Source organism: Catellatospora vulcania (assembly GCF_009720385.1).
Lineage (GTDB): Bacteria > Actinomycetota > Actinomycetes > Mycobacteriales > Micromonosporaceae > Catellatospora > Catellatospora vulcania.
The window spans coordinates 56428-113642 of record NZ_ML769301.1 but is presented as its reverse complement, the minus strand read 5'-3'; the positions used below and the strand labels follow the sequence as shown (position 1 = coordinate 113642).

Here is a 57215-nt window from a genome sequence, read left to right as displayed (position 1 = left end):
GTTGTGGCCGAGCAGGCCACTGCCGGCGCTGGCCGCGGCCAGGTCGGTGCCGGGGCCCGGGTCGATGTTGTAGTCGAGTTTCAGGTAGCCGACACCCATGCCGACGAGCCGGTCCACGACCTCGTCGAGGTGCGCGACGGCCGCCGGGTGGCGCAGGTCGAGGTGGTGGCGGCCGTGCTCGACCAGGCGTATGCCGCCGCGCTGCAGGAACGCGGCCGCGGGCAGCCGGTCGGCCATCACGCTGCGGACTCCGATGACCTCGGGTTCCAGCCACAGCCCCGGCACCATGCCGCGCTCGCGGATGCGGTCCAGGACCTCGCCGATGCCGCCGGGGAACCGGGTCGTCGACGGCAGCCACTGCCCGACGCTGTCCCACCAGGCCCCGCCGTCGTCGTACCAGCCGGCGTCGATGCAGAACACGTCGGCTCCGACGGCGGCGGCGGCGTCGATAAGCGGCAGCAGCTTCGCGGTCGTCGGGTCGCCCATGAGGGTGTTCATGTAGTCGTTGAACACCACGGGCCGCCCGGCCCCCGTCAACTCCGGGCGGACCAGTGCCCGCCGGTGCGCGGTCAGCGCCGCCACCGCGCCGTCGAGGCCGCCGCCGGACACCGCGACCGAGACCGGCACGGTCGTGAACGACTCTCCCGGCCGCAGCGTCTCCAGCCACTGGTGGTCGAGGTCGGTCGGGCCGAGCAGCGCGACGTACGCCCCGGCCAGCCGCTCGCCGATCTCCCAGCGCCAGGCCCCGTTGTGCTCGATCTGCCACAGCCAGGTGTGCCCGGTGACCCGGTCGGTCAGCCCGGCGGTGGGCAGGTGCCGTCCGGTGGACCAGGTGCCGCCGCTGGTGACGGCGAGCCTGCCGCGTCCGTCCTGGCCGTGCAGGCCCAGGTTCAGGTCCACGGCCGCCGATTCGCGCAGCGCCCGGCGCGTCCACCGGCCCTCGGCCAGCCATTCGCTGTCGGCCGACAGCACGTCGAGGTCGTCGACGGGTCCCCCGCTGAACCCGGCGGCGAACGACGTCACGGCCTGCAGCAGCACCGGGTCGGCGCCCTCGTTGGTGACCGTGGTCCAGGTCTGGCAGGCGCTGACTCCCTCCGCCGAGCGTAGGAACACCGCGGCGGACAGCCCGCTCTGCTCGTCGCGCAGGTCGAGGCGCAGCTGGTGCCAGCGCCCGTCGACCGTCTGGGTGCTGCCGGAGTAACGCAGCCTGCGGCCGAGCACCGTGTCGTTGAGCCGCTGCGAGGTCTGGGCCCGCCCGGAGCCTGCCACGAGCAGCTCGACCAGCGGCTGGTTGAGCTCGGGCGTGCCCGCCCCGGCCGGGCCGCCCGACAGCGTGCGCAGGCGTACCGGCTCGTGCGGCGACACGTCCACCAGCACGGTCAGGGCGGCGTGGCCCCACCGGACGAGCTCGGCGGTGTCGATCGGCATGAACGTCTCTCCTCACTGGACACCCCGGTGCGGTGCCGGGGCATGGTTCACCGACGGTGTTGCGTGCGGCGATGGTGTTCCGGCTCGGTGAGGGCCGGGGGGTGCCTCCGCGCCGCTGCGGTGGGGCGGCGCGGAGGCGGCACGGGTCAGCCGATGGCGGCGGCCACCTGGATGCGGTCCAGGTCCGGCGCGTACCGGCTGCTGTTGGCGAACCTGATGGTGTTGGCGCCGGCGGCCAGGTCCACGTCGACGGTGGTGGTCCAGAAGTTCGACCAGCCCAGCGTGTTGCGGAAGTACACCCGCCTGGTCGCGCCGCCGTTGACGCTGATGTCGGCGTACCGGTCGACGACGTTGGTGTTGTAGTTGGACGCGCCCGCGCCCAGCTCGCCGTTGGCGTAGCCGACGACCACCCGGTACTTGCCGGCCGCCGGGGCGTTGACGTTGTTGAACTGCAGTGTGTTGGCCGCGCCGTTGCCGACGTAGCCGACGTAGGAGCCGCCGGAAGCGCTGCTGTTGGATGCCACGGCCGCGGTGCCGCCGCGGGTGTTGGCGCTGCTCTCGGCCTCGTAGTTGGTGATCGTGCCGGTCGTCGCGGCCACGTCGAGGTAGTCGAGGTTGACCGCGTCGGCGTCGTCGCCGGTGTAGGCGTCGACGTTGACCCGGTTCACCCCGGCGGGCAGGAACACCTTGGTGGTGACCGTGTTCCAGGTGTTCCAGTTCGCGGTGCCCGGCAGCGCCAGGGTGGTCAGCAGCGAGCCGTTGACGTTGAGCCGCACGGACCTGGCCGCGGGCGCGCCGGTGTAGGGCCCGGCGGAGTAGCGCAGGCCCAGGTTGTAGTAGCCGTTGCTCGGCGCGGTCACCACGAACTGGGTGCTCGCATTGCTGCTGGCGCCGTAGCCCTCGACGAAGTACGTGCCGGAGTAGCCGGTGTTGGCCCCGTACGTGATCGCGGCGCTGCCCGCGGTGCGGGCGTACTCGGCCTCGTAGCGGCTGCTCGACGCGGCGGACAGGTCGGTGTTCGGGGTGACGACCACGTGGTACGCGGCACCGCCGTTGAGGCCGGTCAGCGGGATGGTGACCTGCCCGCCGGAGGAGACGTAGTCGCCCTCCTTCACCAGGTACGGGCCCGGCGAGGCGTTCAGGCCGGAGGTGTTGACGCCCCACACCGTGGCGTGCACGGTCGTGCCGAGGTAGGACGCCGAGCCCAGGCCCTTGACGATCACGTCGGTGTCATAGGTGGTGCTGACGCTGGACGCGCCGCCGAAGACGACCCGGGCCTGCTTCTTGGCCGGGTCGAGGGCGGCCAGGCCCTGCAGGGAGCCGTTCTGCGTGGGCGGGGTGACCACGACGGTGTGGCCGGTCAGCTCGCCGTACCACTTGTACAGCCACCAGCCGCCGGTGGCCTGGTTGTTGCGGGTCACCAGGTCGTTGAGGGTGCCGGCCGAGGTCCAGTAGGCCAGGCAGCCGTCTACCTTGCTGTTCTCGAACCGGGTGACGAACTGGACCAGGTTGCCCGGCACGCCGAGGTCGCCGGAGGAGCGGCCGTACTCGTTGATCGAGATGGGGCGGGCGCTGATGCCGAGGCTGGACTCGATGGACCGGTAGTCGTTGTAGTGGGTGTACCAGCTGGTGAAGAAGTCGTTGCCCAGCTCGTGCCACGTCATGACATCCGGCAGCACGTTGTTGGCCTTGGCCCAGGTCATGAACGAGCGGTAGTGGCTAGCGTGGTAGGCCGAGTAGTTCGGGCCGGCGATGCGCGCCCCCGGGTCGATGGAGCGGATCTTCTGGTAGACCAGCTTCCAGTCGTTCTGCAGCCCGGCGAGATTGCCGGAGTACCAGATCCCGTCCGGCTCGTTGAACGGCACGTACACGTACGAGGTGCGGTACGGGTCGGCGACGATCTTGCGGGTCATCGTGTCGACCTTGGCGAGGTAGTCGTTGATGCCCAGGTTCTCGTACGGCCACTGGCCGTAGACGTCCTGCATGTACACCTGGATGTCCTTGCCGCCGGTGCGCTTGAACAGCGGCGCGACCTTGAGCGCGTCGCCGTTGGGGTGCTGCAGCCCGTCGGGCGCCTTCTGTGCGGTGACCTGCGGCCGCAGCGCCGCGAGCATGGTGTCGTTCGGGATGCCGTCGTCCCCGAGCCCGTAGAGGAACCCGGTCGCGCCGTAGCGCAGCGCACCGGTGTTCGTGGCGAGGTCGACGATCAGCTGCGGCGAGGCGCTGTGGGCGGGGGCGGGCCAGAGCAGGCTTGCCGTGACGGTTGCCGCCATGGCGATGGACCATGTGCGTCGGGACAGCATGGAGTTCCTCCTAGCGAACTGATCCGGTCCCGCCGTCGGTCGGCGGGGCCGGCTGCGCCGTTGCTGCTGACCGGTACACGCCGAGCCGGGACGGCACACCCGCGGCGAGCCTGGGCTTGCGCGCCGGTGCTGCTCACGGGCGGTCCGATCCCGATCGAGTGGTGGGCTCGCCGGGTGCGAGACCACCGATGTGACCGGTCACATTCTGTCTGTGGAAAGAGTGTGACCGGTCACATCGGGTCGCGCCAGTGCCGTTACCGGACTGTTACGCGCGGGCTACGGCTCGGTCCGCGGCGGCGCCGTCGACTCGCGCACGACCAGGCACGGCGCGATCAGCGACACCTCCGGCTGCGCGTCACCCGCCAGCTGTGCGACCGCCGCTTCGAAGCACGCCCGGCCCAGCCCGGCGAAGTCCATCCGCACCGTCGTCAACGCCGGCGTCCAGTACGCCGAACCCGGGATGTCGTCGAACCCGACGACACTGACCTCGCCGGGCACGTCACGCCCCTGCTCGTACAGCGCCCGCCGCACCCCGAGCGCCAGGTCGTCGTTGCCGCACAGCACCGCCGTGACCAGCGGGTCCGCGGCCAGCCGGCGACCCGCCGCATACGCCGCGGCCATGTCCCACCCGGCAGGCACCACCGCCGGGACGGGTGCGCCCGCGCGCTCCAGCGCATCGCGCCACCCGGCCTGCCGGCCGCTGCCGCCGTCCTCCGACGGGATCGCCACGTGGTGCACCGTGCGGTGCCCCAGCGCGAGCAGATGCTCGGTGGCCTGGGCGGCCGCGACGCGCTCGTCGAGGCAGATCACGACCCGGCCGGTGTCCCGCCGCCCCGACGCCTCGATCGCCGCCACCGCCGGCACGTCATCGTCCAGCGCCGCCAGCACCTTCGCACCGGCGGGGTCGAACGCGATGACCACGACCGCGCCCGCGCTGGGATCCGCGACATAGTCGGCGGCCTGGCGCACGTCGTCGGCGGAGTCGGACTCGATGACCCGGACCCCGACGGCGAACCCGGCCGCGCGCGCCGCCTCCTCGATGCCCTGCAGGGTGCTCGCGTAGCCGTAGAGCATCGTGTCGGCGGTGACCACGGTGACCGCTCGCGCCCGGCCAAGGCCCAGTGCCCGCGCCGAGCGGTTGGGCCGGAAGCCCATCTCCTCGATGGCCGCCAGCACGGCGGTGCGGGTGTCGGCGCGTACGCTCGGCGAGCCGTTGAGCACCCGGGACACCGTCTGGTACGACACCCCGGCGGCGGCGGCGACGTCGCGGATGCTCGGCGGCGTGCGCCGTGCCGCGGCCGGTGGCCCACCTGCGGTCTTGCGGATCATCACGCTATCGTGACCGGTCACACGCGCTCGGTCAAACCTTCGCCGACGGAGCAGTCCGGGTGGACTCGGAAAGAGCTTGCCCCGCCCGAGCGAGGTGCGGAGCCCGGGCGCCGGCCCGGGCTCCGCACCTCGCCGTCAGCACGGTGGGATATCGGCTCCGTTGTCGGCCTTGACCACATCGCTGGGCCAGTTGGCCAGGTAGTAGGCCGAGACCCAGCCGGTACTGCCCCACGGAGTGTCGAGGTCGGTCCACATCCAGTAATGGTTGAACCCGTACTCACCCTCGACGTAGCCGGCCGGAGCGGAGCAACGGAAGTAACTCGTGCCGGCCCACAGGGTGCCGCGATAGTCGGACCCGAGCAGCCCGTCGGTGTTGGCGAACGTGGTCGCGTAGTAGTAACCCATGCCCGCGGTGTTCGGTATCCAGGTCGGCGCGGTGCCGGCGGGCGGCACGTCCGGCGGCGGCGTGTTGTTGGTCGTGACCGAGATCGGGGTGTGCACGCCGTCGTAGGTGTAGGGACTGTTGGTGGACACCTCGTAGGAGTAGCTGGTCCCGGCGCCGAGTCCGGCGTCGGTGAACATGCCGCCCTGGCCCGACCAGACGTGTGTGCCGAAGCGGTAGACCCGGTACGTCACTCCCGGAATGCCGTTCCAGTACAACGTCACCGAGTTCGACGTGCTGGTCGCCGAGACGCCCTGCCCGTAGCACTGCTTGTAGGTGATCTTCAGGATCCGGCCGTCCCCGAACTTGTGCCAGATGCTGGGTTTGCCGCGCCGGTCGTCGTCCCAGCTGGCCACCGTGATGCTGTCGGTGCCGTCGCGCAGCTGGGCTCGCGTGACACAGCCGGTCTGGGACTGGAAGGCGTCGGCATCCCAGAACGTGCCGTATGGGGTGACCACGCGGGGCTGGCCGGGCGGGCAGGCATAGTCCTCGAACTCCGGGCTGGTGTCGCCGTAGCACCAGTCGTCGGCCAACTCGACGAAGCGGTTGGTGTTGTTCACCGTCTTACATGGATACACCGTGCACGGGCCGGCCGCGGCCGGGGACGCGGTCAAACCGACGACGGCAGTAGTCGCCAACAGCACCAATGGCATGAACATACGCACTGATCTGCGCACGATGCGCTCCCCCGTGTCGGATACCTACGTGACGACCATCCATATAGATGCGTGTCACGATGATTCATCACGCGGTGAGCTGCGTCAACAGCCGCCGCCATCTTGGCCCATACCAGGCACCATCGGCGACTCTCCGTAACGGAGAGTCTTCGCTCGGCGGCCCGCAACCAACTAGAATGAATGCGAATCGCGATGACGCGAGCCCGCCCGACGCACCTCAGAGGCTGTGCCGGGCGAACCTCGGGGTTAGAGGTGAAGGCTGTGACGGAATCACCATGGATCCGCGACACCCCGCCGTCAGTAACGCGGCGTGACTTGCTCACCGGATCGCTGGGAATCGCCGTGGCCCTCGGCGCCGGGCTGCCGCTCGGTCGCCCGAAGGCCCTCGTGGAACCGCCCGAGTCGCAGTGGACGATCTGCGCGCTGACGCCGGACAGGCGCCAGATCTACCGGTACGACCTGTCCCCGAAGAGCTGGAGTCTGCGCGGCAACGGGCCCTTCCTGGAGCTCTTCGGCGGCGGCTACGGGCTCGCGGCGACGGTCCCGGCCCAGCCGAAGGCCCCGCTGGCCGAAGGCGACATCCTGCTGTACCGCAACCGTTGCATCGCCTCGCACGCCTGGCATCCGATCGGCGGCGCGGGTGCCACGTTCGCGGTCACCGCGGACACGGTGTTCGGGCTGACGCCCCAGCGCGACGCCGTCTTCCGGTACAACGGCTGCCCCGGGCCCACGCCCGGCAGCGGCACCAGGTCCTGGATCAGGGTGGGCGGACCCGCCGGAATGATCTACGGCGGCGACTGGGGGCTGGTGGCGACGAACCCGAGCACCGGGGACGTGTTCCGTTATCTGAACGCGCCGGACAAATGGGAGTTCATCGGCGGCCCCGGGGCGACCTTCGCGGTGACCGGCGAATCGGTCTACGGCCTGAGCCCTGACCAGAACCAGGTGTACCGCTACGACGGCCACGGCAACTCGTGGACCAAGGTCGGCGGATGGGCGCGCCGGCTCTACGGCGGGCCGTGGGGACTGGCCGCCACCTCGCCCAACGGGGACATCTACCGCTACCTGGGCCAGCCCGAGCAGTGGCAGCGCATCGGGGGCCCGGGCTCGATGTTCACGGTGGCCGCCGACAGCATCTACGGCCTCAGCCCTGACCGCGACGGCGTGTACCGCTACTCCGGCTCCGGCGACGCCTGGGACTACGTGGGCGGCCCCGCCTATTCGATCGCGGCCTGCAGCAGGGTCTTCGGCTGACGGACCGGTGCGGTCCGGCCGGCCGGCCCGGGACGCTGTCGACGGTGCCCGCTCCGGCGGGGCCGCAGGCGCTCAGCTGCCGGTCGGCTCCAGGACGAAGACGGGGATCTGGCGGTCGGTCTTCTTCTGGTAGTCGGCGTACGGCGGATAGGCCGCGACCGCCCGGTCCCACCACTGCGCCCGCTCCTCGCCCGTCACCTCACGCGCTGTCATGTCCTGGCGCCGGGGCCCGTCCTGCAGTTCCGCCGTGGGATGCTGCCGGACGTTGTAATACCAGACGGGATGCTGCGGTGCTCCGCCCTTCGACGCCACGACGGCGTACCGGCCGTCGTGCTCGACGCGCATCAGCGGCGTCTTGCGGATCTTGCCGCTCTTGGCCCCCAGGGTGGTCAGGATGATCACCGGCAGGCCGGTGTCCAGCAGCGTCGTGCCCTCGGTGCCGCCGGAACTCTCATAAAGGTCCACCTGATCGCGCACCCACTTCTCCGGACTGGGTTCGTACTCACCCTGCAGTGGCATGGCATCCGTCCCTTCGCCGTCGCGTTCCTGGTCCTACGGTGCCTCGGATCGCGCCGCCGAGCTGCGCGTTTCCGAGATCTCGCCACCGGCCCGGCACGGTTCGGCCCGGAGGGCGCCCACCGAGCCCTCTGCTCGACGTCACGCTCGCACCACGGGTGGCCGTATCGACGCCGGGGTACGGCGGACGGTGACGACGATGTCGACGATGACGAACCCGACGACGAGCAGGAGGCCCAGTCTGGCGGTCCCGTCGGCGGCATCGGCGGCGAAGATCCGGCCGGCTGCGAGCCACCAGCCCAGGAGTACGAGCCAGCCCAAGCCCAGGACCAGGCGGACGAGGCGAGTGCGCCTGTCCCAGCGGCCGGCGATCAGCACCACCGTCTGGACCGCGAAGCCGGCAGCCCACAGCGGCAGCGCCCACACCGCCCGCCGGTGCAGGAACTGCGGGTCGAAGGCGAAGGCGTCCAGCAGGGGCTGCGGCAGGCCGGGAGCCCAGACGGCGAGCCACGGCAACGCGATCATGAGAGTCGCGCCGAGCATGCCGGCGGCGAGTCCCAGCACGATGGCGGGCCGGTTGACGTGGTCGCGGTCCAGCGTGCGCCGGGGCGTCCAGGGCTTGGCCTCCGGGCGGCGTCGTGCGAACGCGGCGCTGATCAGGGTGAGGGTGATCAGGAAGCCGGGCCACCAGAACGAGCCCAGTCCCCAGCTCAGCCACCAGGTGGTCAGCCTCCCCCACCAGCTGTCGGCATAGATCCATGCGTCGGTGGGGGCCGGGGTGGTGAAGGCGGCGGTCAGGGTGACGGCCCACTGCAGGACCAGGCCGCCCAGCGCGAGCCGGGCGAACCCGGGAGCGTCGGCGGGGCGGATGACGGTGAAGCCCGCCGGCCGGTAGCGGTCGGCCACCTCCTGCGGGCGGCCGAAGGCGGTGAGCAGCTCCAGCGCCGTGGCCGCGTCGGCGGGCCGGCCGCTGTCCGCGGCACGCCCGTCGAGGTCTTCGTTCAGCAGCGAGCGGAGCTCGTAGCCCACATCGTGGCGTTGGCGGCGGGGCAGGTGGCGTACGACGTCGTCGACGTAGGTCTCGATGATGGCCTTGGGGTCGTCCATCTCAGCCTTCCTCATCCACTAAGCGGTCCACGACCGAGGTCAGCGACCGCCAGGCTCCGGTCAGTTCGCGGTAGGCCTCAGCGCCTTGGACGCTGAGCGTGTAGTAGCGGCGCGGCGGGCCGTCGTCGACCTGCCACTGCGAGGCCAGCAGCCCCTGGCTCTCCAGGCGGCGCAGCAGCGGGTAGAGGGTGCCCTCCTCGATCGGCATGCCGCGCTCGGCCAGTGCCTGGCGTAGCGAGTAGCCGTACTGCTGAGTCCTGAGCTGCGACAGCACGGCCAGGACCAGCACGCCTTTACGCAGATCCTGTTCCAGCTTCAGCGACTGCCCGGCAGGGCTATCTACCATGCGGGCTACACTACATAGAGCCACACAGTAGGTCAATGGCGCTTCGGCCCCGGCGCGGGCCGCCCTCTCGTAGGGTTGGTCGGGTTGGCATGATTGCCTGACGGGGAGGGATGTCGATGGCCACCGCCGATTACGACGCACCACGTACGCAGCCTGACGAGCAGGACAGCCTTGAGGATCTGCGCGCCCGGCGGGAGACGCCCGACACCGCGGCCGTGGACGTCGAGGAGCCCGAGTCGTTCGAGTTGCCAGGCGCCGAGCAGCTGGACGAGGAACTGGTCGTTCCGGTCGTGCCGATGCGCGCGGACGAGTTCCGGTGTTCGCAGTGCTTCCTGGTCCACCATCACAGCCAGCGCGCCGAGCCCGGGCACGACGTCTGCCGCGACTGCGCCTGAGCAGGACAGGTCACAGGTGCTGCCCGGCCGCGGGTGACACGGCTGCGGCCGGGAGGACGTTCGCCCTCCCGGCCGCAGCTGGGCCGAATCACATCAGGCTGGCTCCGTAGTAGGTCAGCGAACCGACGTACGGGCTGAACAGCGGCCGCCGGACCGGCGCGTAGAACACCCGGTAGGAGCCGGTCTTCCACACCCCCAGCGACACGCAGGGCGTGTCCAGGTAGCCGGCGGTGATCGTGCCGCGAGCCAGCGCCGCGATCTCGATCTTGAACGGCCACTTGATGAACAGGCCGTGCGAGTAGACCGGGCCGCCGCTGTCGCCGGGGGCCGCGATGCAGTTGCCCGCCGCCGGGGTGCCCGGCACCTTGGCCGCGTACGTCATCGGCGCCATGCCCAGCACGCTGGTGTTGACCGCGTACACCTTGGCGTTGCAGTGCTCGCCGGTGAACGAACCGCCGGTGCAGATCCAGTTGCCGACGTAGTCGGCCGTGGAGCCGCCGACCCGGATGCTCGACGAGCTGTTCCACGCTCCGGTGTAGATCCGCCCGGCGAAGGTCCGGTTGGGCGGCCGGTTGAGCATCTGGGTGTCGCGGGCGTTGACGTCGGCGACGATGGTGGTGTTCGGCTGGGTGGCGTTGCCGATCCGGGCGACCTGGCCGTTGTTGCCGCAGTGACCCGCGGTGAGCATGCGGGGCTGGCCGCCCCAGTTCACGCTGAAGCCGGTGGAGCAGGAGCCGCCGAGGCTCAGGTTGTTCCAGCGGGCCCCGCCCCAGTACGCGGAGATGTCGTTCTGCCGGTCGTAGAGCAGGTCCGGGCTGCGCTCGACGGTGACCGACAGCGGCAGCCGGGCCTCGGCGAGGATCGCCGCGCGGTCGGCTTCGGTGCTCACGGTGACGGCCAGGCCGGAGCCGTCGACCTGGGGGGCTGCGGTGCCGACGCGCCTGTCGGCGCCGAGCCGGTCGGTCTCGGCGGCGAGTTCGACCTCGCTGTAGCGGGCGGGCAGGAACCTGACCGCGACGCCGGTACGGGCTGCGCGTTCCCGGGCATCGGCGGGAACCTCGCCCTTCCAGTAGATGTGCAGCTCCCCGTTCTCGGGAGCCGCGATCGTGCCGGCGTAGCCGGGCGAGTCCGCCGACAGGATGTCGTCGGCGGCGGTGTTGAGGCGGGTCTGCGCCTCACTGAGGTCTTCCCAGGTCCGGAAGCCGCCGGGAACGGCTTCGGCAGGCGCGACGCCCACCTCGTCGGACTTGGGCTCCTCGGCGGCGGAGGCACCCGTGGCGGGCAGGAGCACGGCCATTGCCAGGAGCGCCGTGACGCTCCATCCGATCCTGGCACGGCGGGACGGTGTGTCAGTCATGGCAGCCATCGTCGGAGGGACCCGAGGCTCACCCGGGCGATCCTGAACATCGTTGAACATCGCTATATCGCACGTACGATGGACCTGCTCGGCTTCGTCTATCAAGGAGTCTGATGGCCGACGGGGGCACCCTGCAGGACCTGGCCCGGATGCTGCGCCAGCTCAAGCGGCGCGACGCCCGCCGCCGCGGCGGCACAGAGGTCACCTACCGTGCGCTCGCCGCCCAGACCGGCTGGTCGACCGGGATCATCGCGCATTACTTCACCGGCAAGACCCTGCCGCCGACGGACCGTTTCGACACCCTCGTCCGGCTCCTGGGCGCCTCCCCCGCCGAACAGGGCAGGCTCGCGACAGCACGCGACCGCGTCGACGAGGACCGGCGGCAGCGGGCCGCACCGGGCACCCAGACGGTCCGCCTGCTCGGCCCGGTCGAGGTGACCGGTCCACGCGGGCGTGCCCTGCTCGTCGGCGGCCGGCAGCGCACCCTGGTCGCCCTGCTCGGCCTGCGTGCCGGACACCCCCTGTCACACGCCCGGCTCACCGAGGCGCTGTGGGGCGAGCAGCCGCCCCGCACCGCGACCGCGTCGCTCTACTCCCACATCGCCCGCGTACGCCAAGCCCTCGACAACTGCGGCCTGCCCGGCATTCTCGTCACCCGCGACTCCGGGTACGTCCTGGACCTGCGCCCCGACGACGTCGACGTCGCCCGGTTCCACGACGACGCCGCCCGGGGCAGCCGGGCCCTGGCCCGCGGCGCCGCCGCCGAAGCCGTCACCCACCTGCTCGACGGGCTCGGCCTCTGGCGCGGCGAGGCCTTCGAGGACGCCGAACCCACCGGCTGGGCCGCCGGGGAGGTGCGGCTGCTCACCGAGGCGCGGATGCGCTGCCTGGATGAACTCTGGGACGCCCGCCTGCGCCTGGGCGAACATGTGGCCGCCGTCGACGAGATCGAGCGCCTGCTCGCCGCCGACCCGGGCCGCGAGCGCCTGGTCGGGCTGCTGATGCTCGCACTGTGCCGGTCGGGACGGCACGCCGATGCCGTCCGGGCATACCAGCGGCTGCGCAGCCACCTGGCCGAGCAGCTCGACGTCGAACCGGGCCCGGAACTGCAGCGCCTGCATTCGGCCGTGCTGCGCCGCGACCCGGCAGTCGGCCTGGGCGGCCCGCCCGACGCCCGCAGACCGGCCCAGCTGCCTGCCGCGGTCGGTCACTTCACCGGCCGTGGACCGGAGGAGGCCGCGCTCGACGCCGCCCTGTCCCGCCGCGCGCCGATCGCGGTCGTCTCCGGCCCCGGCGGGGTGGGCAAGACCGCCCTGGCAGTGCACTGGGCCCGGCGGAACAGCGACCGCTACCCCGACGGGCAGCTCTTCCTCGACCTGCGCGGCCACGATCCGGCCACCGCGATGCCCACCCGGGAGGCGCTGAGCCAGCTGCTGCGGGCCCTGGGTGTCACCGCCGACACGGTGCCGCACGATCCCGGCCCGTACCGCACCGCCCTGCACGAGCGCCGGATGCTGATCCTGCTCGACAACGCCGCCTCCGCCGAGCAGATCACGCCGCTGGTGCCACCGGACGCCGGCAGCCTGCTGATCGTCACCAGCCGCCATCAGCTCCCGGCACTCGCCCTCGACCACGAGGTCGCCACGGTCAGCCTCGACGCCCTCCCCCACGCCGACGCGTCCCTGCTGCTGCGCCGGGTGCTGGGCGACGACCGGGTCGACCGGGAGCCCGAGCCCGCCGGCCGGCTGGTGGACCTCTGCGGCGGGCTGCCGCTGGCCCTGCGCATCGCGGCCGCGAAACTCGCCGCCCGCCCCCTGCGCAGCCTCGCCGAACTCGTCGGCGAGCTGACCGGCGAGGACCGTCTCACCGCGCTGTCGGTGCCCGGCCAGCCGGGCGGTGTGCGGGCCGTGTTCGCCGCGACCTACCAGACCCTGAGCGCCCCGGCCGCGGCACTGTTCCGGCGGCTCGGCCAGCACCCCGGCCCGACGTTCACCACCCATCTGGCCACCGCCGTCGCCGGGCGGCACACCGCGACGGCCCTCGACGAACTCGCCTCCGCGCACCTTCTCACCGAGGTCAGCGAAGGCCGCTACCGGTTCCACGACCTGATCCGCCTCTACGCCCTCGAATGCGCCGGCCCCGACGAGGCCGCCCAAACCCGCACCGCGCTGTTCACCTGGTATCTGGCACTGGCCGAAACCGCGAACCAGATGCTGGAGCCCGCCCGAGACCGCGTGAAACTGTCCTGGCAAGACCCGCCGCCGAGCCTGCCGCCGCTGCCCGACACGACCCAGGTGCTGGCCCTGCTCGACGACGAACGGCCCAGCCTGCTGCCGGTCGCCCGGCTGGCCGCGGCCCACGGCGACGCCCGGACCACCTGGCAGCTGACCTACCTGCTCGCCAGCTACTACACCCACCGCGGCCACTGGCCGGACTATGTCGAGATCTGCCGCGAAGGCCTGGCCGCCGCGCTGCGCCTGGACGACCCGGTCGGCGAACGGCTCATGCGCAGCGGCCTCGGCGTCGCCTACAACGTCACCCACCGCCACGAGGACGCCCTGGAACAGCTCACCCGAGCCCTGGACCTGATGCGCGAAGGCGGCGACCAGCGCGGACAGGGCATGGCGCTGAACAACATCGCGCACGCCCACTCCCAGCTCGGCAGCCTCGCCGCGGCCCGGGACGCGTTCGAGCAGGCACTCGACCTGCACACCGCCGACAACCACCTGCCCGGCATCGCGTTGGCACTCAACAACATCGCCGACATCCACACCCGGCTCGCCGACTTCGCGGCAGCCTTCGACGCGCTGCGGCGGGCGCTGCGGCTCGCGCGCGACATCGGCAACGCCCACCTGGAAGGGGCCGTGCTGCAGAACCTCGGTGAGGCACTGCTCGCCGCCGGTGACGAGGACGCCGCCCTGGACCACTTCGGGCAGGCCCTGGCGATCCGGCGGCGCAACGGCGAGAAACGCCGGGAGGCCGACACCGCCAACGCCATCGGCCTGCTCCTGCTCTCCCGCGGCGACCATGCGAGCGCCCTCGGCCACTTCGGCAGGGCGCTCGCACTGTCCCGCGACATCGCCGACGAGCGCCTGCAGGCGACGACGCTGGCGAACATGGCGCTACTCGGCTAACGCCAGACGGTCACCCGTGCGCTGCCCGAGACGACCTGACCGGCGGAGTACGACGAGATGACGATGTTGAAGTGCTTGCCGTTCTGGGTGAAGGCGCGCGGCAGCAACTGGATCGGCACGATGACGGTGGTCGCTCCCGCCGGGACGGTGACGGTGCGGTCCACGGCCACGTAGTCCAGACCGGCGACCAGGTCGCCGTCGAACGTCTGGAAACGTACCGTCTGGTCGGTGGCGAGGGCCGTGTTGACGCCGAACGGCGTCGGCATGATGTTGCCCGACTCGACGGTGCACGGCGTCGCGGTCGTGCCCGCACCCGGATCCGGATCCGGCTTGGCCGACGGCGACGGCAGGGGCGAGGGCGGAGGCGGCGGTGACGTACGTGGCTCCAGCAGGCACAGCCGGTCGTCGACGGTCGCCGCCCGGAGCTGGGTGTCGTCGTCGAAGAGCCGGCCCCGGCCGACCGGGCTGACCACCCGTACGAACTGGCTGGGGTTGTTCAGGGTGACCGTGAAGTCCTCCAGCAGCGCCTCGGCCAGGCCGTCGCCGGCGACGGCCGCCCGCACCTGCCTGCTGCCGGTGTCCCCCGCCGACCACTGCAGCACGCCGTTCGCGAGCTGGTAGTCGCCGGGCCGGCGGGCGGTGCCGTCGGTGACCGAGTAGGCCACCGACCCGGCCGCGGCGCAGGACGCCGTGTACACCGTGAAGGTCAGCGTGCCGGCCCCCTCGGACACGGTGACCTGCGGATCGATGGCGACTGACCGATGGCAGGTGGCGGCCGCACCCGGGAGGTCTCCGACAGCGGCCCCGGCGATGACGGTGGCCAGGGCCACCACGCCGGCGCCGAGCGCGGGCAGGATCTTCGATTTCATCGTCATCGCCGAATCATCGGGCACCGAGCTTGTGGAGAGCTTGTGGGACACGTGCCATATTCATCCACAACCCTGGATCGATCACCTCCCCGCCGCGGCACCCGCGTCAGATGCGGCGCGAACGATGTCGCCAAGGCGTCACGGCGTATCTCGGCGACCACGGACCCGCTCTGTCTGCCGACCATCCACACCGGAAGGTCAGCCTGTCGAAGGAGGGGCCATGCTCATCGTCATCACCAAGGATCCGAAGATCGTCGACTTCATCTCCACCACGAAATCGGGTGCCGCCGCCTGGGGCACGGTCCACCTCCTCAACCCGGCCCACGGCCAGGACCAGGCCCACGCCCAACTGATCGGACTGCTCAACACTGCCCGAAGCGGCGACCCACTGTGCATCGTCGGTCACGGCAACGACCACGAGGTGGGCGGCAAGGGCAACGCGAACGACCCCTGGGGGTGGACCGCCAAGGACATGGCCCTGCTGCTCAACACCGAACTGAACAACCGGCCCTCCCTCATCCTGTTCGAGGTCTGCTCCGACGAGGCGCTCGAGGAGGCGACCAAGGAGTCGAATCAGGTGGGCAAGATGCCCGTGGAGGGCTTCGCCACCAACCTGCAGGCCGCATTCCGCAAGACCGGCGTAGCGGACCGCCTGAACGGCCTGACCGTCTACAGCTACAACCGGCACACCGCCACGACCCACACGCTGCCGCACCCGGACGCCGTCGCCAAGAGCCGGGAACTCCAGCCCAGCGTGCTCTGACGGCGACTCGCCCCATCGGGTCGACTCCGACCGGCCTGGGTGGCCATTTCGGCCGCCCAGGCCGGGGCGGCCCGCAACTGCGTGGCACCGACCGGCGGCCCGCCTCACCGGACCGGCTGCACCTCGCGCAGGTAGCGGGCGGCCAGGTCGGGATCCATGAACCAGTTCGCGAAGTCGGTCGGGTCGTCGAACCCGTTGACGAAACGCGACGCTATCGCCGGCACCTGGGAGGCCGCGCCCAGCAACTCGAACGCGTGCGGCGGCGGGGGTGCGAGCATCGCGTTGGTCCAGGCCGTGACATGGGCGGCGTACGCCCAGTTGCGGTCGAATGCGGCCTGCATCCACGCGGCGTCGAAGTCGCCCTTGCCGTGTTCGACGATGCTGTCGAGGTAGCCGGCGGCGGCTTTCGCCGCGCTGTTGGAGCCCTGCCCGGTGATCGGGTCGTTGAGCACGACCGCGTCGGCGAGGCCGAGCACCGCCCGTCCGGACGGCAGGACCGCCACCGGCCGGCGGACCGTCGGCGCGAAACGCCCGGCCAGGATGCCGTTGTCGTCGGTGAGCTCGGCATCGGCCGCCCGCTCGGCTTCCCAGGGCAGGAACCGGGCCAGGATCTCCTTGCTGCGGGCCAGATGCCCGGCGGAAGTGCGGACGTCCTGCCAGCAGTCCATCGGACCATCGGGCACGCCCTCGAAGACCATGATCTCGCAGGGGCCGGTGGTGGTCAGCGCCGGGAAGACGAAGTACTCCCCCACCCCCGGGATCAGGTTGAAGCACACCGCGGAATGCCCGGCTCGCGGCGTCAGGCCCGTGACGTAGGTCAGCGCCAAGGCGCGCTGCGGGGCGTCGTAGGGCGAGCGGGTCTCGTCCCGGGCGAACAGCGACGCGATCTCACCCTTGCCCGCGGCGACCACGACCAGATCGGACCCGGCGGCGTATCGTTCCAGGTCGGCGATGCCGGCGTCGGCGATCACCAGCTCGCCGCCACGGCGGGTGAACTCGTCCAACCAAGCCGGGATCTTCACCCGCTGGTCGACGGACCGGGCCGGTGTGTCCAGCCGCGCCGACCAGTCCAGCATCTTCGTGCCGTCCGGGCCGGGCACCGTGAACGCGATGCCTTCCACCGGCGGGCAACCGGGCCAGAAGTCGAGCCCGGCGGCTGCCTCGGTGGCCAGCGCCGCGCCGAACATGCACTGGCTGGACATGACCCGGCCGGAGCGGATCTGCTCGCCGGTGCGGTTGGACACCAGGCTGACGTCGTATCCGGCCCCGAGCAGGCCGAGGCCGAGCTGCAGACCGGCCTGACCGGCCCCGACGATCGTGATCTTACGCATGCGCTCGCTCCTATGCCGACAGACGCTGCCCTCTCGAACCTAGTACGGCGGGCCGTTCGGCGATGTCCGCTCAGCGCGAGCGCCGGCCGTGTTCCCGATCCGGCTGGCGCGGTCTCCGCTCGGGCTGCGCGGGGAGTCGGGCCGGACGCCATGGCACGATCTGCGGATGCTGCACATGGTGACGATCGAAGGCCTGGCCCACAGCGACTACGGGTGGCGGGTGCTTCCCTCGGTGAAGCTGCGCGATCTGGCCTACCCCGAGGGATGCCGCGTCTCGATGCGCGGAGACGTCCTGCAGGTGCACCGACCCGACGGATCCGTGCTGGCCGGAACGGTCGGGATGTGGGGTGTCGACGCGTGGCAGGATGCCGACGGCAATCTCGTGATCTCATCCGATCCCGGCGACCCGGAGGTGTCGGTGACGGTCGCCGGCCTCGCCGAAGCCGATCTGGTGCCGGGCTCCGAGGTCTGGATCGAGACCTACCCGATGCGGGACGACCCGGCCGAGGAGACCGCGGCCCGCCCCTGAACGAGACCCGATCACAGTTCACCGAAGCTGCGCACAGCCGATCATCGGGGGCGGCGGGCCGAGACGACGGGGATGAGGGCGAGGATGTCGAGGTGACCGGGCCGGCCGAACCATGCCCGGCTCGCCTCGGCCTGCTCGGCGGTCAGCCGACCGGTTGCGATCAGCGTGTCGAAGGCCTGCTCGAACGTGGCCCGCATCGCCTTCTCGCCCGCCCCTCCGTCGCCTACCAGCAGCGGATGGACGGTCATCCGGATGTCGGTCATACCGTACGCGGCCAGAAGCGGCGGCAGCCCGCGTGTGAAAGTCGGCTCGACCCGCATCTGCTCCTGGAACACCCCCAGCAGGGCGTCGCTGACTGCACGCAGGGCCGGGTGCGGCGTCAGCGCCGACACCGACATGTCTATGCCGACCACCACCAGGTGACCGCCTGGGCGCAGCCACTCGATGAGGCGTGGGACCGTGTCGGCGCGCTCCGGCAGCACTTCGAGCAGGAAGCGCGCGTGGACGAGGTCGAAGGGGCCGCCTGGCACAGGATCGGCGGTCACGTCGTGGGTGAGCACCGTCAGCCGCTCACCGGAGGTCAGGAATCGGGTGTCCAGATCGGTGGCCACGACGGTGGCCGTCTCGGCGAGCCAGCGGGACACCGAGCCCGCGCCCGCGCCGACATCCGCACAGAGCCAGCTCGACCCGAGACCGAGGCCACCGATGATCTCCTTCGAGATCGGGTCGCACAGTTCCTCGATCGCCCGCAGCCGGCCAAGCTCGGTGGGAATGTCCTTACCGAGCACTCCATCGGCATACTTCACTGTTCGACAGTAGATCGAGGTTCGTCACCACCGTCGGATCATTCACGTGAGGTCGCAGGCGTCGAGGGACTTCTCGTAGCCGGAGAAGAACGCGTCGGTGCGCTGGGCGACGGTGCCGTGGGACTCGGGGGCGAACCAGGGCTGTCCTTCGGGGTCGCCGACGGCGAGCAGGCCGCTGCGGAATTCTTCGAGGTCGCCGTCGGCGAGCTGGAGCTTGTCGTCGCGGACGGAGTCGCCGAGGTAGGCGCCGGCCATGCAGTCGGCCTGGAGTTCGTGGTCGATGGCGTAGCGGTGTTCGACGCCGAGGCGGGCCTGGACGGCGTGGGCGTATTCGTGGCCGAGAAGGTAGTACACGAACGCGTCGCCGATCTTGCGGAAGGCGGTGACGGCCCAGTCGGCGTCGTAGGCGATGAAGTCGCCGGCGGGGCAGTAGACCGCGTTGTCGGCGGGAATGGGTTCGCGGCCGCAGGAGAGCTCGCCGTCGCCGCGGTACGGGGTGACGGTGCGGACGGGGGTGAAGGCGACGCCGGAGGACTTGAACACACCGGACCAGTAGGTCTCGGCCCCGCTGACTGCGCCTCGCGCGTCCCGGTTGAACTCCTCGACGGTCGCGGTGCCGTCAGGTTCGCCGGACTGGGTGGGAGCGGCGCTCGGCGGCGGTGCGCTGTCGTCGGGCATGGCGGGGTCGGGCAGCTCGCCGCACCCCAGGGTCAGCACGGCGGCGGCGATGAACGCGACGATCCAGCGGGGGCGGGCGGGCATCTGCGCCGTCCTTTCACAGGGTGTATTCCGTGCGGTGCCGATACCCAGCCGAGGTCGCCGGATACCGTTCCGGCGCGGTGAGATGCGCCTCTCCCCTATGCTCACGGCGTGAAAGGGTTCGCGCGGCGGGAGTTTCAGCTGATGCTGCTGCGGCGCATGGCCGACTTCCAGCCGGACCTGGTGGAGGCGGCGTGTGCGGAGTTGTCGGCCTCACACGCGCAGTACATGGATGCCCACAACCGCTGGCAGACGATGCAACGGTCGAGGTCGGCCCCGAAGGGCCTGCTGCTGTACGAGGCGGTGCTGGGTCCGGCCGATGAGCGGCGGGAGGTGCCGTACGGCGACGCGGTGCTGACCGCGCACCGCTGGCGGCTGCCGGGGCTGTGGCCCGAGCTGCGCTGGGAGGCGCTGGTGGGCACGGAGGATTTCGTGCTGCACGGGTGGCTGGTGCGGTCGGCGGACTCGGCGGTGCCGGAGCTGGGTGCGGCCGAGGGGCTGGCGCCGTGGTCGTGCGTGGTCGACGACGTGCTCGCCCGGTTCCCGAAGGCGCGGCAGCGTGATCCGGAGACGCCTGCCCGGTGGGGCGTGGACGTGCCGGACGACGACGGCGGGGTGTGCCGGCTGATGTTCGTGCACGGCCTGCTGCAGCAGGTGGCGAGCTAGGCCACGCGTACGGCGTCGCCGGGCCGGATCCGGCCGGGGTGCAGGACCTGGGCGTAGACGCCCGCGCACGGCTGCGGGCCCAGGGCGGGCAGCGGCACCACACGGTGGTGCTGGGCGAGCACGCGCAGGGCCTCAGGGTCGCGGGGCAGGTCGCCGTGGGCGAGGGTGGGGACCGCGCAGCGCGGGGTGGCGACGATGACCCGCAGTACGAGGTCTTCGCCGATACGCAGGTCGCGGCCGACCCAGTCGTCCTCGGTGAAGCCGTCGCCGGGCAGGTCGACCACGATGTTGGGCCGGTAGCGGCGCGGGTCGACGGTGCGCGCGGGGTGCAGTGCCGTGATGCGGCGCAGCGTCGCGGTGGTGAGCAGGTGTACCGGCGCGAAGTCGAAGAAGGTCCCCGGAGCCGCACCGGCGATGGTGCTCGTGAGCAGCGGCAGCGTGGCGGTGATGCCGTCGGCCAGCACCGCGTCGGGGTCGGCGCGGTCGAGTCGCGCATGCTCGGGTGGCGTGTCAACGAGTTCGACGGCGCGGCCGAGCAGCGCCGACAGGCTCGTCGCGGCGGCCGGGTCGGTGCTGTGCACGTCCGCGCCGGGGCCGGTGATCTGCACGCCCCGGGGGTCGGTGGTGGCGGTGAGGGTGAGCAGCCGCTGCCAGAGTCGCGGGTGTTTCGCGCTGGCGACGCGGCCGGTGGCGGTGTCGAGCAGGGCGAGGGCGCGGTCGCCGACCAGGCCGTTGCCGGTCACGTCGGCACTGTCGAGCTGCTCACCGAGCAGGGACTTGACCGGATACCGGTGCAGTGCGGCGACCGTCGCCCTCGCCCGGCTCACGGGTTGGCCCGTTCGGCGGCGGCGACGGCGTTGCGGAACAGCATCGCGACGGTGGTGGGTCCGACGCCGCCGACACGCGGGGTGATCGCACCGGCGACGGCGGCGCAGGACTCGTCGACGTCGGGCAGGATGCGGCGGCCTTCGTAACGCACGCCGCCGCCGATGACGACGGCGCCGGGCTTGACGTGTTCGGGCTGGATGATGCCGGGCACGCCCGCGGCGGCGATGAGGATGTCGGCGCGGCGGGTGTAGCGGGCCCAGTCCTTGACGCCGGTGTGCACGACGGTGACGGCGGCGTCCGCGGTCAGGCGCTTCTGCGCCAGCAGCATCGCCAGGGGCCGGCCGAGGGTCGCGCCGCGGCCGACGATGACGACCTCGCGGCCCGCGACACCGATGCCGTGGTGCGCGAGCAGCGCTTCGATGCCGGCGGGTGTGCACGGCAGGGGTCCGGGCATGCCGAGGGCGAGACGGCCCATGTTGACCGGGTGCATGCCGTCGACGTCCTTGTCGGGGTCCATGGCCTGCAGGGCGGCGTTGTAGTCGAGGTGGGCGGGGATCGGGTACTGCACGAGCATGCCGTGCACTGCCGGGTCGTCGTTCCAGGCGGAGATGGCGCGGCGTATGTCGGCCTGGGTGGCGCCGGCGGGCAGGTGCTCGTGCGGGGACGCGAAGCCCAGGGCGGTGGCCTGCTGCTGTTTGATGCGGATGTAGCCGGCGCTGGCGTCGTCGTCGCCGACGAGCAGGGTGGCCAGGCCAGGGGTGATGCCCCGTCGGCGCAGTGCGGCGGAGCGGGTCGCCACGTCGGCGAGGACCTCGTCGGCGACGGGTCTGCCGGGCAGCAGGCGGGCGGTGGTGGTCGCGGGCGCGGACATGCGGTTCCTCCACGCGGTCGCCCAGGCGGTCGGCTTCCGCGGCTCGCTCCCCGATGGTCGTTCCCATCCTTGTGCCGCCAGTCGCAAAACTCGCCTTCCAGCATGCCAAACGGCCGGGGTGGGGCGGGGGCGCGGGTGACTTCTCTGGTGAATGCGGCCCGTGCGGGCGGCTCCGCGACGACCACCGTCGGGCGGTCGTCGCGGAGCCGCGCCGATGCGCCGCCTGTCAGCCGAGGGTCAGCGTCCAGGTGTCGATCCGGCCGACATCGGCTGCCGCCGCGTCCTGTACGCGAAGCCGCCACGTGCCGTTGGCGGCTTCGCTGGACAGGTTCGCGGTGAAGGTCTGGTGGATGTCGTCGGCGCTGCCGCCGGAGCGGTTGCTCAGCGGGTAGCTCGACCCGTCCGGTGCGACCAGGCTGACCACGAGGTCGCCGCGGTACGGATGGACGATGTGCACCTCCGCCGTCGACGTCGGCGACGCCGTCCCCGGGCAGCCGCTGATGGTGATCGTGCTTTCCACCGCCGCCCCCGCGTCCGGGATCGCCACGTCAGTGGGATTGGTCGCCCGGCACGCGGCGGGCCCGTTGACGGTGAGCGTGTAGACCGCGTAGTGGGTGGCACCGGGGCGCGTCCCGGTGATGGTGACCTGGTACGTGCCGGGCGCGGTCGAGGCGGCCGTGCTCACCGTCAGCGTGGAGCTGCCGCCGGACGTCACGGTCGACGGGTTGAACGACGCGGTCGATCCCGCCGGCAGCCCGGACGCCGACAGCGCCACGCTCTGCGGGGAACCGCCGGTCACCACCGTGCCGACGGTCGTGGTCACCGTGCCGCCCGGGTTGGTCGCGCCCGCCGACGGGGACACCGAGATCGGGTACTCGTTGCCGGTGGCCAGGCCGGTCTGCGCGATCGTCAGGGTGCTGGCGAGCGGGTTGAGCCGCAGCACGGCGCCGGCCGGCGGGCGCAGCGTGTAGTCGTAGTCGGTGGAGATCACCACGAGGCCGATCCGGTGGCCGGCCGCGAACACGTAGTCCTTGGGCTGCATGGCGAAGTTCAGCGTGTACTCCGTGCCCTGCACGACCTTCTCGCTGGTGGCGCGGCTGTTGCGGTTCTGCGGGTCGATCCAGCCGCGGGTGACGATCACGGGGGTGGTGCTGGTGCCGGTGCCGCCGTAGTCGACCAGTAGCGCGGTCACGTTGGCGTCGTTGCGGTTGGTGACGGCGAGCCGGAGCGAGACCCGCGGCGAGCCGGTCAGCGTGACCGCGGCGGCCAGGTTGCCGGTCCGGTAGACCAGCCGGTTGCCGTTCGTGCTGTCCGGGTTCGCGACCAGTGTCGTGGCCATGCTGGTCCGCCCGTTGTCGGTGAACTGCTGCGGCGAGGCGCCGGTCGGCGTGCCGAGCGTCAGCCCGCCGGGTGCGGTGGCCGAGGTCGCGTCGAGCTTGAGCACGGCGTCGGTGGCGCCGGGGTTGGGCCAGTCGGCGTACTGGCGCCAGGTGCCGTCCTTGAACTGCACCTCGGCCCGGGGCCCGGCGAGGACGCCGTTGTCGATGCCCTTCAGGAAGTACTCGAACCAGCGCTCGACCGTCGCCTTGTAGTCCGCGCGCGAGGTCGTGCCGTGGCCGCCGTTGTGCAGCCAGATCTTGCGCGGCACGTTGTTGGCCCGCAGCGCGTCCCACCACTGCGCGTAGTGCTGGCCCTTGACGTTCCAGTCGGCCTGGCCGTGGATGACGAACACGCCCGCGGTGACCCGGTCGGCCTTGCCGACGTAGTCCCGGTCGGCCCAGAACTGCTTCCAGTCGCCGGTGACCCGGTCCTGGTCGGTCTCGAGCTGGCTGATCCGGCTCGTGCAGCCGGTCCGGTCGACCACGGCACGGGCCAGCACGTCGGCGTCCTCGCCCTGGTATCCGCCCGGGGCGACGACGAGACCGTTCGCCCGGTAGTAGTCGTACCAGCTGGAGATCGCCGAGATCGGCACGATCGCCTTGAGCCCGGCGACGCCGGTGGCGGCGGCCATGTTCGGCAGCGTGCCGTTGTACGAGACACCGATCATGCCGACGTTGCCGGTGCTCCAGGACGCCGTCACCTGCGCGCCCGATGCGCTGAAGCCGCGGGCGCGACCGTTGAGCCAGTCCACGACCGCGGTAGTGGCCAGCGTCTCCTGCATGTCTCCGCTGGTCGGGCAGCCGTCCGAGTCGCCGGTGCCGAGGCTGTGGCCGAGCACGACCGCGTACCCCTTGGGCACGAAGTAGTCGTCGTACCAGTCAGGCAGGTCCGGCACCGGCCTGGCGACGTTCACGCCCGGCCCGGCCGTGGGCGGCGTGCCCGGTGCGAGCGGGAACAGGCTCTCCTGCGGCAGGGCGCTGACGTTCACGCCGTGGTTGGCGGCGTTGGCCAGGCCGTTGCGGTACGGGCTCTGCTCGAACACGACGGGGACCGGCCCGCCGGTTGACGGGCGGGCGATGTCGATGGCGATCCGATCGAGCCGCCCGTCCCCGTTGGAGTCCACACTGGACTCGACGTAGACGCGCTCCTCGATCTGGGCCAGCGCCGCCTGGGGCGACACCGCCGCGCTCGCACCTGCTGTCGACACCGGGAGGGTGGCGGTGAGCAGCACGAGAACAAGCATTGCGCGGTGGGGGAACCGCATGTGGCTTCCTTCCAGGGGTGGTGGACAGTCAGTCGCACGAGGCGCTGCCGGCGTATCCGCAAGCCCCGACTTTTGATCGTGGGCTGCCGATGACGCCGAATGCCGGAGCACGATGGTTGTCGATATTGTCAGATCGATGATGGTGATTCAAGCTTTCGCCTGCGCCTCGTCCGGGCCGCCCGCAGCCACGACCTCGACCAGTGGGGTGAGGCGGCGTATGAGCGGATGTGTGTGCGCCGCGACGCAGGATGTGAGCGCACCGATCCTGACGGGGCCGGCCGCCGACGGACACCGTCCGCGTGCCGGGCCACGGTCGGGGACCGCTACGGCAGGAAGGAACGCATGCCAGCAACGTATGAACCCGCGCCGCCGGACACGCCGGGCCGTGTCGACCGGCGGCAGCTCTTGCTCGGACTGATCGCCACGACGCTGGCGGCCGGTGTCATCCCGGAGGCTTGGCTGGCCGAAGCGGCGTACGGCGCCACGCCCCGCTGGAACCGGCCGTTCGACAAGTGGGTCTCGATCACGGGTGTGTTCGGCTGGCGGACCGACCCGATCACCGGCGAGTCCCGGTTCCACTACGGCACCGACTACAGCACTTCCGGAATCCTGGGCTACCCGATCCGTGCCGTCGCCGCGGGCAGCGTGGCCGAGGTCGGCTACAGCGCCGGCGGGTTCGGCAACTATGTCAGCGTCCTGCACAGCGACGGATGGCGCAGCCTGTACGCGCACATGCGGGAGGCGCCGGTCGTGGGCAGGGGCGCGCAGGTGGCCGCCGGACAGCATCTCGGCAACGTCGGTTCGACCGGCCACTCGACCGGCCCGCACCTGCATCTGGAGATCACGCAGCCCGGCGGCACCCGGGTCGATCCCGAGTCGATCCTCGCCGGCGCGCCTTACGCGGGCGCGCCGGGCACTCCCCCATCGATCCTCACCAAGGACGGCATGATGTACCTCATCTGGAGCACCGGCGGCACCGGCTACCTGGTCACCCCCAACCGCGTCATGGGGCTGAAGTCGATGGCGCACTACAACCTGTTCAAGCGGATCATCAATTCCAACCAGGCGGCCGACCAGCCCGAGGTCTTCAACGCCCTGGAGATCGACCAGATCAAGGCGTACCTCGCCGGCACCGTACCGGCCTAGCTCGGGTCACCGCCGTCGACCGGCCTGACCGGCTGCCCAAGGCCAGGTCGGGCCGGTCACCGCGGCCCGCAGGCACCCGCCGGCGGTCTGACTCCGATCTGCTCTCGGCTAAGTCGCCAGCAGCAGATTGCCTTGGTATGCCGCGCCCTCGGGCCCGATCGTGGACGGTGAACGACCCGAGGAACAGGAGTGCACACATGGGCGCCACCGCCACGCTGGACGACGAGATCAGCAAACGACTACTGCACGAGCGGATCATCGTGCTCGGATCCGACGTCGAGGACGAGGTCGCCAACCGGATAAGCGCCCAGCTCCTGGCGCTTTCCGCCGAGGACCCGCGGCGCGACGTCGCGCTGTACCTGAACTCGCGGGGCGGTTCGGTGCTCGCCGGGCTGGCCGTGTACGACATGATGCGGCTCATCCCCAATGATGTGATCACCGTGGCGATGGGGCTGGCGGGCAGCATGGCGCAGTTCCTGCTGTGCGCCGGGACGCCGGGCAAACGGTTCGCCCTGCCCAGTGCGCAGATCCTCATGCACCAGGGCTCGGCGGGACTGGGCGGCACCGCCGCCGACGTGGAGATCTACGCCGGTCAGCTGGACCGGATCAGCACCATGATGAGCGCGCTGACCGCCGGGCACACCGGCCGGCCGGTGGCGACGATCGTCGAGGACGGGCAACGCGATCGCTGGTTCAGCGCGCAGGAGGCGCTGGACTACGGAATGGTCGATCACATCGTCGAGCACCTGGACGACATCCGCCCGCGCGTGGTCAAGCAGCGGATGGGGGTGTAGGGCCATGGGCCAGTACACGATTCCCACCGTCGTCGAGCGGACCTCGCGCGGCGAGCGGGCCTTCGACATCTACTCGCGGCTGCTGTCGGAGCGGATCGTCTTCCTCGGCACGGAGATCACCGACGACGTCGCCAACGTGATCATCGCGCAGCTGCTGCACCTGCAGTCCGAGAGCGCCGACCTGGACATCTTCTTCTACATCAACTCCCGGGGCGGCTCGTACAGCGCGCTGACCGCGATCTACGACACGATGCAGTACGTCCGGCCGGATGTGTCCACCCTGTGCGTGGGGCAGGCGTCCTCGGCCGCGGCCGTGCTGCTGGCGGCGGGCACGGCCGGCAAGCGGGCGGTGCTGCGGCACGCCAAGGTGGTGCTGCACCAGCCGTCCACCGAGGAGGGCTCCTTCGACGTGGCCCAGGGCACGCTGCCCGACCTGGCGATACGGGCGCGCGACGTAGCCCGCGTGCGCGCCGAGATGGACGACATCCTCAGCCGCCACACCGGTCACCCCGCGACGAAGATCCGGCACGACCTGGACCGGCACAAGACGTTCAGTGCCGGTGAAGCCGTCGCGTACGGCCTGGCCGACCAGGTCATCAGCACCGTGAAGACGACGTCGAAGGACTAGGCGGCCAGGGCGTAGGCGTCGCCGGGTCGCCGGCTCGGCGGCGCCGCCACCTCGAACCGCCCCGCCTCTGCGCGCCGGGCGGGAATCACCACGTGCGTGCCGCTGTCCGACGAGATGTGGAAGGCGACGGAGACGAGCAGTTCTGCCAGCTCGATGCCCAGCGCCGCGCACAACGCCGCGAGCACCTCGGAGGAGACCTCCTTGAGGCCGCGCTCGACCTCGGACAGGTAGGGCATCGAGATCCGCGCCGCCAGCGAGACCTCGGCCAGCGTTCGCCCCTGTTCGAGGCGCAGGCGCCGCAGTGATTCGCCCAGCGCCGAGCGCAACAGCACCCGACGCGGAGTCGCCTGGGCGCGAGCCCGCTCCGCCGGATTCAACATGGTTCTTTATAACCGGGCGAGCCATGACCTGACAGCCGAGTTCGCTACGGGCAGAGCGAACAGCCCGAGCCCGGCTCCCCGGTCGGCCGACCGGGAGCCGTGGTGGGCGCGCACGGCGCGGCCCGTCCTCCGCAGGCTCCCGATCCCCATCGCTGATGTCCATCGATGTCAGGGGGGCGAAGATTCTTGTCAGGAAACTGCAACTAAGCGACACTTATCTACACGCGACGCATCACCACCTCGCCCCCTCCGACCAGGAGATGTCATGCGCCGACCAGCCCTCGCTGTCCTGCTTTCCGCCCTGCTCGCCCTCACGGGCACGGGTGCGCTGCCCACCGCCGCGACCGCGGTGCCCACCCCCGCCACGGTCGCCGTCGTAGCCGACGTCGGCACGCTGGCCACCACCTCCCTCGCGCCCGGCCTCACGCTGACCAGCACCTCCATCAGCGGGCCCAACCAGGTCAACATCCTGACCGCCAACCTGGCCGAGCCGACGCTCAAACCCCGATACCTCAACCCCGGCACCGTCGGCGCGACCGCCGCGTTGACCACCCAGGCCAACCGGGTCGGGGCGGTCGCCGCCGTCAACGGCGACTTCTTCGACATCGGTGAGACCGGCGCACCGCGCGGCATCGGCCTGGACGGCGGCACGCTCCTGCACGGCCCGGCCACGGGCTGGAACACCGTCGCGGCGCTCTACGCCAACGGGGCGGCCGGCCGCGGCGGGCTGGCCGAGATCTTCCTCGACGCGACCGTCACCCTGCCCGGCGGCGCACGGCTCACTGCCACGAACCTCAACTCACCGAACATCGCCGCCAACGGCATCGGGGTCTACAACCCGCTCTGGGGCGACGAGCCGCGCAGCAAGGTGCTCGACGGCGCCACCCGGTCCCGCGAGATCGAGGTGACCGGCGGGAAGGTGACGAAGGTCAGCACCACCCCGGGCGGCAAGGTGGCCAACGGGACCGTCGTCGTGCTCGGCGTGAACGCCGGCGCGGACGCCCTCGCCGGTCTCGCGGTCGGCGCCGCCGTCACCGTCAACTACGCGCCGCGGGGCGGCGACGGGGCAGCGCAGGTGGCGATCGGCGGCAACCTCGTGCTCGTCAAGGACGGCGTGGCCACCACCGTCTCGCACCCGAAGAATCCGCGCACCGCGGTCGGCTTCTCCGCCGACGGGCTCAAGATGTGGCTGGTGGTCGTCGACGGCCGCTCGACCGCGAGCGTCGGCATGACCTATGTGGAACTGGCCGCGTACATGAAGTCGCTGGGCGCCGACGACGCGATAAATCTCGACGGCGGCGGTTCGAGCACCCTGGTGGCGCGCATGCCCGGGGCCACGTCGACCTCCGTGCGCAACACGCCCTCGGACGGCGCGCAGCGCCCGGTCCCGAACGGCATCGGGTTCGTCTCGACGGCCCAGCCGTGGAGCACGACAGTCGACAACAGCACCGCGGGCAGGTTCACCGCCGGGGCCAACTGGGGCGCCTCCACCTACTCGACCGAGCGGTACGGCCCCGACTACCGTTTCGCCGACCCCGTGCTGGCCAGCGACGCCGCCTGGTACCGGGTGAGCATCCCGCAGACCGCCGACTACGAGGTGTCCGTCTGGTATCCGGCCAACGCCGGCTACAACGATGCGACGCCGTACATCGTGTCCACGACCAGCGGCAACCAGACCGTTCGGGTCAACCAGCGCGTCAACGGCGGCCGGTGGGTGTCACTCGGCGTGTTCCGCCTGGCCGCGGGCGACGCCAACGTGGTCGGGGTCAGCCGCTGGACGTCCGGCACCGGCTACGTGATCGCCGACGCGGTGCGGATCACCCGCGCCTGACGGTCGGGACAGCCGCCACCGCGTAGCCACGCGGGGCGGCTGTCTCCGCACGCGGCACCGGGTTCGTCGGCGACGCCGCGACCCGGTGCTCAGCCTGGTCCCGGTGCGGTCAGGTCGAGGTCGTCGGCGGTAGGCGCGAAGTAGCCGGCGACGGTGTCGGCGTCGACGTCGGCGAGGACGGCCGGGTGCCACCGGGGGCTGCGATCCTTGTCGATGATCTGGGCGCGTACCCCTTCGGCGAAGTCCGCCGACCTCAGCATCGCCGCCGACAGCCGGTACTCCTGCGCCAGTGCGGCTTCCAGTGACGGCAGCCGCGCGGCGGCGCGCAGCGACCGCAAGGTGACCGTCACCGCGGTCGGCGACCTGGTGGCGATCACCTCCGCGGCCGCGCGTGCACCCGGGGCCGGATCGGACCTCAGCCGGTCGACGATCTCGGGTACGGAGTCGGCGGCGTAGCACCGGTCGATCCACTCCCGGCAGCCGGCCAGTTCGCCGCCCGGCGGTGCGAGTTCGTGCGCGGCAACGGCGCCGTCGGCGTCGGCGTCGGCGTCGGCCAGCGCCTTGACCAGCTGTGGCAGCCGTTCGGCGGGCACGAAGTGGTCGGCGAGCCCGGCGTGGACGGCGTCAGCGGCCCCGACGGACGTCCCCGTCAGGGCGAGGTGTGTGCCGACCTGACCGGGTGCGTGCGACAGCAGCCAGCTGCCTCCCACGTCGGGGTGGAAGCCGATGCCGACCTCCGGCATCGCCAGCCGCGATCGTTCGGTGACGATCCGCACGCGTGCGTGTGCCGAGATCCCGATGCCGCCTCCCATCACCAGGCCGTCCATCCAGGCCACGACGGGTTTGCGGTATCGAGCGACAGTGGCGTCGAGCCGGTATTCGCGGGCCCAGAAGTCCAGGGAGGCGCTCCCGCCGGACACCGCGTCGGCGTGGATCGCGCGGATGTCGCCTCCCGCGCAGAGCCCTCGGTCGCCGGCCCCGGTGATCAACACGGTCCGGACCTGGTCGCCGGTGGCCCACAGGTCGAGCGTCCGCTGCATGAGCATGACCATCTCGGTGGTCAGCGCGTTGATGGCCCGCGGCCGGTTGAGGGTGATCCGGCCCAGTCGGCCGGTGATCTCGGTCAACACGACGGGCGAGCCGTTCACGGGGCGGCCTGCCTGGTGTGGACCGACTCGGGTGCGACAACATGCATGAACTGGTCGACGCCTTCCAGGTTGGTGAACGCACAGCTCAGGGACGGTGTCCGAGGCAGGGTCGGATGAATGATCTTACCGTTGCGCTGCCGCCGCCGTCACCGCGGCCGCCCCGTCGCCGTGAGGACGGGGCGGCATCGTGCGGTCAGCGCGCCGTCACCAGTTCTTGTAGGCGACTTCGCCCAGGTTGCAGAAGGTGCAGTCGGACCTCAGGAAGTTCTCCGTGCGACGGAACTCCTCGTCGGCCAGGTGCCACCGCAGCCAGGCGGTGATGATGTGCTGGGCGTTGCGGGTGGCCATGATGTGGTCGGTGTTGTCGAGGATGTTGAACCACACCGGCACCCGGGTGTTGGTGTAGTCGCGCTCGACGTTCGAGGTGGCAAAGTCGCCGTCGCCGCCGATGTAGAGGGCCGGGTTGCGCAGACTGCTCGGCCCGTTGCCGTCGAATGAGCCGCCGGCGACGTGGATCGTGGTCTTCAGCCGCGGCTCACTCGCCACGTCGAATGTCCCGATCGAGCCTCGGGAATGCCCGCCGAAGGCCACCTCGGACAGATCGAGATCCTGGTACAGCGGGCTGCTCGACCTGGCATTCTCGTCCTCCAGCCAATCAAGGGCGTCGACCATGTAGTCGCCGCTGCTGGAGGAGACCTCGCTGTAGACGACAAACCCGTGCGAGGCCCACTGGCGCAGCATGTCCTCGTAGGCGGCCGGGTCGGACCCCGCACCCGGGCCCCAGACGAAGACCGGGTGATCCACCCCGTTCTGGCCGGCGTTCGTCGGGTACACCAGCCACCCGTCGTCGCCGGGTCCGGCGGTCTGGTCGATGGTCACCGCGTACGGTCCAGGCCTCGTCACGTCGCTCACCGGGGGCAACGAGCCGCCAGGTGAGCCGGTCGGTGAACCGGTTGGGCTCGGACCGCCGACAGGGTCGCCCTGAACGAGCACGTTGTCGACGGTCAGCGTCTCCAGGATGCTGCTGGCGTCCAGCGAGAACCGCAGCCGCAGGTCGCGGCCGTTGACCGAGGCCGGCAGGTTGAACGACACCGCGCCGGTGGCCGTGCGGGCGGATTCCAGCGTGGCGAACGAGCCGCCGTCCACCGAGTAACCCACGGTGAAGCTCTCGCCGAGGTCGAGCCCGGACGCCGCCCGCGTGTACGACACCGTCACCCCGCTGTATCCGATCAGGCGGATGGGCGCGGACGTCATGGACGGGTCAGCGATCAATGATGCCGCCAGCCGGGCGCTGCCCGCACTGTTCGTGACGGAGCCGGACGTGGTGAAGGCGCCCAGCCCGCTGGTGAAGGTCTCGCTGTAGATCGAGGTGGCGGCGGAGGCGGCGGGAGGCATGACAGCCAGGACGGCGCCCAGGGCGAGGAGACTGATGGACACCGCACCGAGGGCTCGGAGTCGGCGGCTGGTGCGAGACATGTCGGAGATCCCTTCTGCAAGCGCCTGATCGAATGTGCCGGCGCTGTTCTGTCGGATGCGCGAGACGCGCCTGCTCCCGATGGCCAAGGATCAGACTCGATCGGCAGGCGTCGATTCCAGCAGAAACCTCCCACCCGGGAATCGGCAAAATGACCAGTACGGGCCGCGTGGTAAGCGACTCAGGCGCAGGCGCTGTCGGCAAGCTCGGAGCCGCCGAAGCGCACCGGTCGCCGTCCGCTGCCCACGGATGAGGGCGATCCGGCCACTGCTCGCCGCAGACAGTGACGCCGAAAGACAGGGTTCCCCGTCGATCCACTTGGACCGGTCCGTGACGGGGGCAGCGGAATACGACGCATCTCGATAACCTGTGTCCGCATTAGACAAGATCAGGTGTGACGCGGTCCGCGGCATGCCGTTCGACACGGGGAGAACTGTTGAGAAGGAAAACGCCGAGACTCGCGCTCACGGCGCTGGTCGTCGTCATGCCGTTCCTGGCGATCGCGCCACCCGCGACTGCCGACGACGTGCTCCGCCCCACCGTCATCACCGAACCCGTGCCCGGCGGTTTCAAGACCTGGGGTGAGCTGTTCGCCGTCCAGGAGCAGATGAACAGCGCGGCGCTGGCGATCACCACGGAGGCGGCGAAACTGCCCGACTCCGGCCTGGGCACGGTGATCGCCGCACCGGAGAACCGTCACCTGAAGATCTTCTGGAAGGGCGCGGTGCCGCAGTCCGTGCAGGCGGTTATCGACGCCGAGCGGCAGACCGTGCCCGTGAAGGTGCTGCCGGCGAAGTACACCCAGCGGGAACTCGCCGCCGGCGTCCGGCGTCTGACCGGCAATCCGGAGTTCGGGGAGGTGGAGTCGATGACCGATGCGAGCGGTGTGCTCGTGCGCCCGCGGGCCGGCCGCAGCGGTGACGCCAGGGTCCGGTCGCTCGCCGGCGATCCGGAAGTCACCGTGGTCATCGGCGAGGAGACCCACGGCCGCGCCTTCGTGTCACGCAACAACGACTCACCGCCTCACTGGGCCGGTGGCCGGACCTGGGACATGGCGTACAACGAACCGCTGTGCACGACGTCCTTCGCGATCAAGAAGGGAACCTCGTACTTCTCGCTCTATGCCCAGCACTGCATGAAGGGCGTCAACACCGCCGTCCACGACGGCGGCAAGGACCTGATCGGCTACGAACAGGGCGCGGACTACGAGTACGACACAGCCGTCATCTCCAGCTCCGTCGCTCTTCAGGGCCGGGTGTGGGACGGTCCCTGGAACAGCGTCTCGAACTGGAAGCTGGTGCAGGGCGCTTCCCCCACCAACAACGGGAACTGGGTCTGCACGTCGGGATCCGCCTCGGGCATCCGCTGCAGCATCCAGGTGCTGAACATCGACGTCCACGTCGGCACCACCGGACCGTTCGTCAGCGCTTACAGGACCGACGGAGCCAACGCGGTCGGCGAGGGCGACAGCGGCGGCCCCGTCTTCTCCCTGCCCTCCCCGGACAACGGCAAGGTCATCGCGAAGGGGGTCATCAGCGCCGGCCTCACGAACTACCCGGCCACCTGCACGGGCGACCTGTCGTTCGGCCGCGTCTGCTACAAGCGCTTTCTCTTCACCGACGTGTCAGGGGAGCTGTCCCGCCGAGGGGCGACGATCGTGACCGGATGACCACACCGGCCGGGCTGCCGAACGCCGGCGGCCCGGCCTCCACCGGATGAAGGAGTTCGGCCCATGAAGCGCCACCAGGTCACGGCAGCCGCACTTGCGGTAGCGGCCGTGCTTTCGGTCGCCGCCTGCGGGGAGTCGAGCCCTCCCGCGGGCCAGGAGCAGCTCGACGGCATAGCCGACGCGGTGACGGCCGTCGGCAAGCAGCGTTTTCCGGACGTGTTCGCGGGGGTCTTCACTGACGTCCCGGCGGGCCGGGTGATCGTGTGGCGTAAGAGCTCCGCGGAGTTCGATGCCGCTGTGGCCGCACAGCCGTGGGCGGCGCAGGTCCGGCTGCGCGACGCGGCCCATTCGGCGGGCGAGCTGGCGCAGGTGCGCACGACGGTCACGGCGGACGACGCGTACTGGCGCTCGCGAGGCCTCGAGCTGAACCTCATCCAGCTGCGGTACGACGGCGAGTGCGTCGAGGTCGGCACGATCGACCCCGACCGCGCCGAGACCGAGATGACGGCCAAGTACGGCGAGTCGGCGCCGCTCTGCTTCTTCGAATCGCAGGGCAGAGCGTTCCTGTGACACGACGCCGCGCGCGCTTCGACGATCCGGACCGTGTCCCCGCGGGAGACCGCGGCGAACCGCCGTCGCCGTGCGGCCCGTCACTCATACCGGTACTTCAGCGAGTCCGCCTCGGACTGCTCGATGTCGGCGATCGTCAGCTCCGGCATACGTAGCTGAGCCAGGGTCACCTCGGCTGAGGTCGGCTGGGCGTCCGCCGGCAGCCACTGCTCCGGCTGCCAGACCCCGCTGCGCAGCAGCGCCTTCGGGCAGTGCGGGTAGACCTCCTCGATCCCCAGCACCAGCGCGCTGGCCGGCGGTTTGCCCACGGCGGTCAGCTGCGACAGAAGTTCAGGGCGGGTGGAGACGCAGGCCCGGCCGTTGACCCTGAGGGTCGTGGTGCGTCCCGGGATGACGAACAGCAGGCCGGCCCGCCCGGTGGCGACCACGTTCTGCATGGTGTCCAGGCGCTTGTTGCCGGTCGCGTCCGGTATCGCCAACGTCCGCGCGTCCAGGACGGCGACGAAGCCGGCGGGGCCGCCGCGCGGCGTGACGTCACAGTTGCCCTCGGCGTCCACGCTGGCGACCAGGACCAGCGAGGAGCAGCCGATCAGCCGCCGGGTCTGCTCGGTGAGTTCGGTCATCTGCTTGCGCACGGCCGCGTCGCCGGGGAGTTCGTAGACCCGGCGCAGCGCCTCCCGGTCAGGAACGGCGTCCGATAGCAGTGAGTCGAAGGCACTGGCGGCATCCACTGACGTCATACCGCCGACCATATGGGACCGACCCCGTCAAGGTGGGCCCGGATGTCAACTACGCCGCGGGCTTCATCCACGCAGTCTCGGGCTCGCCCACCTCCGGCTGGGCCGGCTTCAGGATGCCGACCTGCACTACCGGCGATCATTGGAACGGTTGACACCGGCCGGCTCCACCGGGGGCGGTCCACAACCGCCGCCGAGGCGCCGACCCGCCCGCCGCGGATCAGCGTCCGCCACTGTCACCCGCGTCGCGCAGCCGGATGATGTACGCCGCAGTCAGCGCAACGCCACGGTCCTCGTCCTGTGCCAGCTCCGCCAGCGCGCGGGAGGCGGCGCTCCCGGGGATGCCGGCGAGCGCCTGGGTCAGCCGTCGGCGCGCCGACGAGTCTGCGGCACCGGAGTCGAGGTGGGCGACGAGCCCGGCGGCGATCCGATCCGCGCAGGCCGGGTCGCCGGCCAGGGCGCTCAGGGCGTCGGCCGCGTCGACGTCGTTCACCTCCGCCACGACCATGTCAATGAGCGTCGGGATGGTGTCCGCCACACCGTGCGGTCCGAGCGCCAGGGCCGCATACCTGCGGACCACGATGTCGGCGTTCGTGAGCGCGTCGTGCAGCAGGGTGTTCGCGGCATCGTTGCCGATCGCGGCGATGGCTTGGACGGCACGCTTGCGCACCGCGGCTTCTGCCGCGCCGAGGCCTTGCGCCAGCAGCGCCAGGCCGCCGTCGCCCGACCGGGCCAGCGCCCAGCGCAGGGCTCCGGCCACGTTCGGGTCGTCCTCGCTCAGCGCCGCCTCGACCAGTGCCTCCACCGGCATGGGGTCCCCTGCTGCCGAGGACAGCGCCGCGCGCTGGCGCCTGCCGGCGCTGTCCGAGCCCAGCGCCTGCAGCAGTGCGACGATCTGCAGGACGTCGTCCCAGCCGCTGGGCTCCGCGGCGCCGATCCGGCGCAGCCGGGTGAGCAGTTCCGTCTCGTTCGCGATGCGGTCGAGCGTCTGCCGGACGAGGTCGTCGACGAGGCTTGCGGGCGTGAAGTCGGGATCGTCGAGGGCGCGCCCGACCTCACGCAGCGACAGTCCGAGTGACCGCAGGCTCTCGATGTGGAAGATCCGCCGGATGTCGTCGGCGGAGTACTCCCGATAGCCGGTGCCGCTGCGCTCGGTCGGCCGCACCAGGCCCAGCGAGTCGTAGTGGCGGAGCATGCGGGCGCTGACCCCGGATCGCCGGGCCACCTCACCGATCAGCACTGCCGGTCATCCCTTCTCCCCCGCCGCGCCCAGGGCCGCGACACGTTTCGCCTGCTCGACAGCGAGCTGGAAGCCGGCGTCCGGGTCGAGCCACAGCTGTCGCGTGGCGAGCGCATGCCGGCGTACACCGGAGTCACGGTCCGTGCTCGCGGCGTGCACGATCGGCATGATCACCTCGCCGAGCGCGATCAGCGCACGGCTGAGGCTCAGCTGCGTCTCGCGCCCGCCGCGCCCGAGTTGCGTCGCCAGGACGGCCGCCAACTCGGATTGTCCCCCTTCGGGCACCAGCACCACGGCAGCTCGCCAGGCGCTCTGCGCCACCGTGTCGTCGGGGTCGGTCAGCAGCGCCCGGGTGATCGCCGGCCAGGCCCGCCGGTCCCCGATCTTGGAGAGCGTGTGCAGGGCCTGGCTGCGCGCCTGCGCATACTCCGAGCGGAGTTCATCGACGAGAATCGGGACCGTGACCGGCGGCGGCTGGCGGGTGAGCGCCCAGGTGAGCATCTCGCGTACGTAGAACTCGGGTTCGACGGCGCAACGCTCGATGAGCTTGGCGACGGATCGCGCGTCGGGGGTCGTGCCGACCGCCAGCGCCGCCCGCAGCCTGACCGACGGGTCGCGGTGCGCCAGCCCCCGGAGGGCCTGCCTCAGATTGGTGTCCTGCTCCTGCGTGGTCATGGCCACCTCCTACGCCGCAGTGAAGACCTTGTCACCGTGTCAAGCTCAAGCGAGCAGGCAGGTGCCACCAGCCGGGCGGGACTGAACCGGTCCGGCGGGGCGCCCGGCCGTCAATACGGAAGGCCACGGAATTGACCAGGCGCCGGGTCGGGGCTCGGAACCGTGCCGGGCACGACCAGGCCGCTCTGGTAGGCCAGCGCCACCGCCTGGGCGCGGTCGCGCAGCCCGAGCTTCATCAGCACCCGGCCGAGGTGCGTCTTGACGGTACGACGGCGGCGTCGGGGTCGGGGAGTTCTCCAAGCCCGTCGTCGGCGTGATCGGCAACCTGCCCGGCCAGTACGTCTGCACGTCCGGGGCGGCGACGGGCGCGCACTGCGACGTCGTCATCAACCTCACCAGCTTCGAGCACGTGCTCGCGCCGAGCGGGATCGTGGTGCGCTCGTCGCTGGCGACTCAGCAGCAGGGCAGGCCGGCGGTCGGCCTGGTGGCAGCGGCGGGCCGGTCTTCGTCGTCACCGCCGCCGACGCGGGCAAGGTCAAGGCCACCGGCATGATCAACGGCGGGGTCCCGCAGACCAACTGTGAGAGCTTCGGCAGCACCTGCTTCGTGCAGGTCACCTTCACCAACATCTACTACGTGCAGGCCGCGCACGACGTCTACGTCAAGACGTCCTAGCGCCTGCGATCTCCTGAGATCGGCGCGGTGAGGGCGGCGACGGGGTGGCTTCGACCTGCTGGAAGCCGAATGACCACCTCGTCGTCACCGGCTGCGGACCCGGGAGTCCTCGTGGCGAGGATGCCACCGATCTCCCGCGGCACCGCCGCCTTGATCACAGCTCCCGGCCGAAGAACGCCGCGACCCGGCGCTGCCAGGCCGGCATGAACCGGGGAGGACGGCCGGACGAGTGGTTCCTCCGGTGGTCCGGCGAAGGGTGAGAGGCGACGCCGCGGCGGCGCGCGCGGCCCTGGACCGCCGTGCCCTGGTGCCCGGCCGGCCGCTCGGCGTGCGCGGGGACTCCCGGAATGCGATGTGTCGCCCGGTGCAGCAGGCCGCGGAACGAGTGTTTGTCCGTCATCCCATCTCCCTCTCTATCAGTGATAGAGAGACTCTAGCACTGATAGAGTGCCCAAGGGAGGTAGTGAGTTGGCACTGGACCGACAGCGGATCGTCGCCGAGGCCGTCGCCCTGCTGGACGCCGAGGGTCTCGACGGCGTGACGACGCGCAGACTCGCCGCGCGGCTGGGCGTGCGATCGCCGACCCTCTACTGGCATCTGCCCAACAAGGCGGCGCTGGTCACCGCGATCGCCGACGCGATCCTCGACCAGGAGTTCGGCGACCTGTCGCCGCCCGAGCCGGATCAACACTGGCCGGACTGGCTGAGCGGCCTCGCCGAGCGGCTGCGCCGGGCGCTGCTCGCCCATCCCGACGGCGCCCGGGTCATCTCCGCCGCCCAGCTCTCCGCCACCATGGCAGCGATCTCCGAACTGGCGATGAGCACCCTGGTGGCGCGCGGCCTGCCGCTGCGAGAAGCCCGCGTGATCGTCCTGACCGTCGAGCGCTTCACGGTCGGCCACGTGCTCGAAGAACAGTCCCCCCGCCCGGACGCCGAGGCGCTGAAAGACTTCGACCTGACCGCGTTCACCGAACGGCACCCGACCGCGGTGGCCGCGATCACCGAGTACTTCCGCCCTGGCCGCACCGTGGACGACCTGTTCCGCGACTGCCTGGAGGTGGTCATCGCGGGCGCCGCGGTCAAAGCCGGGACCGCCTCCTGACCCGCCTCGCCGACACTGAGGGCACGACCGCCTGGTTTCTCACGCCGTGGGCGCCGGTGGCCGGCGAGGTCGCGCACAGACAGGGCGGCGTGCGCGACCGCCCGTTGAACGGGGTCGGAGAGATCTTCTCCTCGAAGCTCTCCTCCGGCGGAGCCTCGCGCGGCGGCCCGGGGTAGGGGCCGAGGCCGCGCTCGGCGAGGGCACGGTCGAGCAGTACGCGGATGCCGGACGTGATCTCGTCCTGGGCCCAGCTGTCAGGCCCGATGTCGACCAGGTGGATACCCACGCGGGCACGGTACCGACCTGGCACGACGGAGTCGAGGGCTGACCTGAGCGGGCGGCCCTGGCCGGCACGTCCAGCACCGCCTGTCTTCGGCCGGGCGGACGTGCCGCGGTCAGAACGTGGCGATCGGGTTGACCGGGCTGCCGGACGTACCGGCGAAGCGGACCGGCGCGACTGCGAGGTGGAAGTCCCATTGGCCGAGCTCGGCGGCCGTCTTCGCGCACTGCTCCAGGTCACAGTTGTCGAGCATCCACAGGCCCATGGCGACGAGGCTCACGGCGTGAACCGGCATCAGGACGTCCGGGTACCCCGACGGCTGGACGTCCTGGGGGGTGTCGGCGCCGATCAGCGCGACCTGGCGTTCATGCAGCCAGGGCAGGCAGGAAGCGTGCCAGCCGGCCTGCGTGAAACCGCCGGCCGCACCGTTCTCGTGCCGGAAGCGGCCGTAGCCGGTGCGCAGGAGCACCGCGTCGCCGGGTCGCACCCGGACACCTTGGCGACGCTCGGCCTCCTCGAGATCTTCGGGAAACACCCCCTGCCCCGGCTCCAACCAGGGCACGTCCCGGACCCCCGCGATGTCCAGCAGGACACCACGCGTGATGATGCCGTTCGCCGCCGCCGTGACGGCCGCCCACGCCGAGCCTGTCGCGCCGTCGACCAACGAGTGCGACCGCCCGTTGTACATCGTGCCGTCCCAGAAGATGTGGCACGGCGAGTCGACGTGGGTGATGGTGTTGCCGTGGAACGCGATGCCGAGCTGCTCGGACGAGAAGCCCCAGCGCCGGTCGGCGTGGAACGCGGCCACCGGCATGTTCTCGGCACCGGGCATGTCGGCCGCGCACGGGCATGTCGTCGTCGACCGCTCCATGTCTTCCGGCACGGCGACCTCCCATGCGCACGACACGCTCCTGCCGTGGCGCACGGCCCGCGCCGCCGCCAGCCGGACGTCGTCGGTGATGTGGTTCAGCGTCCCGAGTTCGTCCTCGCCGCCCCACCGCCCCCAGTTCGACAGCGTGTCGAAGTACCCGAGTACGTCGTCCTGTGTGGGCATCGGTCGCTTGGCCGTCATCCCAGCATCGACTCCTCCGGTCACGCGGTCCGAGGCATCGCGGGGTGGCGCATCCCGCCCTCTCCTTCGACATGCCCAGGCCCGCTCATGAGCTGCCATGACACTACATCGGTGGGCCGACAGCGGGCCGGTCGGGACGATCTCGGCATCCACATCGACCGCACTTTCACCCTTGCCGAGGCGCCCCGCAGCGGTGAACGGCCCTGCGGGGCGTCCTGCATTTCGGAGCGCTCGGCCTGGCTCAGCGAGTCGCGCAGTCGTGGACCTGCGTGCCGTTCGCGTCGATGGCGACGCAGTGGGCGGTGACCCAGGTCGCGACGGCAGTGGCGTTGCCTTCGCCACCGCCGCGGTCGCCGGCCGCGAACCTGTTGAAAGGCACGCCTCCGCCGATCAGGACGTACCGCAGCTCGCCGGCGGTGATGAGCTGTTCGAGGCGGTCGACGGTGGGGAACGGCACCCGGCCGGAGAAACCGCCCAGCGGCAGGACCGATGCGCCCGCGCGGAGGTACGGCAGGGCCTGCAGGCCTTGGGCGGCGAACAGGTAGGTGCGGCCGGGCTGGCTGCTCTTCAGGTATTTCAGCAGCGCTCTGGTGTCTTCGCCGGGTGTGTCGCTGACGTTCGGAGCGAAGCCGCCGTCCCCGGACGGGCTCGCGGGCGCGGGCCCGTCCGCGCTAGCGGACCCGCCCACAGGCGGCATTCCGGTCGGCGTGTCCGGGTCTGATCCGGCGCCGGACCCCTCGCCGTAGAGCCCTCCGGACCCGGGGAGGCGGGCGATGAGGCCAGGAGGGCCGCCTGTCCCGGAGTCGGTGCGCGGGCCGGCTGCCGGATCGGCCCCGCTCCCCCGGTACGCGCTGTCGACGCTGGACGCCGCCCAGCCGGCTGGTGTGATCACGCATGCGACGACACCGAAAACGGTGCTGACGGCGGCGATCCGGACGCTGCGCCTGATGCCGGCCGCCAAACCGAGCCGCCGGTAGCGGGCCCGCAGGGGCGGCACGGCGACCAGCCCGGCGACGGCCGGCACGGCGAGCACTGCGGCGGATGCTGCGAGCCAGGGCAGGAAGGTGCGGAAGTGCAGCGAAAGGTGGATCGTCCAGGCCATCGTGAACACGATGGTGGCGGGCAGGGCCCAGCTCCGCCGCCCGCCGCAGCGCCAGGCGGCCCACAGCGTGACGGCCCCGCCGCCGGCGAGCGCCGCGATCGCCGGGGCTGCTGCGATGACATAGAACTCGTGTGCCACCCGACCGCTGGAGAACGCCGCCGCGTGGGTGAACAGCCACAAGCCCCACATCAGGTAGCCGGCCCGGACCAGGTCGGTGCGCGGCGCCCGGCCCCGCCAGACGAAGCCGGCCGCCAGCCCCGCCAGGGCCAGCGGGTAGAGCCAGCCGACCTGCGGTGCGACGCCGTCGCTGAACATGAACGGCGATCCGCCGAGCTCGGGTCCGGCCTCGGCGCCGATGCTGTACCGGCTGAGGAGGTTGTACTGGAACACCGTGTAGAAGAGCGAGTTGTTGGGTGACCCGTCCGCGTACGGGCGGTACGTGGCGGGAAAGAGCATCACGGCGCTGACGTAGAGCAGCGATACGGCCACGGTGAACAGGCCGGCGAGGCCGAGCCGGCCGAGCCTGGCGCGCAGCGGCACCGGGGCGGCGATCAGGTACACGATGGCCAGCGCGGGCAGCACACCCCAGGCCTGCGCCATCTTCGTCTGGAATGCCAGTCCGACGAACAGCCCGGACAGCAGCAGGTGGCGCAGCCGGCCGTCGGCGACCGCACGGGTCCACGCGTCGGCGGCCAGCACCAGCAGCATGACCAGCAGCGTGTCGGAGATCTGGCTGCGGGCGAGCACAGCCACGACCGGTGTCGTCGCATACGCGCCGGCTGCCAGAATGCCGGCCGCCGGGCCCTGCCACCGCCGCACCGCCCGGTAGAGCACGAGGATGGTGACCACACTCTCGGCCACCTGCGGCAGGATCAGCGACCAGGTGTGGAAGCCGAACACCCGGGCGGACAGCGCCTGCACCATGAATGCGCCAGGCAGCTTGTCCACGGTGATGGAGGCTGCGGGGTCCAGGGCGCCGAAGACGAAGGCGTGCCAGCTCTCCGACATGCTCCTGACCGCGGCGGAGTAGTAGGGGTGCAGCGGGTTTCGCGACAGGCCCCACGCGTACAGCAAGGTGGCCGCTGTCGCGAGCAGCATCAGGGCCGGTCGCGCCCAACGAGGTTGGTCGGCCGGCGATCGCCAGACGGCAGCGACCAGCCGCAGGCAACGGGCAGGCGCAGCGCCGGCGGAAGCTGGGATAACCACACGACGGTTATATCGTGCATAGGCACCGAAATAGACCAAAGAAGGCTTCCCGCGGAGAGTCGCGCATGAGGTCGGAGTGTGGCAGCCGCGCAATTTCCCACGAACACAGTGCAATATTTCTACGTTTCGCGTGCCAGATTCCGATCGATGTATTCAGTTCTGCGGTTGTGTTCTGCTATACAGCCGGAGTGGATATTGCCTTCGCGTTCGACGAGACCTACGCCGGGCATGCGCGGGTCGCCCTGGAGTCGGTGCTCGACTGCCGGGAACGCGACGACATCACCTACTGGCTGCTGACCACCGATCAGGTCGCCAAGGAGCACGAACGCTCGCTGCAGCGCCAGCTCGCCGGGCGGGGGCGACTGCACCTGCTCACCACCGGTGACGCGTTCCGGTCCCTGCCGGTCGCCGAGCACGACGCGCTGGCCTGGCTCAGTCCCGGCATGTACCTTCGCCTGCTGTTGCCCGAGCTGATCGGCGACGGGCCGACCCGCCTGCTCTACCTGGACTCCGACGTCCACGTGTGCGGGGATCTGAGTCCGCTGTGGCAGGTGCCGTTGGACGGCGTGCCGCTGGCCGCGGTGCGTGATGCGTTCGGTGACCGCTTCGACGCCTTCGGCGGCATCCCCGGGTCGGGCCCGGAGCACCCGGACGATGCGCCCTACTTCAACTCCGGGGTCATGCTGATGAATCTGGCGAAATGGCGCGAGTCGCAGGTGACCGAGCGCTGCCTGGACTACCTGATCGAGCACGCGGACCGGTTGCGGTTCCCCGACCAGGACGCGCTGAACCTGGTCGCGTACCAGCGCTGGCTGCGGCTTCCGCCGCGCTGGAACAACATGGCCAGTTTCCTGCTGGAGCCGATGGACGAGGCGGAGCGCGCTGCGCAGGACGTGCGTGTCATGCACTTCGCCGGCCCGCGCAAACCCTGGACGGAGGGCTTCCGCCCAGGGTTTCGCATCCGGCGTCACCACACCCTCGCCGCCAGGGTCGCGGCCTACGGCTGAGTGCTGCCGCTCCAACGCCGGCACAGCCGCGTCACGGGGTCAGATCCAGGCGCAACGCCTCCGCGCGCACGTCGGCCAGGTCGTGGCGGCGCAGTGCCGCCCTGTGCCGAGGCGCTGCTCACGCGGCCGTCAGGCGGCCGGTGCTGTGGCGCAGCACGAGCTCGGCCGGGAACAGCTCACGGTGTCCGGGCGGCACGTCGCCGTGCAGCAGCAGCCGCACCGCGGCGGCGGCCATCTCCTCCACCGGCAGCCGCATCGTGGTCAGCGGCGGGTTCGCGCAGACCGCGGCGACGCTGTCGTCGAACCCGATGACGCTGACGTCCTCGGGCACGCGCCGACCACCGGCGGTGAGCGCCTGAACCACGCCTGCCGCCATGAGATCGCAGGCCACGAACACCGCGTCGAGGTCCGGGTGCAGTTCCAGCAGGCGCTGCAGGGCGTGGTAGCCGCCTTCGCGGGTGAAGGCGCCGTCGGCGCTGATCTCGGCCAGCCCCAACCGCTGGACGGCGCGCAGGTGCCCGATGCGCCGGTCGGCGGCGCAGGTGCTGATCGCCGGGCCGTGGATCGCGGCGATCCGGCGGCGGCCGAGGCGGTGCAGTTGCGTCACCGCCGTGTACGCCCCGCCGATGTTGTCGGCGACCATCGCCGGAACGGTGGCCGCCGTCGGCACCAGCGACACCACGCGGCGGCACAGGCGGTGGAACCGCGCGGCCAGGGGTGGGGTGATGTCGGACAGCACCGCGCCGAGGGTGACACCGGCGGCGATCTCGTCCAGCGTCTCCGCTGCCGTCTCGTGGCTCAGAGCGTGCACGCGCAGTTGCGCGCCGGTCCCCTCCAGCAGCGGCATCATCCCGGCCAGGACCCGGCTGTAGTACGGGTTCGAACCCAGCCAGCCGCCGGGCAGGTTGCAGGACACGGCGATCACGTCGACCACCCGGGGCCGGCCGGAAGCCAGCGCCCGCGCCGCCTCGTTGGGCCGGTAGCCGAGTTCGGCCACTGCCTCGCGCACCCGCGCCCGCAACGGTCCGGACGCCCCGGGCGCATTGTTGATCACACGCGACGCCGTGGCCCGGGACACGCCCGCCACCCTCGCGACGTCATCGATCGTCGGCTTGGACCTGCTCATCTGGCACCTGCACCCTCCGCCGCGTCCGGGGATAGCGGTATCCCGACGATACGGGCGAGAGCGCTCTCACAGGAAGCACCGAGTCCATGGTGAACACTCGAGAGATCGGCAGAAATACCTCGGATGTGCCGCTGGGCCGGCACCAGTTCGGCCCAGCGGCACATCTTCAGCCGGTGCAGGCTCGGGTTCGTTCAGCAGATCGGCAGCGGGAACAGGTGCACGCAGGCGCGCTGGATGTCGGCGGTCAGCGCGGGTGCGCCGTCCACGGGCGCCGGGTCTTCGGTAGTCGGCTGGATCCCGCCGGCGGCGATCGCGTCCAGGGCGGCCATGCCGGCTTCGTCGATGGTGCCGAAGACGGTGTAGTTGGGCCGCAGGATCGAGTCGGCGTAGACCAGGAAGAACTGGCTGCCATTGGTGTTCGGCCCGGCGTTGGCCATGGCCAGGGTGCCGCGCGGGTAGTAGACGCGGTCGGGCCGGTCGGGCACGGGCGGCAGGTCGGTGGGCAGCTCGTCCTTGTACTGGTAGCCGGGGCCGCCGCTGCCGGTTCCGGACGGGTCACCGCACTGCAGCACCTTCAGCGTCGGATACGCCGTCAGCCGGTGGCAGCTGGTGTTGTGGTAGAACCGGTGCAGGATCAGGTGCTCGAAACTCTGCACGGTACACGGGGCCTTGGCGGCGTCCAGCGTCATCGTGATCTTGCCGTGGCTGGTGTTGAGCACGACGTGGGTGTTCCAGGTCTGCTGGTGTCGCGGGTCGAAGGGCAGCCCGACCGGCCGCGCCGGCGGGTCGTCGGGGGTTTCGGCGTACTGGCAGGGGCCCTTGGTGGTCCGGGGTGCCGGGTCGGCCGCGGCAGGAGTGGCGGTGGCCACGGCGGACAGCAGCCCGGCGACGAGTCCGGCGACGGTGAACCGGATCAGATTGTTTCGCATATAGACAGATATACATGAGACTTGTCATCTCGGCAGCCCGGGAGCACCACTACGGAGATGCAGCCAGGGAGGAGATGCCGCCACCACGGCCGGGGCCACGGTCCCGTTCGGGGAAGATCGGACCGCGGCCCCGGCCGGAGTTCAGGAGGCGTAGAGGTACTTGACTCCGCTGAGGGTCAGCACGCTGATCCGGGTGCCGCCGACGTTGGTGTTGAGGTTGCGCCAGGCGTTGTTGCTGGCCGCTTCGTGCACGTATCCGCCGACCGTGGTGTAGATCAGCTTGACGCCGTTGAGGTTGGTCGCGGCGATGGTGTTGGTGGGGATGCCGGAGATGCCGGTCCAGTTGTTGGCCCAGCCACTGGCACTGGACGCCTCGTACACCGAGCCGCCGTTGAGCACGTAGAGGATCTTCGTGGTGCCCACGGTCATCGCGGCGACGGCCGAGCCGGGCACGCCCGTGTTGAGGTTGCGCCAGCCGTTGGCGCTGCTGGCCTCGTGCACGTACCCGCCGACGATGCTGTAGATGTACTTGACCCCGGACACCTGGATCGCCGCGATCGAGTTGTTGGCGACCCCGCCGATACCGGTGTTCAGGTTGCGCCAGGCGTTGTTGCTGGCCGCCTCGTGCACATACCCGTCGACGACGTTGTAGATCAGCTTGACGCCGTTGACGTTGAGCGCGGCCAGCGCGGTGCCCTGAGCTCCGACGACGCCGGTGTGCAGGTTCCGCCAGCCGTTGCTGCTGGCCGCCTCGAAGATCATGCCGCCGTTCAGGCTGTACAGGATCTTGGCGCCGTTGAGCCCGATGGCCGCCGTGGCGACCCCGGTGACCGGTCCGGCGGCGCCGGACACCGCCTGCGGCCGCCAGCCGTTGTTGCTGGCCGCCTCGTACACCTGCCCGGCGGCAGAGCCGCAGTTGGCGCTGGTGACGTTGCGTGGCGAAGCACCCTCGTTGATGCCGGAGGGCACGCCGTTGAACCAGGCCTCGGTGTTGACGCCGTCGCGGGACACCTCGTAGTGCAGGTGCGGTCCGGTGGAGTTGCCGGTGCTGCCGACCCGGGCGATCGGCTGGCCGCCGATGACCTGCTGCCCGACGCCGAGCGGCGACTGCTCGATCAGGTGGTAGTAGGTGGTGCGCCAGCCGTTGCCGTGATCCAGCTTCACGTAGTTGCCGCCGAGAGGTGTGGTGCCCTTGCTCGCGACCGCCCCGCCGAACGGGGCGACGATGGTCCGGCCGCTGCTGCCACCGCCGGTGAAGGTCATGTCGATGTTGTAGGCGCCGTGACCGACGTAGGTGGCCAGCTGCCACGTCTCCCCGCACGGGAACGGCAGCTGGAAGAACGGCATCGGGCCGGCCGCGCGGGCGGGTCCTGCCCCGACCGCGAGCACGGCAAGCAGGGTCGCGCACACGCCCGCGAGGGCGCGCGAAAGTCCTCTGATCAAGGGGTGCCTTTCGGTGAGGCCCGGCCGCCGGGGCCGTGGCATCCGGGGATGGCACGCAGGTCACGACGCGGCTAGGGACCTGATCGACCGCGGCAGATCGTTGCGCAGGCGGATGCTAAGGCCGCACGCGTACAACCGGTGTACAACGCGGCACAGCGGGGCCAAGACGACGGGCGGCTTGGTGGGCCGAGCAGTTCACGTGAACGACACAGGTGAATCATCACTGCGCGCTGCCGGCGGCGATATGCTCCGACGGTCACTCGCAGTGTCGGTAAGACCGCGCGATGCAACGCAGCTCGCCGGCCGTATGCCCCACCAGAAAGGGCGCCGTGATCAGCGAAGCTCAGGATGCTCAAGCCGCGCGCAGGCAGATCGCCGCTGCCGCGGCTCTCCTGTCCCAACATCGACCCGCCGGTGACCGGATGTGCGTCTGCGGCCGTGAACTGCCCTGCAGCGTGGCCATCGCCTGCACCCGCACCCGCGAGCGCCATGCGAGTGCGCTGGCGATGCTCCACGAGACCATGGTGCTGCCCGTTGTCGCCCCACGGAACGGAGCCGAGTCCGCCTCGATCGGGGGCCCGTCGCGGTAGCCGTGGTCGCTGCCGGCATCCCCGGATGTCTGACCACCAGGATGCGAGATCTGCCTACTCCGCGGAGCGTGAGGCCCTGGAAGGCATCCTGCCGGGGCGAGAGCCGATTTCGACGCCACCAGCACACGCTCGGCACAGGACGTGGGCCCCGGGAATCCTCCCGGGGCCCACGTCGTCATGTCATCCGCGTTGCTCGCTCGAACCGCAACCTGGCTGCCCGCCGACCGGGGCGACGAATCACTTCATCGGCAGGCGACCAGAGTGAGCAGCCCTACGACGACGGCGCGCTCAGCGGCGACCCGCATGCAACTGCGTCACCTGCTCGGCGCTGAGCTCGTAACCGTACAGCCGGAAGTCGTCGATCAACCCGTCGAACCTCGGGTCCCCCCAGCTCGTCCCGCCGATGAAGTTGGCCGTGGTGGTGCCGCCCACGCCGACGTCACCGATACCGATGGTGAAATCGGTGCGGGTGGCCTGCAGGACGCCGTTGAAGTAGATCTTCCCGGTCGACCCGTTCATCGTGAAGACCACATGGGTCCACGCGTTGAGCGGCAGGTCCCTGCCCGCACCGAGCAGGAGCCGTTCCTGCGTCGCGACCCCCGCTGCCTTGAACGTGGCCCCGAACCCGGTCGTCGTCCCGTTCGTGGACGACTGGAGCAGGAAGAACGTGTCCGTGCTGCTGCCGATCTGCACCAGCGGCACCCAGCTCGGAAGCGTGTCCGGGCGCGCCCAGAAGGACACGGTGAACTGCTCGTCCAGTCCGGCCTGGATGTTGTCAGGCAGCCGGACCTGGTTGTTCGTACTCGCGGCACCGCCCGGCAGTGACACCGCGCTGCCGTACTGGCCGGCTGCGCTCCAGCCGGTCGTACCCAGGAAGGAGGCTGCGCCGATCGACGCCTTCGCTCCGGTGTTGGCGGCGGAGGCGCCCGTGTTCTCGTCGAAGGTGTACCGGACGGAGACACCTTCGTTGTACATCGCGGCGACGTCCGCCGCGGTCAGCGTGGACGTGTACACGCGCACGTCGTCCATCAGACCGTCGAACGGCAGGTCCCCGTAGCCGTTGCGGCCCAGCCAGTTGTTGGCCGTCGGGCCGACCTCGGTCATGCCGACGGTCAGGTCGGTACGCGTCGCGATCACCACGCCGTTGAGGTACAGCGTGCCGATCGAGCCCTGGCGGGTGAAGGCCACATGGCTCCACTGGTTGACGGCCACGTCCTGCGCCGGAGTGGCGAAGACCCGCTCCTCGGGGCCGGTCTTGCCCTTGAAGGTGACGGCCAGTCCGGTGCTGCCACCTGCCTGCGTCTGCATCTGGATCTGGTAGTAGCTCCCGGCGGAGCCGAGGCCGTCACCGATGTGGAACAGGCCGGTCCAGTTGGACTTCGTGTCGGGGCGAACCCAGAAGCTGGTGGAGAAGTTCGCCGCGCCCTGCAGCAGGTTGTCCGGCAGGTCCACCGCGTTGGTGTTGGCGCCGCCAGGCAGGTTGATCGCCTTGCCGAGGACACCGTTGACCGACCAGCCGGTGGTCCCGGTCAGCACGGCCGAGCCCACCCCGCTGACGGAGCCGGTGTTGGCCGCGGTGGTGCCCTGGCCCTCCTCGAACTCGAAACGCACCGGGATGCCCGTGGCGGGCGGCGGAGCGTTGTCGCCGACGATCACCAGATCGTCGATCATCAGGCCGGTGCCGGTCCCCGTCAGGGTGAGCAGCTGCGAAGCGGTCGCGGCCGTGAAGGTGCCGGAGTAGGTGCCGTACGCGGCTGTCGACGGCAGCGCTGTCGTGGCGGTGAGCGTGGTGCTCAGGCTGCCGATCGACAGGGTGGCCGTCGCCGCGGCGGACCCGGCGACCCGGGCGTCGCGGGCGTAGCGCAGCGATACCCGGTACGTGTTGCCGGGGGTGAGATCGCTGACGGTGCGCCTGAGGCTGCCCGAGGCGCCCAGCGACAGCTGGTAGCCGGTGAAGCCGAGGCCGCCCTGGCCGGTGGCGTTGCTGCGCACCAGCTGGACCTGGCTGGTGACCGTCCACGGCACCATCCGGCTGTTGCCGGCGGCGACGTCGACCGTCGCGGGCGGGTTGTTGGTGCGCCACTCGGCCGGCAGGCGCGGGTACTCGAACTGGTCGACGACCCGCGGGTTGAGGTTCGTCATGATGACCGCGGGGTCGATCTTGATGATCTTCGCGACCGACGGGGTGCCTGCGGCGTCGAAGACGAACAGCATGTACGCACCGGCCGGGGCGTAGTTGCCGTTCAGCGGCGAGTTGATGGTGACCGTGCCACCGGACTGGGTGAACGCCAGGTTCTGGAAGTTCTGGTCGTTGTTGAACCCGTGCGTCACGGAGCCGTTGCGGACCAGCGCGACCTTGGAGATCGTGCCCGTCGCGGCGATCTGGAAGGTGCCGTTGTAGCCGATCTTCGCCGGCGCCGTGTTGATCACCGGGCGAGGAGCGGGGTTGTTGCCGTCGAACAGGTAGTTCGGGGAGTAGTACTCCACGTCGGTGTAGTTGCGCGGACCGGGCGCGCCACCGCCGCCGATCATGACCCGGCCGTCGGGCAGGAGCAGGGCGGTGGAGTGGTAGAGCCGGGCGTGCTCGGCCGGAATCACGACCTCGGTCCAGGCGCCGGTGTCCGGGTTCCAGATCTCGGGGTTGGTGACGTAGCCGCCGTTGCCGTTGTTCTCCCGGGCGCCGCCGGTGACCAGCACCCGGCCGTCGGGCAGCAGGGTCGAGGTCGCCCAGTGGCGCTGGTACTTCATCGGCTGGGTCGCCGTGACGACCGGGTTGGCGGTGCCGCCGGTGATGTCGACGACGAAACCGGCACGGGCGCCGTCGGGGCCACCGCCGTTGCCCCACCAGCCGCCGCCGACCTGCAGGATCTTGCCGGGGCGGAACATCGTGGCGGTGGACGTGGCGCCGACCGGGTTGCCGTTGGCACCCTGGTTGGAGATGTTGGCCGGCAGGGTGCCGCGCAGCGTCAGCTGACCGGTGCCGCTGTTGCCGTACGGGTTGAGCTCGTACATCTGCGAGCCGGTGATGTTGAACAGCGTCCCGGTGGTCGGGGACACGAACGCGCGCGGGTACCACCAGCGGTTCTCGTCCGCGCCGGCGTGGTCGGACCCGCCGTCACCGTACGCGGCCGAGTTCGTGGCCCCGGTGAGCTTCTTCCAGCCCGAGCCCTGCTCCGGGGTGTAGATCTCCGGGGTGAGGACACCGCGCCCGCCCGGTCCACCGGTGAGGCTGCCACCCTGCACGACGACGTCGCCGTTGGGCATGGTGGTTCCCGTCGGGTACCAGCGCGGGTAGTTCATGGGCGCTTCGTTCTGCAGCCCGTTGTTGGTGGAGTAGCTGGTGACGCCGATCGCGCCGTCGTTGGGGGCGTTGCCGCCCATGCCGTCGTCGCCGCCGACCGTCATGGTGGAGTGGTCGTGCGGGGACTGCACCTGCATGGCGCAGAACAGGTCGGTGTACGTGGTGTTCGGCAGGATGCCGTTGCGGACGTTCGCCAAAGTGCGCGGCTGGGCGGGATCCCAGACGTCGACCTCCATCTGGCCGCCCTGGGTGACCCCGTCGTTGCCGGTCCAGTCGTAGGGCGTGGTGTCGTTGCCCCAGCCGCCGACGCTGCCGAAGGACTGCACCCGGCCGTCAGAGGTCAGCGCCATGTTGATCGGGACCAGCGGCCACGGCGTGACGCCGCTCCAGCCGCCGGCCTGGTCCTTGGCCGGCGGCGAGCAGTCCGCGGCCAGCAGCTTGGCGGCGTAGGCGAGGCCGTTCTTCATCTGGGCGCGCATGTAGGACTCGGCGTACGCGGTGCCCTCGTGGCCCATCGAGGTGTACCAGGACCGGCCGGAGTCGATCTGCTGGCACCAGGTGACCGGGTGCATGGAGCCCTGCCGGCCCATGCCGTAGGAGGACTCGTCGGCCTCGATGAGGGTGCGCACCCAGGGCGCCGGGTTGACGACCCAGTCGTACCACTCGTCGCTGCGGGTGATGCTGGCCGGCACGTTCTGGACGAGCGGGTGGCCGGTGCTCTTCACGAACACGCGGCCCGGCCGCACCCCGGGATTCTCCGGGTGGCCCTCGGAGGCGGCGCCGACCAGGCGGGCGTAGAACGGGTTGACGTCGTGCTCGCTCTCACCGACCGACCAGCCGGTGTAGTGCATGCCCATGAAGCCGCCGCCGCCGCGGATGTAGGTCTCCAGCGCGGAGCGCTGTGCCGCGTTGAACAGCACACCGCCCGTCTGCGCGAAGACGACCGTGTCGCGGATGGCGAGGTTCGCGGTGTTGAACGCCGCGGGGTCCTCGGTCTCCTGGATGTCCACCGGCTGGCCGTACTGCGTGCCGAGTTCGGCGGCCAGGTCGCGCACGGCCTGCCGGGCCTGCACGTTCGAGGCGTGGAAGTTGGGCTTGTAGAACAGCAGGACGCTGAGCCGGCCGTCGTTGTCGGGGGCTGCATGCGCTGCGGTGGGGCCCGTCAGCAACCCGGCGATGGTGGCCAGCGCGACCAACGTCGCGGCCGCCCGGCCGGACAGACCTCCGGTCCATCGTTGGAGCGGTGCGAATAGGAGGGAGCGGGCAGACCTGCGGGGCACTTTCATAAGAGATCCCTTGAGGTTCGGCGGTCGTGGCGGCGGGGACGGAGACCGCCACGGAAGCCTGAACGTAAGACACTCATGAATAGGATGTCAAGAACTGGGTCTACATACATGAACGCTCCAATTACCTCGTTCTCATATGCGAACTCAAACTTGATCCCCGAGTTGCCGGGGCGGCAGCCCATACGGAGGTAGGCCCGCCGGAAGGATCTCCGGGGGCCTACCTCAGGTCACGCGCACCGCTCACCTCGACGGTGAGCCGATGCTCAGCGCAGCTCGGCGATAACGGTCTTGAGCTGGGTGTAGTCATCCAGGCCGAACGAGCCGAGCTCGCGGCCCCAGCCCGACTGCTTGAAGCCGCCGCGCGGCAGGGTGACGTCATCGGCGTGCCACGTGTTGAGCCACACCGTGCCGGCCCGCAGGCGGGCGCCGACGCGGTGCGCGGTGCCGATGTTCTGCGACCAGACACCCGCGGCGAGCCCGTACACCGTGTTGTTCGCCGCCGCGACGACCTCCTCCTCGGTGTCGAAGGGAAGCGCCGTCACGACCGGGCCGAAGATCTCGTCGGTCTGCACGGCCATCCGCTCGTTCACGGACGTGATGAGCGTGGGCGACACGAAGAAGCCGCGATCGCCGACCGCATCGGCGCTTCCGGCGTTCAGCACGGCGCCTTCGGCCACCGCCCCGCGGATGTAGCCGAGCACCTTCTCATGCTGCTCCCGGGAGACGAGCGGGCCCATCTGCGAGGCCGCGTCGAAGCCGTCGCCGACCCTGATCGCACGTGCGGCTGCCGCCACCCCCTCGACGACCTGGTCGAAGACACCGCGCTGGACGTACAGGCGCGAGCCGTTGACGCAGCACTGCCCCTCGTTGAAATAGCCGCCCAGCACGGCGCCGGCGATTGCGGCGTCGATGTCGGCGTCGTTGAAGATGATGTTGGGGGCCTTGCCGCCGAGCTCCAGGGAGACCTTCTTGAGGTTGCCCGAGGCCGCGGCGGCGATCTTCTTGCCGACCTCGGTGCTGCCGGTGAAGGCGACCTTGTCGACGCCGTGGTGGTCGACCAGCGCGGCCCCGGTGTCACCGAAGCCGGGCAGGATGTTCACGACCCCGGCGGGCACGCCGGCCTCCAGCAGGAGCTCACCGAGGCGCAGCGCCGTCAGCGGAGTCTGCTCGGCCGGCTTGAGGATGACGGTGTTGCCCGCGGTGATGGCCGGGACAATCTTGAAGCAGGCCATCAGCAGGGGGAAGTTCCACGGCACGATGCCCGCGACGACGCCGACCGCCTCGCGGCGGGTGTAGGCGTGGAACTCGCGGCCCGGCACGGACATCGGGATGGTCGTGCCTTCCATCTTGGTCGCCCAGCCCGCGAAGTAACGGAAGAGCTCGGCGGAGATCGCGACGTCGCCGTCGCGGGCGGCGTCGACGCGCTTGCCGTTGTCGAGGGCCTCCAGCTGGGCGAACTCGTCGGCATTGGCGTCGATGAGGTCGCCGATGCGCCACAGCAGGTGGGAGCGGTCACGCGGGGTCATCTTCGACCACGGGCCGGACTCGAACGCCGTGCGGGCCGCCACGACCGCGCGGTCCACGTCGACGGCGGACGCGTACGCGACCTGGACAAGCACCTCCTCGGTCGACGGGTTGACGGTGGCGAACGTCCTGCCGTCCTTCGCGTCCACCCACTCGCCGCCGATGAGCAGCTGCTTGGGCGAGGACAGGAACGATCGGACGGCGGGCAGGAGCGTGGAGTTCTCGTGGGACATGATGGCCTTCCGTATGTGCGGTTACCTAGGTCGTGAGGATTCGGCTCGGCTATTTGATGATCGACACCTTTGACCAGTCGAGGGTGAGTGCGACGGCGACGACGATGATGACGCCGTACAGGATCTGTTCGTAGGCGGACGGCACGCCGACGATCGGCAGGCCGACCCGCAGCAGCGTCACGACGAGCGCGCCGGCGAGACTTCGCCACAGGCTGCCGTGACCGCCGGTGATGGCGGTGCCGCCGACGACGATCGCCGCGACCGCCGGCAGCAGCAGATTGTCGGCCATGGTGGGGCCGCCGCTGAACTGCCGCGAGACCAGCATGACCGCGGCGAACCCGGCGCAGGCGCCGGAGACGCAGAACGCACCGATCTTGACCAGGTCGACCGGCGTGCCCGCGAGCCGCGCGGCCGACTCGGAGTAGCCGGTGGCCGAGATCCAGCTGTGCAGCGGGGTCGCCTTGACGACGGCGGCGATCAGGGCGACGACGAGCAGCGCCATCGCGGCCGACATCGGCACGTAGCCGGCGACATACAGTTCGAGCCACTTGACCGTCGAGTCGTCCACCACCCGCACGGTGCCTGCGCCGGAGACGACGAGGGCGACCGCGGACAGGATGCTCATCCCGCCGAGGGTGACGATGAACGACGGAATCCGTAGCAGCACATGCGCCAGGCCCTGCACCGCGCCGATCGCCGCGGCGACGGCGATGACGACCGGCGTGGCCAGGCCGCCGAGGTCCGGCAGCCAGAGGGCCAGCAGGACCGTCGAAAGCGAGGCCAACGCCGCGATGGAAAGATCGATGCCACCGCAGAGCACGATGAGCGTCGCCCCCGCGGCGAGCACGATGAGCGGGGCCGCGGTCCGTGACACCGCGGTCAGGCTCCGCAGAGTCAGGAAGTCCGGGTCGGCCACCGTCAGCGCCACCACCAGCCCCACCAGGGCGATGAGCGGCATGAACCCGGTGAGTCGACTGGCTGGGCGAGGGCCACTTCTGCCGGCCGCGGGTTCGGCGACCGGCTGCACGGCGACGGGAGTGCTCATACCATCTCTTTCACGAGGTCCAGAGGGCTCGGTTTGCCGCCGCTGGGGCAGCCGACCTCGGTCGCGACCCGGCCGTCGTTCATGACCAGGATGCGGTCGGCCATGCCGATGGCCTCCTCGAGGCTGTCGGCCAGCAGCACGGTGGCGACCCCGCTCGCGGCGAGCTCACGCATCAGCCGGTAGACCTCGGAGCGGGCGCCGATGTCCAGGCCGCGGGTCGGGTGGTCCAGCAGCAGCAGCCGGATGTCGCCGCCGATCAGCCACCGGGCCAGGACGACCTTCTGCTGGTTGCCGCCGGACAGCCGCTGGATGGCGGTGTCGCGGGTGGGCGTGCGGATGGACAGCCGCTCGATCCAGCGGTCCACCAGGCCGGCCTGCTTCTTCGGCACCACGAACGGGCCGGCGCAGCGGGCCTTCTGCTTGGTCAGGGTCATGTTCTCGGCCACCGACATCGGGCCGACCATGCCTTCGATCTTGCGTTCGGCCGGCACGTAGCCGATGCCGGCCGCGCACGCGGCCCGGGTGTTGGGCAGGCTGATCTTCTTGCCGTCCATCCTGATCTCGCCGGCGCTCGTCGGCTCGATGCCGAACAGGGCGCGGCAGACGTCCTCCCGGCCGGATCCGTGCACGCCGACGATCGCCACGATCTCGCCTGCCGCGACGTCGAGGTCGATGTCCCGGAACGACTTGCCCGACAGCCCGCGTACGGACAGCCGGGGCTGCTCGGCCTCGACCGGCTCGGCGGCGTTCTCGTGGTAGTGGTCGTCTGACCCGGTGGACCCGATCATCATCCGGTGCAGCTCGCGCGGTACGGCGCCGGCCGTGGCGACCTCCCCGACGGACTGGCCGCCGCGCAGCACGGTCACCCGGTCGCACACGTCCAGCACCTCGTCGAGACGGTGCGAGACGAAGACGACCGACGCGAACTCGCGCAGCCGGCGGATCTGCGCGAACAGGGTGTCGATCTCCTTGGACTCCAGCACCGAGGTCGGCTCGTCCAGGATGATCACCGGCGGGTGCTGGCTGCGCTGCTCGATGCGCAGCACCTTGGCGATCTCGACCATCTGCCGGTCGGCGAAGGAGAGCGTGTCGGTACGGGCGAGGGGGTCGATCTTCGAACCGATCTTGTCGAGCTGCTCCTGGGCCAGGCGGCGCATGACGTCCCAGCGGTAGACGCCCCGACGGACCGCGGCGCCTTCGCTGCCGAGGAGGATGTTCTCCGCCGCGGTCAGGTTGGGCACCAGGGACTGCTCCTGGAACACCATGCCGATGCCGTGGTTGGCGGCCTCGACGACGCTGCGCAGCTTGACGGCCCCGCCGCGGACGTAGATCTCGCCGGCGTCGGGGGTGACCAGGCCGACCAGCGCTTTGAGCAGCGTGGACTTGCCCGCGCCGTTCTCGCCGGCCAGACCCAGCACCTCGTGCTGACGGACCACCAGGTCGACGCCGTCGAGAGCCTTCACCCCCGGGTAGTGCTTGACGAGGCCGCGGACCTCCAGCGCCGGCACCGGCGCGGACGTCGCGGGCTCCCGTTCGGCTGGGACGCTCACTTGACCACCTGGTTTCTTCGACGCTGGGGGATGACCGCGGCGGCGACCGCGGCCACGACGATCAGGCCCTCGACCCCGCCCTGCCAGTACGGGCTGACTCCGATCTGTACGAGGCCGTTGGTGAGCACCATGACGAGCAGGACGCCGACGGTGGAGTGCAGGATGCCGCCCCGGCCCCCGGTGAGCAGGGTGCCGCCGACGACGGCGGCGGTGATGGCCGAGAAGTCGTATCCGTTGCCGGCCTGGACGAGGCCGGCGCCGAGCTGGCTGGTCACCATGACCCCGGCGAGGCCGTAGAAGGCGCCGGCGACGGTGAAGACCGCGACCTTGTACGGCTTGACCCGTACGCCGGACAGCGTGAGCACCTCCTCGGCGCCGCCGATCGCGAACGCGTACCGGCCGAGGCGGGTGTAGCGCTGGATGAGCCAGCCCGCCAGGATGCACGCGGCGGCGATCCAGGTGAGGTAGGACAAGCCCAGGAAGCGGTCGATCGCCCAGCTCTTGAGCATGGCGTCGGAGATGTTGGGCTGTACGCCGGCGAACATGAGGGTCGCCACGCCGAGCCCGATGGCCGACACCCCGAGCGTGGCCATGAACGAGGGCACCTTCAGCAGGACCAGAGCGAGCCCGCTCAGGAAGCCGAACGCGCAGCCCAGCACGATCGCGGCCGCGATACCGGCAAGACCGAAGTCGTTGTCGTTGCGGTTGTTGGCCACCAGCAGCGACACGGTCAGCGCGGATGCGCCCATCACGCCGGCGGACGACAGGTCGATGGAGCCCATCATCAGCACGAATGTGATGCCGCAGGTGACCACGGCGAGCACTGCGGCGGCGTCCACGATGTTCTGGACGTTGGCGATGCTGCGGAACTGCGGGCTCAGGGCTGCGAAGATCAAGAAGATGACGACCAGCGCGACCGGCGGCCCGGCGTCTCGAAACGCCGCGCCCCGCCGAATGATCCGGCGAGACGCGGCGACCCCGGTGGTTACCGTCACTTCAGGGGCCCGGCCACACGCTTGAAGACGTTGGCGCAGTCGAAGTCCGCGGGATCGGTCTTCGGCTGGGCGAACTGGGCGGCGTTGTCCTTGGTGATGAGGAA

The 57215-nt window shown here is 70.8% G+C and carries 49 protein-coding genes, 2 pseudogenes and 1 riboswitch (2 of these 52 only partly in view); of the genes and pseudogenes, 16 read left to right on the top strand and 35 right to left on the bottom strand.

Features of this window, described 5'->3' with window-relative positions; translation table 11 throughout:
• The 4 genes from F6W97_RS00525 to F6W97_RS00510 all read right to left on the bottom strand — a co-directional run.
• On the bottom strand, positions 1–1428 hold the 5' portion of the coding sequence (locus F6W97_RS00525) for a glycoside hydrolase family 36 protein (protein WP_155368078.1). The gene continues 672 nt to the left of window position 1, outside the view; only the first 1428 of its 2100 coding nucleotides appear in the window; the start codon lies at positions 1426–1428; its stop codon lies beyond the left edge, outside the window.
• Positions 1429–1574: 146 nt separating this feature from the next.
• On the bottom strand, positions 1575–3701 hold the full coding sequence (locus F6W97_RS00520) for a carbohydrate-binding protein (protein WP_230686285.1): 2127 nt from the start codon (positions 3699–3701) through the stop codon (positions 1575–1577).
• Between the two features lie 306 nt (positions 3702–4007).
• Entirely contained in the window at positions 4008–5060 is a 1053-nt protein-coding gene (locus F6W97_RS00515) for a LacI family DNA-binding transcriptional regulator (protein WP_155368076.1), read from the bottom strand.
• A 135-nt stretch (positions 5061–5195) separates the two neighbouring features.
• Entirely contained in the window at positions 5196–6116 is a 921-nt protein-coding gene (locus F6W97_RS00510; protein WP_155368075.1) for a hypothetical protein, read from the bottom strand.
• A 324-nt stretch (positions 6117–6440) separates the two neighbouring features.
• Between F6W97_RS00510 and F6W97_RS00505 the strand changes: the two genes are divergently transcribed.
• Positions 6441–7433, top strand: coding sequence for a hypothetical protein (locus F6W97_RS00505; protein WP_230686284.1), 993 nt, complete (start codon positions 6441–6443; stop codon positions 7431–7433).
• Between the two features lie 72 nt (positions 7434–7505).
• Here the strand turns inward: F6W97_RS00505 and F6W97_RS00500 are convergent, their stop codons facing one another.
• From F6W97_RS00500 to F6W97_RS00490, 3 genes are all read right to left on the bottom strand, one after another.
• The gene (locus F6W97_RS00500) at positions 7506–7952 is read right to left on the bottom strand and encodes a nitroreductase family deazaflavin-dependent oxidoreductase (protein ID WP_155368074.1); all 447 of its coding nucleotides are present in this window, start codon (positions 7950–7952) and stop codon (positions 7506–7508) included.
• Between the two features lie 138 nt (positions 7953–8090).
• On the bottom strand, positions 8091–9056 hold the full coding sequence (locus tag F6W97_RS00495) for a hypothetical protein (RefSeq protein ID WP_155368073.1): 966 nt from the start codon (positions 9054–9056) through the stop codon (positions 8091–8093).
• A gap of 1 nt (position 9057) precedes the next feature.
• A complete protein-coding gene (locus tag F6W97_RS00490; protein ID WP_155368072.1) occupies positions 9058–9402 on the bottom strand; it encodes a PadR family transcriptional regulator in 345 nt (114 codons plus the stop codon).
• A gap of 116 nt (positions 9403–9518) precedes the next feature.
• Here F6W97_RS00490 and F6W97_RS00485 point away from each other — a divergent pair, with 116 nt between their 5' ends.
• On the top strand, positions 9519–9797 hold the full coding sequence (locus tag F6W97_RS00485; protein ID WP_155368071.1) for a DUF4193 family protein: 279 nt from the start codon (positions 9519–9521) through the stop codon (positions 9795–9797).
• Between the two features lie 88 nt (positions 9798–9885).
• On the opposite strand, the gene F6W97_RS00480 is transcribed toward F6W97_RS00485, so the two are convergent.
• A complete protein-coding gene (locus tag F6W97_RS00480; protein WP_155368070.1) occupies positions 9886–11154 on the bottom strand; it encodes a S1 family peptidase in 1269 nt (422 codons plus the stop codon).
• A gap of 113 nt (positions 11155–11267) precedes the next feature.
• Between F6W97_RS00480 and F6W97_RS00475 the strand changes: the two genes are divergently transcribed.
• Positions 11268–14288 (top strand): AfsR/SARP family transcriptional regulator, encoded by a 3021-nt coding sequence (locus F6W97_RS00475; RefSeq protein WP_155368069.1) that lies wholly within the window; start codon positions 11268–11270, stop codon positions 14286–14288.
• Here the strand turns inward: F6W97_RS00475 and F6W97_RS00470 are convergent.
• Entirely contained in the window at positions 14285–15163 is an 879-nt protein-coding gene (locus F6W97_RS00470; protein WP_155368068.1) for a Calx-beta domain-containing protein, read from the bottom strand. The genes F6W97_RS00475 and F6W97_RS00470 overlap by 4 nt on opposite strands.
• A gap of 214 nt (positions 15164–15377) precedes the next feature.
• On the opposite strand from F6W97_RS00470, the gene F6W97_RS00465 reads away from it, so the two are divergent.
• Positions 15378–15920, top strand: coding sequence for a hypothetical protein (locus tag F6W97_RS00465; RefSeq protein ID WP_155368067.1), 543 nt, complete (start codon positions 15378–15380; stop codon positions 15918–15920).
• A gap of 104 nt (positions 15921–16024) precedes the next feature.
• Here F6W97_RS00465 and F6W97_RS00460 read toward each other — a convergent pair whose 3' ends face one another.
• Positions 16025–17251: a styrene monooxygenase/indole monooxygenase family protein gene (locus F6W97_RS00460; RefSeq protein WP_155368066.1), complete on the bottom strand. Its 1227-nt coding sequence runs from the start codon at positions 17249–17251 to the stop codon at positions 16025–16027.
• Positions 17252–17417: 166 nt separating this feature from the next.
• Between F6W97_RS00460 and F6W97_RS00455 the strand changes: the two genes are divergently transcribed.
• On the top strand, positions 17418–17780 hold the full coding sequence (locus tag F6W97_RS00455) for a hypothetical protein (protein WP_155368065.1): 363 nt from the start codon (positions 17418–17420) through the stop codon (positions 17778–17780).
• Between the two features lie 41 nt (positions 17781–17821).
• Here F6W97_RS00455 and F6W97_RS00450 read toward each other — a convergent pair whose 3' ends face one another.
• Both F6W97_RS00450 and F6W97_RS00445 read right to left on the bottom strand, forming a co-directional pair.
• Positions 17822–18586, bottom strand: a complete 765-nt coding sequence (locus F6W97_RS00450; protein WP_196278910.1) for a class I SAM-dependent methyltransferase — start codon at positions 18584–18586, stop codon at positions 17822–17824.
• Positions 18587–18628: 42 nt separating this feature from the next.
• Positions 18629–19348 (bottom strand): neutral zinc metallopeptidase, encoded by a 720-nt coding sequence (locus tag F6W97_RS00445; protein ID WP_155368063.1) that lies wholly within the window; start codon positions 19346–19348, stop codon positions 18629–18631.
• Positions 19349–19456: 108 nt separating this feature from the next.
• On the opposite strand from F6W97_RS00445, the gene F6W97_RS00440 reads away from it, so the two are divergent.
• Entirely contained in the window at positions 19457–20011 is a 555-nt protein-coding gene (locus F6W97_RS00440; RefSeq protein ID WP_155368062.1) for a hypothetical protein, read from the top strand.
• On the opposite strand, the gene F6W97_RS00435 is transcribed toward F6W97_RS00440, so the two are convergent.
• From F6W97_RS00435 to F6W97_RS00425, 3 genes are all read right to left on the bottom strand, one after another.
• Positions 20008–20838, bottom strand: a complete 831-nt coding sequence (locus F6W97_RS00435) for an MOSC domain-containing protein (protein ID WP_230686283.1) — start codon at positions 20836–20838, stop codon at positions 20008–20010. The two genes, F6W97_RS00440 and F6W97_RS00435, sit on opposite strands and share 4 nt — an antisense overlap.
• Positions 20835–21710 carry a bifunctional 5,10-methylenetetrahydrofolate dehydrogenase/5,10-methenyltetrahydrofolate cyclohydrolase gene (locus F6W97_RS00430; protein ID WP_155368061.1) on the bottom strand — a complete coding sequence of 292 codons (876 nt, stop codon included), beginning with the start codon at positions 21708–21710 and terminating at the stop codon, positions 20835–20837. Before F6W97_RS00430 ends, F6W97_RS00435 begins: the two co-directional genes overlap by 4 nt.
• A gap of 12 nt (positions 21711–21722) precedes the next feature.
• A riboswitch (ZMP/ZTP riboswitch) is annotated at positions 21723–21805 on the bottom strand.
• A gap of 131 nt (positions 21806–21936) precedes the next feature.
• Complete coding sequence (locus tag F6W97_RS00425) at positions 21937–24354, bottom strand: Xaa-Pro dipeptidyl-peptidase (RefSeq protein ID WP_196278909.1); 2418 nt, start codon at positions 24352–24354, stop codon at positions 21937–21939.
• A gap of 342 nt (positions 24355–24696) precedes the next feature.
• Here F6W97_RS00425 and F6W97_RS00420 point away from each other — a divergent pair, with 342 nt between their 5' ends.
• The 3 genes from F6W97_RS00420 (at position 24697) to F6W97_RS00410 (ending at position 26922) form a co-directional block, all read left to right on the top strand.
• The gene (locus F6W97_RS00420) at positions 24697–25500 is read left to right on the top strand and encodes a M23 family metallopeptidase (protein ID WP_196278908.1); all 804 of its coding nucleotides are present in this window, start codon (positions 24697–24699) and stop codon (positions 25498–25500) included.
• A gap of 197 nt (positions 25501–25697) precedes the next feature.
• Positions 25698–26294, top strand: coding sequence for a ClpP family protease (locus F6W97_RS00415; RefSeq protein ID WP_155368059.1), 597 nt, complete (start codon positions 25698–25700; stop codon positions 26292–26294).
• Positions 26295–26298: 4 nt separating this feature from the next.
• Entirely contained in the window at positions 26299–26922 is a 624-nt protein-coding gene (locus tag F6W97_RS00410; protein WP_155368058.1) for an ATP-dependent Clp protease proteolytic subunit, read from the top strand.
• A 134-nt stretch (positions 26923–27056) separates the two neighbouring features.
• On the opposite strand, the pseudogene F6W97_RS40360 reads toward F6W97_RS00410, so the two are convergent.
• A pseudogene (locus F6W97_RS40360) lies at positions 27057–27302 on the bottom strand (helix-turn-helix domain-containing protein); the annotation flags it as partial.
• Between the two features lie 265 nt (positions 27303–27567).
• On the opposite strand from F6W97_RS40360, the gene F6W97_RS00400 reads away from it, so the two are divergent.
• Entirely contained in the window at positions 27568–29133 is a 1566-nt protein-coding gene (locus F6W97_RS00400) for a golvesin C-terminal-like domain-containing protein (protein WP_155368056.1), read from the top strand.
• Positions 29134–29222: 89 nt separating this feature from the next.
• Here the strand turns inward: F6W97_RS00400 and F6W97_RS00395 are convergent, their stop codons facing one another.
• Both F6W97_RS00395 and F6W97_RS00390 read right to left on the bottom strand, forming a co-directional pair.
• Positions 29223–30281, bottom strand: a complete 1059-nt coding sequence (locus F6W97_RS00395) for an enoyl-CoA hydratase/isomerase family protein (RefSeq protein WP_155368055.1) — start codon at positions 30279–30281, stop codon at positions 29223–29225.
• Positions 30282–30485: 204 nt separating this feature from the next.
• Positions 30486–31718, bottom strand: coding sequence for a poly(ethylene terephthalate) hydrolase family protein (locus F6W97_RS00390; RefSeq protein ID WP_196278907.1), 1233 nt, complete (start codon positions 31716–31718; stop codon positions 30486–30488).
• Positions 31719–32191: 473 nt separating this feature from the next.
• On the opposite strand from F6W97_RS00390, the gene F6W97_RS00385 reads away from it, so the two are divergent.
• Positions 32192–33424 (top strand): chymotrypsin family serine protease, encoded by a 1233-nt coding sequence (locus F6W97_RS00385; RefSeq protein WP_155368053.1) that lies wholly within the window; start codon positions 32192–32194, stop codon positions 33422–33424.
• Positions 33425–33487: 63 nt separating this feature from the next.
• Positions 33488–33994 (top strand): hypothetical protein, encoded by a 507-nt coding sequence (locus tag F6W97_RS00380; protein WP_155368052.1) that lies wholly within the window; start codon positions 33488–33490, stop codon positions 33992–33994.
• Positions 33995–34074: 80 nt separating this feature from the next.
• Here the strand turns inward: F6W97_RS00380 and F6W97_RS00375 are convergent, their stop codons facing one another.
• The 4 genes and pseudogenes from F6W97_RS00375 to F6W97_RS00360 form a co-directional block, all read right to left on the bottom strand.
• Entirely contained in the window at positions 34075–34734 is a 660-nt protein-coding gene (locus tag F6W97_RS00375) for an MSMEG_1061 family FMN-dependent PPOX-type flavoprotein (protein WP_155368051.1), read from the bottom strand.
• A 217-nt stretch (positions 34735–34951) separates the two neighbouring features.
• Positions 34952–35971, bottom strand: coding sequence for a MerR family transcriptional regulator (locus F6W97_RS00370; protein ID WP_155368050.1), 1020 nt, complete (start codon positions 35969–35971; stop codon positions 34952–34954).
• Between the two features lie 6 nt (positions 35972–35977).
• A complete protein-coding gene (locus tag F6W97_RS00365) occupies positions 35978–36646 on the bottom strand; it encodes a HEAT repeat domain-containing protein (RefSeq protein ID WP_155368049.1) in 669 nt (222 codons plus the stop codon).
• A 110-nt stretch (positions 36647–36756) separates the two neighbouring features.
• A pseudogene (locus tag F6W97_RS00360) lies at positions 36757–36915 on the bottom strand (response regulator transcription factor); the annotation flags it as partial.
• 44 nt (positions 36916–36959) lie between these two features.
• Here F6W97_RS00360 and F6W97_RS00355 point away from each other — a divergent pair.
• Both F6W97_RS00355 and F6W97_RS41165 read left to right on the top strand, forming a co-directional pair.
• Complete coding sequence (locus tag F6W97_RS00355) at positions 36960–37199, top strand: hypothetical protein (protein ID WP_155368048.1); 240 nt, start codon at positions 36960–36962, stop codon at positions 37197–37199.
• The gene (locus tag F6W97_RS41165; RefSeq protein ID WP_269059659.1) at positions 37196–37321 is read left to right on the top strand and encodes a hypothetical protein; all 126 of its coding nucleotides are present in this window, start codon (positions 37196–37198) and stop codon (positions 37319–37321) included. The genes F6W97_RS00355 and F6W97_RS41165 overlap by 4 nt, the downstream gene beginning before the upstream one ends.
• A 154-nt stretch (positions 37322–37475) precedes the next feature.
• Here F6W97_RS41165 and F6W97_RS00350 read toward each other — a convergent pair whose 3' ends face one another.
• Complete coding sequence (locus F6W97_RS00350; RefSeq protein ID WP_155368047.1) at positions 37476–37721, bottom strand: hypothetical protein; 246 nt, start codon at positions 37719–37721, stop codon at positions 37476–37478.
• A 68-nt stretch (positions 37722–37789) separates the two neighbouring features.
• Between F6W97_RS00350 and F6W97_RS00345 the strand changes: the two genes are divergently transcribed.
• Complete coding sequence (locus F6W97_RS00345) at positions 37790–38422, top strand: TetR/AcrR family transcriptional regulator C-terminal domain-containing protein (protein ID WP_155368046.1); 633 nt, start codon at positions 37790–37792, stop codon at positions 38420–38422.
• Here F6W97_RS00345 and F6W97_RS00340 read toward each other — a convergent pair.
• From F6W97_RS00340 to F6W97_RS00330, 3 genes are all read right to left on the bottom strand, one after another.
• Entirely contained in the window at positions 38400–38708 is a 309-nt protein-coding gene (locus F6W97_RS00340; RefSeq protein ID WP_155368045.1) for a hypothetical protein, read from the bottom strand. The two genes, F6W97_RS00345 and F6W97_RS00340, sit on opposite strands and share 23 nt — an antisense overlap.
• Before the next feature lie 109 nt (positions 38709–38817).
• Positions 38818–39927: a cyclase family protein gene (locus tag F6W97_RS00335; protein WP_230686282.1), complete on the bottom strand. Its 1110-nt coding sequence runs from the start codon at positions 39925–39927 to the stop codon at positions 38818–38820.
• Between the two features lie 88 nt (positions 39928–40015).
• Positions 40016–41974, bottom strand: coding sequence for an ArnT family glycosyltransferase (locus F6W97_RS00330; RefSeq protein WP_155368044.1), 1959 nt, complete (start codon positions 41972–41974; stop codon positions 40016–40018).
• Between the two features lie 296 nt (positions 41975–42270).
• On the opposite strand from F6W97_RS00330, the gene F6W97_RS00325 reads away from it, so the two are divergent.
• A complete protein-coding gene (locus F6W97_RS00325) occupies positions 42271–43089 on the top strand; it encodes a glycosyltransferase family 8 protein (protein WP_196278906.1) in 819 nt (272 codons plus the stop codon).
• A gap of 118 nt (positions 43090–43207) precedes the next feature.
• Here F6W97_RS00325 and F6W97_RS00320 read toward each other — a convergent pair whose 3' ends face one another.
• The 9 genes from F6W97_RS00320 to F6W97_RS00280 all read right to left on the bottom strand — a co-directional run.
• Positions 43208–44215 carry a LacI family DNA-binding transcriptional regulator gene (locus F6W97_RS00320; protein ID WP_155368042.1) on the bottom strand — a complete coding sequence of 336 codons (1008 nt, stop codon included), beginning with the start codon at positions 44213–44215 and terminating at the stop codon, positions 43208–43210.
• Positions 44216–44406: 191 nt separating this feature from the next.
• Complete coding sequence (locus F6W97_RS00315; RefSeq protein ID WP_155368041.1) at positions 44407–45144, bottom strand: peptidylprolyl isomerase; 738 nt, start codon at positions 45142–45144, stop codon at positions 44407–44409.
• Between the two features lie 141 nt (positions 45145–45285).
• Positions 45286–46554: a M23 family metallopeptidase gene (locus tag F6W97_RS00310; RefSeq protein WP_230686281.1), complete on the bottom strand. Its 1269-nt coding sequence runs from the start codon at positions 46552–46554 to the stop codon at positions 45286–45288.
• A gap of 911 nt (positions 46555–47465) precedes the next feature.
• The gene (locus tag F6W97_RS00305) at positions 47466–51647 is read right to left on the bottom strand and encodes a LamG-like jellyroll fold domain-containing protein (protein ID WP_230686280.1); all 4182 of its coding nucleotides are present in this window, start codon (positions 51645–51647) and stop codon (positions 47466–47468) included.
• Positions 51648–52027: 380 nt separating this feature from the next.
• On the bottom strand, positions 52028–53521 hold the full coding sequence (locus F6W97_RS00300; protein ID WP_155368038.1) for an aldehyde dehydrogenase family protein: 1494 nt from the start codon (positions 53519–53521) through the stop codon (positions 52028–52030).
• 49 nt (positions 53522–53570) lie between these two features.
• Positions 53571–54566 carry an ABC transporter permease gene (locus F6W97_RS00295; protein WP_155368037.1) on the bottom strand — a complete coding sequence of 332 codons (996 nt, stop codon included), beginning with the start codon at positions 54564–54566 and terminating at the stop codon, positions 53571–53573.
• On the bottom strand, positions 54563–56116 hold the full coding sequence (locus F6W97_RS00290; RefSeq protein WP_155368036.1) for a sugar ABC transporter ATP-binding protein: 1554 nt from the start codon (positions 56114–56116) through the stop codon (positions 54563–54565). Before F6W97_RS00290 ends, F6W97_RS00295 begins: the two co-directional genes overlap by 4 nt.
• On the bottom strand, positions 56113–57012 hold the full coding sequence (locus F6W97_RS00285) for an ABC transporter permease (RefSeq protein WP_230686279.1): 900 nt from the start codon (positions 57010–57012) through the stop codon (positions 56113–56115). The genes F6W97_RS00290 and F6W97_RS00285 overlap by 4 nt, the downstream gene beginning before the upstream one ends.
• Before the next feature lie 95 nt (positions 57013–57107).
• Positions 57108–57215, bottom strand: the 3' portion of a protein-coding gene (locus tag F6W97_RS00280; RefSeq protein ID WP_155368035.1) for a sugar ABC transporter substrate-binding protein. 978 nt of this gene lie beyond the right edge of the window; 108 of the gene's 1086 nt are visible here — the last part of the coding sequence; the start codon falls outside the window, past its right edge; its stop codon occupies positions 57108–57110.

Bases quoted from the DNA above. Each gene is read 5' to 3' on its own strand.
- F6W97_RS00375 (WP_155368051.1), bottom strand. From the start codon at position 34,734: ATGACGTCAGTGGATGCCGCCAGTGCCTTCGACTCACTGCTATCGGAC.
- F6W97_RS00480 (WP_155368070.1), bottom strand. From the start codon at position 11,154: ATGACTGACACACCGTCCCGCCGTGCCAGGATCGGATGGAGCGTCACG.
- F6W97_RS00500 (WP_155368074.1), bottom strand. From the start codon at position 7,952: ATGCCACTGCAGGGTGAGTACGAACCCAGTCCGGAGAAGTGGGTGCGC.
- F6W97_RS00295 (WP_155368037.1), bottom strand. From the start codon at position 54,566: ATGAGCACTCCCGTCGCCGTGCAGCCGGTCGCCGAACCCGCGGCCGGC.
- F6W97_RS00410 (WP_155368058.1), top strand. From the start codon at position 26,299: ATGGGCCAGTACACGATTCCCACCGTCGTCGAGCGGACCTCGCGCGGC.
- F6W97_RS00425 (WP_196278909.1), bottom strand. From the start codon at position 24,354: ATGCGGTTCCCCCACCGCGCAATGCTTGTTCTCGTGCTGCTCACCGCC.
- F6W97_RS00470 (WP_155368068.1), bottom strand. From the start codon at position 15,163: ATGACGATGAAATCGAAGATCCTGCCCGCGCTCGGCGCCGGCGTGGTG.
- F6W97_RS00400 (WP_155368056.1), top strand. From the start codon at position 27,568: ATGCGCCGACCAGCCCTCGCTGTCCTGCTTTCCGCCCTGCTCGCCCTC.
- F6W97_RS00380 (WP_155368052.1), top strand. From the start codon at position 33,488: ATGAAGCGCCACCAGGTCACGGCAGCCGCACTTGCGGTAGCGGCCGTG.
- F6W97_RS00365 (WP_155368049.1), bottom strand. From the start codon at position 36,646: ATGACCACGCAGGAGCAGGACACCAATCTGAGGCAGGCCCTCCGGGGG.
- F6W97_RS00320 (WP_155368042.1), bottom strand. From the start codon at position 44,215: ATGAGCAGGTCCAAGCCGACGATCGATGACGTCGCGAGGGTGGCGGGC.
- F6W97_RS41165 (WP_269059659.1), top strand. From the start codon at position 37,196: ATGATCAACGGCGGGGTCCCGCAGACCAACTGTGAGAGCTTCGGCAGC.
- F6W97_RS00460 (WP_155368066.1), bottom strand. From the start codon at position 17,251: ATGCGTAAGATCACGATCGTCGGGGCCGGTCAGGCCGGTCTGCAGCTC.
- F6W97_RS00465 (WP_155368067.1), top strand. From the start codon at position 15,378: ATGCTCATCGTCATCACCAAGGATCCGAAGATCGTCGACTTCATCTCC.
- F6W97_RS00485 (WP_155368071.1), top strand. From the start codon at position 9,519: ATGGCCACCGCCGATTACGACGCACCACGTACGCAGCCTGACGAGCAG.
- F6W97_RS00490 (WP_155368072.1), bottom strand. From the start codon at position 9,402: ATGGTAGATAGCCCTGCCGGGCAGTCGCTGAAGCTGGAACAGGATCTG.
- F6W97_RS00455 (WP_155368065.1), top strand. From the start codon at position 17,418: ATGCTGCACATGGTGACGATCGAAGGCCTGGCCCACAGCGACTACGGG.
- F6W97_RS00445 (WP_155368063.1), bottom strand. From the start codon at position 19,348: ATGCCCGCCCGCCCCCGCTGGATCGTCGCGTTCATCGCCGCCGCCGTG.
- F6W97_RS00300 (WP_155368038.1), bottom strand. From the start codon at position 53,521: ATGTCCCACGAGAACTCCACGCTCCTGCCCGCCGTCCGATCGTTCCTG.
- F6W97_RS00515 (WP_155368076.1), bottom strand. From the start codon at position 5,060: ATGATCCGCAAGACCGCAGGTGGGCCACCGGCCGCGGCACGGCGCACG.
- F6W97_RS00315 (WP_155368041.1), bottom strand. From the start codon at position 45,144: ATGCGAAACAATCTGATCCGGTTCACCGTCGCCGGACTCGTCGCCGGG.
- F6W97_RS00475 (WP_155368069.1), top strand. From the start codon at position 11,268: ATGGCCGACGGGGGCACCCTGCAGGACCTGGCCCGGATGCTGCGCCAG.
- F6W97_RS00350 (WP_155368047.1), bottom strand. From the start codon at position 37,721: ATGACGGACAAACACTCGTTCCGCGGCCTGCTGCACCGGGCGACACAT.
- F6W97_RS00330 (WP_155368044.1), bottom strand. From the start codon at position 41,974: ATGCTGCTCGCGACAGCGGCCACCTTGCTGTACGCGTGGGGCCTGTCG.
- F6W97_RS00495 (WP_155368073.1), bottom strand. From the start codon at position 9,056: ATGGACGACCCCAAGGCCATCATCGAGACCTACGTCGACGACGTCGTA.
- F6W97_RS00415 (WP_155368059.1), top strand. From the start codon at position 25,698: ATGGGCGCCACCGCCACGCTGGACGACGAGATCAGCAAACGACTACTG.
- F6W97_RS00520 (WP_230686285.1), bottom strand. From the start codon at position 3,701: ATGGCGGCAACCGTCACGGCAAGCCTGCTCTGGCCCGCCCCCGCCCAC.
- F6W97_RS00420 (WP_196278908.1), top strand. From the start codon at position 24,697: ATGCCAGCAACGTATGAACCCGCGCCGCCGGACACGCCGGGCCGTGTC.
- F6W97_RS00430 (WP_155368061.1), bottom strand. From the start codon at position 21,710: ATGTCCGCGCCCGCGACCACCACCGCCCGCCTGCTGCCCGGCAGACCC.